We start from the raw sequence: 56871 nt of genomic DNA on the forward strand, positions 1-56871 counted from the left end.
GTCCACCACGCGATCACCGCGCTGATCGCCGAGGCGTCAGCCGCCGCCGACATCGACCCCGACCGGATATCGTTCACCAGGGTCCTACGCCTGATCCGCCGCACCGCCACCGGCACGGCGGACATTCCCCCCTCAGGACTGGACTGACCAGCTACCGGTCCACCTGACCCGGATCGCCGATCTCATGATCCCCGAACGCAGGGAACGCACCTGCCCCCGAGCGGTCAAACGAGCCCGCCACAACCAGTACCGGGTCAAGAAACCCAACGAACCGGCCAGCGACCATCCACATCTACCGGGTCCAGCCACCACCAAGATCAACTTAAGCTACGTGGCATTGACCACAGGGCCTACCCCGGGGAACCTGTCGTACGGCAACTCCTCGCTGCTGGTGGCCCAAGGCAGCTACCCGCACCCGAGGTTATGATCTTGCTAGTTTCGAAGCCGGGTGGCAGCGTCACGTACCGTGGTGCTGCACGGGGAAGGTCGGAGGTGATTTTCGGGATGAGCCTGGGGGAAATCTGCTCACTCCCCCGGTCCGCTCTGGGCGGTGGAGATCCCGAAGAGAGGTGGTACCAGGATTCTGGGAATTCCCAACGCGGTCAGCCGGGTGGCGCAAATCGCTGCGGTACTGACGCCGGAGCCCGACGAAACTTTGACCTGTCGGAGCAGGAGAACCCCGGAGGGCGGTTCGATCTCTCCGTTGATCACTATCGTTTTCCTGCACTATGGACCGAGCAATGACGCGATCTGCGGGCGACGAGCGAGTCGACGAGATTGTGCAGGCCATTGTGAAGAGTCGGCGCTACCAGACGGTGGCTCCAGTCACCGTGCGACGTCTGGCCAGAGCCGCTCTCGTCGCGGCTCGGGGCGATGTTTCCGATGCGGTGAAACGGACCAAGCGCGGACTACATGAGATTTACGGTGCGTTTTTGCCGCCCAAGCCGCCCAACTATGCAGCGTTACTCAGCCAGATCGAATCTGCCGTTGACACCGGAGATGACGAAGCGCTACAGGGAGCCCTCCGACGTGCGATGTCGGTGCATCTATCCACCCGGGAGCGGCTGCCACACCTGGCGGGGTTCTACCAAGAAGTTTTCCGTGACCTGCCCGAGCCGAGTACGGTGCGTGACTTGGCCTGTGGCCTCAGTCCGCTAGCTGTGCCGTGGATGGGTCTACCCGAGCAGGCCATGTACGTCGCGTCCGACATCGACGCCCGCCTGATCGACTTCGTGGGTTCCGTGCTGACGAGATTGGGTGTACAACACCGGGTGGGGGTGGCTGATATTCTTGAGGATCGGGTTCACGAGCCAATCGATGTCACGCTACTTCTGAAGACCTTGCCCTGCCTGGAAACTCAGCGCCGGGGATCCGGTTGGGAAGCGATCGACCTCGTCAACTCGCCGATTATCGTGATAACCTTTCCGACCAGATCTCTTGGTCGGCGGTCGAAAGGAATGTTTCAGACCTATTCGCGAAGCTTTGAGTCGCAGGTCCGGGAGCGGTCATACAGCTTCCGGCAACTGGAGATTGGCAACGAGCTGGTCTACGTCATTCAGAAGTAGCTTTTGCCTGATTTTTCAGAAGACCTGAAACGAGCGAATTCGCGGCTCAAGGCGGACCGATACCACCTGGGTCTTACCCCTTGTGGATCGCTATCAGCTCCTCCGACGCCAGGCTGGCCCGTGAAAAGCGCCAACCCCGATCGCGGGCCAGCGCGGAGAGCTCTTCGACATGTCGAGAAACGAAGACCGCGGCTCGACCGTTCATGGCCCGGGTAGGGAACGAAACCACCACATCGCGGCAGTCCAGTCGGTCGATCAGCGCCTGCCCGGCACCCGTACGGCGTCCCTCCAGGCAGTGGTACGTCTTCAGTAGTAGCGCCAGGTCCGCGCTCACCGGCCGGCCGTCGGCGAGCACATCCTCGTGCTGGACCTCGCAGTCCGGGTAGGTCCGCGCCAGAAACGCGTTACCCAACGCGACGAACGACGCGTTGAAGTCGTAGCCGACGTACCGGGCCTCGCTGACCTGCCTCAACCAGGGCAGGGTGAACGGGTTCAGCGCGCACGCGAGGTCCGCCACCGTCCGTGGCGGCGGTACCAGTCCGAACAGGATGGGGTAGAAGTCGTCGAGGTCGGGCAGACGCTCGGCGGTGGAAAAGTGGCCACCCAGCATCTGCCGGCACCAGTCCCGCCGGCCCTGCGGATCGTCGAGATCGGCTCGGTCGACGGCCCGTCGTAGCGCCGGTGGCCGGGCGGTGAGCAGATGCAACGCAGCCACTTTGTGTAACCGGGCCCGGACCCGTCGTTCCAGCTCGGTCGGGTCGCCAGTGCCCCGCCCTTCGCGCCGCACCAGGTCGACAATGGTCTCCGGATGGATGTCGCGGTACTTGGCGGCCGAGGTGAGCCGGGCGATCACCCTGTCGACGGCGGGAGGCTCGGCCGTTCGTGCTGTTGACGTGGCGATGCCCGGTGGGTGGGCACCGGCTCGGCCTAGCGGGTGGTGACCTGCTGGCCGCAGGCTGGCCAGTGATTGATCGTGGTCCGGCGCTGGGTCCGGTGGAGGTGTGGTCACCGGTCGGTCATCCCTGCCCGCCCGGCTCGGGTGCGGCGGGTCCGGCCATCTGGCCGGACCGAATCATCTCCAGCAGGCGGGTGTAGAAGCGAAGATTGTGCAGGGTGGCGAGCCGGTCCGCCAGTCCGTCCTTCACCCGGAACAGGTGGTGCAGATAGCTGCGGCTGTACCTCTGGCAGGTCGGACAGTCGCAGGTCGGGCAGATTGGCTGGTCCTTGCGGGAATTCTCCTCGTCGAGGATGTAGATGTTCTGGTAGAAGCTCCGATCCGGAGTGAGCTGCCGGCTGGCGATATCAGGTTTGAACGCGTAGAGGCGGCCGTGTCGGGCGTCGCGAGTTGGGAGCGTGCAGTCAAAGATCCATCGAGTGTCGAGTTCGCAGAGGGCGACCAGATGCTCGGGCCGGCCGACTCCGAGGGCGAACAGCGGCGCGTCGGGCGGAGTGCTCCGGGCGAGCAGGGTGAACATGTCACGCTCCAACTCGCCGGCGGAGTTCAGCGGCCAGCCGCCGAATCCGAACCCCTGCGCCCCCGACTCGACGAGGGCGTCGACGCAGCGTTGCCGCAGGGTCGGATCGGTACCGCCTTGGACCACCCCGACCAACAGGGGCGGCTCCGAGGTCCGGCGCTGCCGACATTGGAGGTCGTACGCCTGTCGGGCCTGCCGGAACCAGCGGATCGTGCGCTCGGTGGAGGCGAGTTGCTGAGCCGGGGAGTCCTCCGGACCGGTGCAGTCATCGAGGGCGATCACCACGTCGGATCTGAGGCCGAATTGCCATTCGATGACCTTTTCTGGGGTGAGTACGATCTTCTTCGTGTCGGGCGATTCTTGAAAAGTCACCCCGTTCGATCGGATTGATCCTGTCTGACCCCGTTTGCGGATGAGAGAGAGTATCTGGAACCCGCCGGAGTCAGAGACGATCACACCGTCCCAGGCCATGAAATGGTGTAGCCCGCCGGCCCGTCGGACGGCCTGGAGCCCGGGGCGCTGGGCCAGGTGCATGGCGTTCACCATCACCGCCTGGATCCCCACTGCTGCCAGGTCACGGCTGTCGACCGCGCGGACCGAGGCCCGCGTGCCGTCGGGTAGGAACGTTGGCAGAGCGATCGAACCGTGAACGGTCTCCAGTCGGTGCCCGGTCTGGGATGGGTGCCCAGCGGGAGCGGCAGGGTCTGCGGAGATCATCAGGTCGCAGCTCCTCGATCGCGGCAGACGGCTTCCCTACGATACGCGACCCGCCGGACACCATCTCAGCCGCCATCTTGTCAAAGAAGCCAAATTCACCTCTTGTCGACGTCGCCGATCCGTCTCGTCTCTGGGTCGAGTTGTCCGCCGGCGGCGAACCGCAGGGCGGCACCAACCAGGATCGCCAGAAGGCCGCTGACAACGAGCGGGCCCAGCGTGCGCCCAGTGACCGGAAGACCGTGATCCGATGCCCCGTAGCCTGGTCCGCCGGTTACCAGTGGCCCTTCCCCGAGGTACCGGAAAGCCATCTCGTTGGAGGTACCGGCCGGGGTGCTGACGGAAATCGTCGTCGCGCCGCCCTCGCAGGCGGGAGCTGGGAAGGTCAACACGTTTAACGCGCCACCGACCGTGACGACCGCCGGCCCGAGCGTCCGGCCGCAGACTGTCACCCGGGTCTGCCCGGGGATGAAGCTGGTACCGCTGACCGTCGCCGTCGTACCGCCGGCGGCGGTACCCTCACCGGGGTTCACCGAGTCGATCCAGGGCGTGGCATCGCTGCGATACGCGGAGCCGATGAGCGCTTCGACGCCCGTAGGTCCTGGTGGAGCCGGGTCGGACGGTTGCGCTGGCCACGCGTACGCCGCCTCGGCAACGGTCGCCGTGGCGACGGGTCCGTCTCCTTCCGCCGCCGTGACCGGCCCGGACGGCGCCAGGCTGGCGAGTGCGCCGGCCAGAGCTGCGACGGCGAGCATGGATGTATCGCGGCGTGTGGTGGTACGCACAGTTCCTCGTCTCGGACTTCGGCCTCACCGACCCAGGTGGGGATGCGACTCGCACCGTCGGGCAGGAGCAGGAGCGGCGTGGCCGGAAGAATCCGGCAACGACAGGCTGAACGACGGAAAATGCGGCCAGTTACGCAATTGTCCCTAGATCCGCCAGATCAGTCAGATTGCCACCGGCTGCCCGGCGGGGCCGGCAGGCCGGCGTGTCAGACTGCCGTACGTGACATCGCGCCCGCAGATCCCCAACGTGCTCGCCGCCCGGTACGCCTCCACCGAGCTCGCCGCTCTGTGGTCCCCGCAGGAGAAGATCCGGCTGGAACGGCGACTCTGGCTCGCCGTCCTGCGCGCCCAGCGCGACCTCGGCATCGCCGTGCCCGATGGGGTGATCGAGGCGTACGAACGGGTCGTCGACCAGGTCGACCTGACCGCCATCGCCGAGCGCGAGCGGGTCACCCGGCATGACGTCAAGGCCCGGATCGAGGAGTTCAGCGCGCTCGCCGGCCATGAGCACATCCACAAGGGGATGACCTCCCGGGACCTGACCGAGAACGTCGAACAGCTGCAGATCCGGGCATCGCTGGAGCTGATCCGCGACCGGGTCGTCAGCACCCTGGCCCGGCTGGCCCGGCTCGCCGTCGAGCACACCAACCTGGTTCTCGCCGGCCGCTCACACAACGTCGCCGCCCAGGCCACCACGTTGGGCAAGCGGTTCGCGTCGGCGGCCGAGGAGCTGCTCATCGCGTACGAGCGGTTGACCGACCTGATCGACCGCTACCCGCTGCGCGGCGTCAAGGGGCCGGTCGGCACGGCCGCCGACCAGCTGGACCTCTTCGACGGTGACGCCGCCAAGGTCGCCGAGCTGGAGCGCCGGGTCGCCGGTCACCTCGGCTTCCGGCGGGTGCTGGACAGCGTCGGCCAGGTCTACCCCCGCTCCCTCGACCTGGACGTGCTCTCCGCCCTGGCCCAGGTCGCCGCCGCCCCGTCCTCGCTGGCCACCACCATCCGGCTGATGGTCGGCCACGAGCTGGTCACCGAGGGTTTTCGGCCCGGGCAGGTCGGCTCCAGCGCCATGCCGCACAAGATGAACACCCGATCCAGCGAGCGGGTCAACGGGCTGGCCGTGGTGATCCGGGGCTACCTGTCGATGGTCGGCGAGCTGGCCGGCGACCAGTGGAACGAGGGCGACGTCTCGTGCTCGGTGGTGCGCCGGGTGGCGCTGCCGGACGCGTTCTTCGCCGCCGACGGGTTGTTCCAGACTTTCCTCACCGTGCTCGACGAGTTCGGCGCGTACCCGGCGGTGGTCGCCCGGGAACTCGACCGTTACCTGCCGTTCCTGGCCACCACCCGGATTCTCGTCGCGGCGGTGCGCGGCGGCGTCGGCCGAGAAGTCGCGCATGAGGTGATCAAGGAGCACGCGGTCGCGGTGGCGCTGGCCATGCGGGAGCAGGGTGCCGCCGACAACGACCTGTTCGACCGGCTCGCCGCCGACGGGCGGCTCGGGTTGAGCCGGGACGAGATCGCAATGGTGGTCGCCGACCGGGCTGGCTTCGTCGGCGCCGCGCCGTCGCAGGTGCGGGCGGTGGCGGACCGGGTGGCCGCGGTGGTCGCCGACCACCCGGTGGCCGCCGCCTACCAGCCGGCCCCGATCCTGTAGCCCTACCTGCCGCCGGAGCCGGCCGAGCCGCCGGTCTCGTTGCCGGCGCTGGCGTCGGCGTGACTCGCGTCGATCTTCGACTGCTTCGAGTCGTCGCCGGCGTCCGGCCGGATCTGCAGCACCACGGCGGCCGTCCCGTACGCACAGAGCTCCATGTGGGTGCTGCCCACCTGCCGGGTGTCGAACCGCATCCCGATGACGGCGTTCGCGCCCTTCTTCTTGGCAGCATCGCCCAGCTTGCCGATGATCTCGGTCCGGTACTTGGTGAGGCTGGCCGGTCCGCCCGGGTCGGACTTGCCGCCCCGCAGCGCCTTGACGCCTTCCTTGAAGGGGTTGATCGAGCGGACCACCGAGGTGACCACCTCACCCAGCACAATCCGGATTTCGTATCCCGGTAGATCGTTCGTCGTCACGATCAGCACGGAACCGATGCTATGAGTGATGGTGTGCCCTGCTCGCGGGCATTGGTGGGGCCTGCGCCATCCGTCAAACGGCACAGCGCGGCCACTTGGTACCTCAGCGGAGCCCGCGCCAGCTAGCGGTCAGCGGACACCCGCTGGGCAGGCACTAGTCAACTGCCGGGAATAGAGGATCCACGGCCGCGGAGCGACGGCCCTCCTCGCCAACGAAACGGCAGTTCATCCGTTTCTTAGCTGGTTGGGGCTACTGGGCGGTTCTGGGCACTCCTGCCAGGATTGCCGCCGTGTCCGACTACGACTACGCGTACCGTGGGCTCTCCCGCCTCCAGGGAGATGCAGGCAGGCTGACCATGCTGCTGGAGACATCCGGCGGGGCGACCCCCGAGGGCCCGGTGACGCATCCGCAGCTGTTCACAGGTTTCCTTACCGCCCCCGTCGCTGCCGCGACCGCGTTCCTCGTCGTCGCCGACGTGGCGGCGACGCGTTACTACCGGCCACAGCTCGCCGCCTCGCTGGACCCGGTGGTCACGGCCAACGGCGACCGGCTGCGGATCGAGTCCTTCTCCGGATGCTGTGGGGTCTACGCCCGCCTCGACATCCTCGACGACGGCTTGGACGGCGAGGTGATCCGGCACGGCACCACCAACGTCGACGTCAACTCGGATTTCCGCCGAGCGCTCAACCGGGTCGGTGCTGCCACGCCGCTGCACTTGCTCGTCGGGGCGGACGAGGTTGCCGTCACGACGCTCGACGGGCGGTACGTGGAAAAGCAGGTACCCCTGCCGTCGCGGTGGGTGCGCGGCTTCGCCGAGGCGCAGGTGCTGGCCACCGGGCTGAGCCTGCGGGCGGAGGTGCCGCCGGCGGACGCGGAGGCGGTCCTGCGGGCAGCGCCACGCCCTACCACCCGGTCAGTCATCGGCACCACGCACTGGGTGAGCGCGACCGGCCGCGGCCTGCGCCCGGCCACCCGCCCCGGACCGGGCACGATCGGCCTGCCCGGCGTCGAGCGGCTGACCACGCTGTGGCCGGTCCTGCCGTACGCGGACGCCGTCCGGATCTACGCCCCAGCCGACGGAACCCTCGGGCCCGTCGCGTGGGAGGCACGGCTGCCGGGGATGCGGCTGACCTTGATGCTCTCGCCGGCGGCGGCACGGGGCTTCTCCGGCGAGGGCGGGGTGCTCGACGATCTGGCCACTTCGACGGCGACCGAGGACGCCGCCCTGGTGTCCGCGCTGCTGGCCTGGGACCCGACGATCGATGTCGACCAGCTGGCCCGGATGGCGGACCTGCCGTCACACCGGGTCCGGGCAGCCCTGACCACCCTGGGCACGGCAGGTCAGGTCGGCTATGACCTCGCCGAGCAGTCGCACTTCCACCGCGACCTGCCGTACCGACCGCAGCAGGTCGAAGGGCTCAATCCGCGGCTGCGGGCAGCGCGCAAGCTGGTCGCCGCCGGTGCCGTCACGATCGCCGACGGGTTGGCGACCGTCGGTAAGGGCAAGGAGATCCACACCGTACGGTTCGGTGCCGGTGCCGGTGCCGGTGCCGGTGCCGGGGCGAGCTGCACCTGCCTCTGGTGGGCGAAGTACCAGGGCGGACGGGGGCCATGCAAGCACGTGCTCGCCGCCCGTATCACCACGAACTCGATGTGAGGCTACAGTGGACATAATGGACCGGATCGTCGCTGGTGACGTGGCCGGGGTGGGCCGGGCGATGAGAAATCTCACCCCGGCGCAGCGCGCCGGACATGCCGAGACGCTCGCCGAGTTCCGGACGGCACTGCTGTGTCACAAGTGGGAGAAACTGCCTCAGCCGGAGCGGTTCGCGCGCCTCGCCGCCGAATTCGCCGCGCAACCCGACCCCAGCACAGCCGGAAAATGGCTCACCCGGATGGAGAACCACTACTGCCAGAAGGCTGACATCAGTTGGGAGGACGACAAGAACAAGACCGCTGGGCCGCACCGGTGGGTGGTCGAGGTGGTCGACCACTGGACGGCCGAGCAGCAGACCGAGCTGGTTGCCGCGATCGACAGCGCAAGGAAACTCTTCCCGCTTGCCGACTACCTGATCCGGCGCACCGGCTGCCCCCCGCCGACCTCCCACCCGTTCCTGCTCAACTGGCTCTCAGCCCGGTGGTACGGCGGGGACCCGGATCTGGTCCCCAACCCGCCCGGCGCGACGTTCGGTGAGCGGATGCGAAACGACCCACTCACGCCGGTCCTGCTGCCCATCGTCGAGAAAGAACCATATTACTATATGTCGGACTCGGCACAGGCCGAACTCATCGAAGCTGGCCTCATCAGCGGGGACTACGTCGTCGACCTCATCTTCCGCCGAGTCGACAACGGCGATCTCTGCTCGCCGCAGGGGGACAAGGCGCTGGTGCGGTTGATCGCTGATGATCCGCGGTGGCGTGCGCTGGCGGCGGCGTACTGGTCCGAAAGGCTGCAAGAGTGGCTGGAGCAGGTCCGGCAGACGAGCGAACGCAGCGTACTGCGCCGTCGTTTGGAGATGGTCGACGATATGCCACCCACCTTGGCGCAACATGCCGCAGTGGGCCGCGACTATCTCACCTTTCTGGACCTGTGGGTTCCGGTGGCCGAGTACGCCCGGGTCCGCCTCGCCGAGCTTGACGAGGCCGGCCTGATCGAGCCGGAGCTGGTCACCGAAACGACCCGACGACTCCTTCGCCGAGCGGACAAGAAGCTCATCCGGGCGCACCTGACGTGGCTCGACCGGACAGCGCGACGAGACCCGGCACGAGCCGGCCAGCTGGTGCGATCGGCAGCTCTGGCGTTCGGACATCCGGACATCGCTCTGCAGGAGCAGGCGCTCAAGGTGGTCGCCCGGCATCTGGATACCGCGTCGGCGGCGGAGCACGCCGGTGCCGACGAGCCGATCCGGACTGCCCTTGCGGCAGCGGCGGCCCGGTTGACGCCCGCACTGTCCGCGCAGGCCGCTGACCTGTTCGGACCGGTGGCGCGGCGCGACGAGCCGTACGTCGAGACGCTGCCGCTGGTCGAGGCGCCCACTGCGGTGCCGGAACCGCTCGGCACGCCCGCCGAGGTCGCCGAACATGTAGCCGCCGTGCTGGCCGGCAGCCCGGACATCGTGGTGTTCGAACAGGCGCTCGACGGACTCGTCCGCCACTCGGTCCGCGACCGGGTCGGACTCGCCGCAGCGCTGGCCCCCGTCGTGCGGCGGGTACCGGGACGGCCGAGTGACTGCACACCCGTACACCTGTGGGTCGTCGTCCAGGCGGTGACCGGAGCGGTGCCAGACGACGACTGGCTCGTTGCGCGCTGCTGCTGTTGCCGCGGCGAGTTCTCGCCTCCAGGTCAGCTGCTCGCCGCACGTATTCGGGAGGCCGCCGGGGCGGTACGCGCCGGTGACCTTCCGTACCTGCTGGCGGTCCCGACCGACGCCACCGGAGCCCTCGACGCGGCGGTACTCGTGGAGCGCCTGACGGGGTATGCCGAGCGTGGCATCGCCGCGCGATCGGTCGATCTTAGTCAGGCCCTGCTGCGGGTCATTCCCACCACCGACGAGCAGATCATCGATGCGGCCGAGAGGCTGCCGGGCGACGCCGGTCGCCGCCTGTCCAGCTGGCTACGGGCCGGCGGCTACCCGCATCAGCCGTCGACACCGGACGACTGGGAAAAAATTAGTGCCTTCAACATCGTGCACAACTTGATCGACCTGCCCGGGGCCGTGACCGATCTACAACTACCGGCCGACGCCGAGCGGCTCTTCCGTACCGGCACGAGGTGGGATCGGCAGTGCCGCAACCAGTTGGCGGCCTGGGTGGCCACGTTGCCGCACCACCGGGACAGGGTGGCGAACTGCTACTACGACTACAGCGCTCGTGAGCCCTACACGGAGCGGGACAGGCGGGCCTGGATGCGTCTGCTTCCGCAACTGGCCGAGTCGGGCGGCCCGGCCGATTTCGCCCTGCATCTCAGACTCGCGCTGGCCATGGACGCCGACCGTCCTCGGGAACGCGCGGCGGCGATTGACGCGATCCTGGTCCTGGCTGCCCGCGGTGACCTCAACGGCGAACTGCTCGGCCGGCAGATCGTGAAGCTTGGTCCCGAGGGGTATTCGTTTGTGACTCTCAGCCGGGCAATCGAGACTCTGAGGGAGATGGCCGCTACCGGTGCGTACGCCACGGTGTGGTCGGTGTGTCGAGGCGCGCTCCCCGGCCTGCTCGAAGGCGAACCGGTGGCGCGGGGGGTAGGGAAGTTGCTGACCCTTGCGGTGGAGTGCGTGCTGCGGTGCGGGGCGAGCGGCGAGATTCCGCGGGTGACCACCGTGGCGGCGCGTCGTGGGTCGAGCGAGCTGGTCAAGAGTGCCCGAGCGCTGGTGGCGGCGCTCGCCGGCACCCGTCGGTAGCGACCGGATGCCGCACAGTCGGTGAGAGCACGGCGGCGCGGACCCCGTGATCTGTCCACGGGGTCCGCGCCGTCGCGCGTCAGCACCAGTCGGTTCCAGACCAGGTTCAGCTCGGGTCAGACGCCGGCTACCGACCGAATCCAGGACCGGTTGTACGCCACGCTGCCGTAGTTCTGGATGTTGACGCCGTTGGCGGTGGAGGCGACGCCGACCTGCTGGCCGTTGTAGAACTGCGGGCCGCCCGAGTCGCCGCGCCACGCGTTGCCGTTGATCCGGGTGCTGCGGATCGCCCGGCCACCGTACGCGTCGCTGACGCTGGTGCTGGTCACCCGGACCGAGGCGGTCTTGAGCTGGGTCGACGCGCCGCAGCCGCTGTAGCAGGTCATGCCCCAGCCGTAGATGCTGTTGGTCGAGCCGACCGGCGGGTAGCTGCTGGACAGCGTCACGTAGCTGGTGCTGACCGGGCTGGAGAAGTAGAGCAGCGCCAGGTCATAGCGGCCGTACGCGGAGCTGATCGTACGGGTGACGCCGCCGGAGGAGCGGTTGACGCTGCCGATCCGGACCGACATGGATCCGCTGACGCAGTGCCGCGCGGTGAGCACCCAGTTGGAGGCGATGATGCTGCCGGAACAGGTGAACGAGCCGTTGCTGAAGACCGCGGCGGCCCATGGGGCGGACGATACCGTCCCGCCGCCGATGATCTCCTCCGGTGCGGCCGTCGCCGCAGTTGGCGTGGCCAGCAGGCCGATCAGGGTGGTGGCTACTGCTGCCGCAGCCAGACGAACGCGCATGGGTGGGGCTCCTTCCGAGGGAACAACCCGGGGTACGGGTCGGTGAGCCACGCCGCCGGACGGGTATCCGGCAGCGGAGTTTGTTACAGCGCCCGTCCGAAGGTCGTCACCGGGCGTTTGACGAATGACGTTAAGCGCTCCGATGGTCATCTACAAGGATCAAATCGAAGTCATACGATGCATTGATGTCCCGCGACGGCGTCCCGCGCCCCTCGGGGCCCCGCGCTGCCCGCGTCGTGTCGGCCGGTGGTCGCCAGCCGGGTGTGGCAGGCCGTTCGTGGGCGCCCGGTCCGCCGATGAGCCGGTCCGTCGGCGGTGACCGATGTCGTCGTTATCGGTTGGTGGCTGATTTGTGGCCCGATCACCGATTCGGCTCTCCGACCGCCGGTGCGTCGTACCCGGTGCCACCAGGTAGGCTGAGGGGTGCGCGGCCCGTTCGAGGCCGGCACCCCCAACGCGTACACGGTCAGGAGTGCCACGTGGCTCGCGTCGTCGTCGACGTCATGCTCAAGCCGGAAATTCTCGATCCTCAGGGTCAGGCTGTCGCGAACGCGCTGCCGAGGCTCGGTGTCAGCGACGTCTCGGCGGTGCGCATCGGCCGGCGGATCGAGATCGAGTTCGCCGGCGAGCCCGACCTGGATCGGGCTCGTGAGATCGCGGACAAGTTACTGGCCAACCCGGTCATCGAGGACTACCAGGTCCGGCTGGCTGAGCAGCCTGAGACAGCCGGTGATCCGTCATGAGCGCCCGGATCGGTGTGGTCACCTTCCCGGGCTCGCTCGATGACGGCGACGCCGCCCGCGCGGTGCGGCTCGCCGGTGGGGAGCCGGTCCGACTGTGGCACGGCGACGCCGATCTGCGCGAGGTCCAGGCTGTGGTGCTGCCCGGTGGCTTCTCGTACGGCGACTATCTGCGCTGCGGAGCCATCGCCCGGTTCGCCCCGGTCATGCAGTCGATCGTCGCCGCCGCTGGTGACGGCCTGCCGGTGCTCGGCATCTGCAACGGCTTCCAGATCCTCTGCGAGGCTCACCTGCTGCCCGGCGCGCTCACCCGCAACCAGCACCTGCACTTCCGCAACCGGGACCAGATGCTTCGCGTCGAGACCGCCCGGACCGCGTTCACCAACGCGTTCTCTCCGAAACAGGAAGTCCTCGTCCCGCTCAAGAGCGGCGAAGGCTGCTACGTGGCCGACGAACAGACCCTCGACGAGTTGGAATCGACCGGCCGGGTGGTGGCCCGCTACGTCGGCGGCAACCCCAACGGTTCGCTGCGCGACATCGCTGGCATCACCAACGCCGCCGGCAACGTCGTCGGGCTGATGCCCCACCCGGAGCACGCCGTCGAGGACCTGACCGGTCCGTCCCGGGACGGGCTTGGCTTCTTCACCTCCATCCTCAAGCACCTCGCGGGAGTGCCGGCATGACCACCCAGTCGGAGGCCGCCGCCGCCGGCCCGGCAGCGACCGACCTCGGCGTACCGGTCGACCGGTACGCCGGTGGCCCGGACACCGTCGAACGCGCCACCGACACACCTGATGAGCTGCAGCCGTACACCGAGCTGGGGCTGCGCGACGACGAGTACGAGCGGATCCAGCAGATCCTCGGCCGTCGGCCGACCCAGTCCGAGCTCGCCATGTACTCGATCATGTGGAGCGAGCACTGCTCCTACAAGTCGAGCAAGGTGCATCTGCGGCAGTTCAGCGAGAAGGCCCCGGCCAGCGACCTGATGCTCGCCGGCATCGGGGAGAACGCCGGTGTCATCCGGGTCTCCGACACCCTCGCCGTCACCTTCAAGGTCGAATCGCACAACCACCCCAGCTTCGTCGAGCCGTACCAGGGTGCGGCCACCGGCGTCGGCGGCATCGTCCGCGACATCCTCGCCATGGGTGCCCGCCCGGTCGCCGTGATGGACCCGCTGCGGTTCGGCGCCGCCGACCACCCGGACACGGCCCGGGTGCTGCCCGGCGTCGTCGCCGGGGTCGGCGGCTACGGCAACTGCCTGGGCCTGCCCAACATCGGCGGCGAGGTCGTCTTCGACCCCTGCTACCAGGGCAACCCGCTGGTCAACGCGCTCTGCCTCGGCGTACTGCCGGTGGACCGGCTGCAGAACAAGGCCGCCGCCGGGGCTGGCAATGTCGTGGTGCTGCTGGGGGCCAAGACCGGCCGGGACGGCATCGGCGGGGTGTCGGTGCTGGCCAGCGCCACCTTCGACGACGCCAGCCAGCAGCGCCGCCCGTCGGTGCAGGTCGGCGACCCGTTCATGGAGAAGCTGCTGATCGAGTCGTGCCTGGAGCTGTACGACGCCGGGCTGGTCGTCGGCATTCAGGACCTCGGCGGCGCCGGCCTGACCTGCGCGCTCACCGAGACCGCCGCTGCGGCCGGCACCGGCATGCGGGTCTGGCTGGAGCGGGTTCCGCTGCGTGAGCCGTCGATGGAGCCACACGAGATCCTGGCCAGCGAGTCGCAGGAACGGATGCTGCTGATCGTCGAGCCGGCGCAGCTCGACGCGGTGCTCGCCACCGCGGAAAAATGGGGCGTGCTGGCCACCGCGATCGGTGAGGTCACCCCGGCCGAGTCGGACGGTCGAGTTGGGCGGCTGGTGATCAGCTGGCGTGACCATGTGGTGGTCGACGTACCGCCGGGGTCGCTGGCCGACGACGGCCCGGTCTACGCCCGGCCGATGCGCGAGCCGGCGGACCTGATCCTGTTGCAGGCCGACCGGGCGGAGACGCTGCCCCGCCCCGGCACCCCGGACGAGTTGCGGGAAACCCTGCTGCGGATGATCGCCTCGCCTAACCTGTGCGACCGCAGTTGGGTGACCGAGCAGTACGACCGGTACGTGCTAGGCAACACTGTGTTGGCCCAGCCCGAGGATGCCGGGGTCATCCGGATCGACGAGCAGAGCGGCCTCGGTGTCGCCCTGTCGGTCGACGGCAACGGCCGGTACGCCCGGCTCGACCCGTACCAGGGGGCGAAGCTCGCCCTTGCCGAGTCGTACCGCAACGTGGCGGTGACCGGTGCCCGCCCGGTGGCGGTCACCAACTGCCTCAACTTCGGCTCCCCCGAGGACCCGAGCGTGATGTGGCAGTTCGCCGAGGCGGTTCGCGGCCTCGCCGACGGCTGCGCCGAGCTCGGTATCCCGGTGACCGGCGGCAATGTCAGCTTCTACAACCAGACCGGTGCCGCCGCGATCCACCCCACCCCGGTGGTCGGTGTGCTCGGGGTGCTCGACGACGTGGCGCAGCGCGTCCCGATGGGCTTCGTCCCGCCGTCACACAGCGACGGTGACCTGATCATGCTGCTCGGCGAGACCGAGCTGGAACTCTCCGGATCGGAGTGGGCCTGGGTCACCCACCGGCACCTCGGCGGTACGCCGCCCAAGGTCGACCTGGATCGGGAGCGGGTGCTGGCCACCGTGATCGGGGCGGCGGCCCGGGTAGGGCACATCACCTCGGCCCACGACCTCTCCGACGGCGGGCTCGCCCAGGCACTGGTCGAGGCGTGCCTGCGCCGGTCGATCGGGGCGCGGATCGCGTTGCCGCCGGAGTTCAGCGACGGTTCGATGCCGTTCGTGTTCCTGTTCAGCGAGTCGGCGGGGCGGGCCATGGTTGCCGTGCCGCGCGGGCATGAGAAGGCGTTCACCGCGCTCTGCGTGGAGCACGGACTGCCCTGGACCATGATCGGAGTGACCGACCCGGCGGCCCGGCTGCTGGAGGTCCGCGACCAGTTCAGCGTCGGCCTGGACGAGCTGCGCGGTGCCCACACCGGTACCCTGCCGGCGCTATTCAGCGCGGTGGGGCCGCGTAACGTGCCGGCGGACCCGCAGGATCCGGACGCCGTCGGGGTGTTGGCCAGCGAGGCGGTCGCGATTGACGCCCCGGCCGGTACGCCGGAGCAGACCACGGCGACGGTGGACGTCGACCCGGACAGCGACGAAGCCGAAGCGGTGACCGAACCTGCTGCCGCGGTGACCGAGCGGGAGACGGAAGCAGTCACCGACAGCGAGGCGGTAGCCGAGGAAGCGGCAGACAGCGGCGGCGTAGCGGCGGCCGAGGAAACGGTGGCCGACGACGCGACCGCCGACGACGCGGCCGACGACGCGGCTCAGCCGGTGGACCGCCCCGACCCGTCCGCCGGCAAGCCGAAGAACCAGAGCTGACCGGGCGGACGGCAGACTGACTCACCGATGAGATGGGCCGGACCCGATCGGGTCCGGCCCATCTCATCGATGAGGCGTCGAGTAGCCGTCAGTCGTCGAGCCAGTCGAGGGAACGTCGCTCACCCCGGTTGCCGGCCTGCGGCGTGGCACCGTGCCGAGTTTGGTCGCCAGGCGGCTGCTCGGCGCCGTAGGGCTGCTGGTCGTAGGGCTGCTGTCCGTACGGCATCTGCTGGTCGTAGCCGCCCCGTTGGTCAGGGACGCGGCGGTCGTCGTAGCCGCCCCCAGGCGGGTAGCCGCCACCTTGGTCGTAGCCGCCACCGGTTGGGGGGCCGTACCCGCCCGGTTCCCGGCCGGACTCGTAGCCCGCCGACCCGCCGGGGCCGTAGTCCGGTGACCCGTAGCCCTGGTCGGAGCCGTATCCACTGCCCCGGTCGCCACCGTAGTCACCGCCCGGGTAGCCCGCGTCGGGGTAACCGCCGGCCTGGGGCGGGCTTTCTCCGTAGCTTCCGCCGTAGCCCGCACTCGCGCCGTAACCACCGCCATCCGGCCCGTAACCGGGGCTGCCGCCCCGGTAGCCGGGCTGCGGCGGCTCCGGACCACGCGGTGGTGGCGGCACGTCGCCGCGCCCCTGATCCGGGCCGGGGTAACCGGCGGATTCGTACGGTGGGCCGGACTGCCCGTAGCTGCCCGGCTCGTAGCGCCCGGTCGGCTCGTCGTAACGATCGGTGCCGTACCCTCCGGCGGAGTCCGCTCCGTACCTGCCGCCGGAGTAGCCTGCGCCGCCGGCGTCGCCGTAGCTTCGGCCACCGCGGTAGCCGCCGGCCTCGTCGGCTGGCGGCCGACCGGCCGGCTCGCCGTACGGGCCGCCGGACGAGGGCGGGGTGCCGTAGGTGCCGGGTGCCCCCGACGACGGGGCGTTGCCGCCGTACTGACTGCCGCCGTAGGTCCCGCCGGAGCGGGCCGCACCGCCCGGTCCATCGTAGCCGGACCCGGCCCCACCACCCGGCTGGTCGGCGCCGGGAACCGCGCCGTAAACGCTGGTGGCACCGGCGGGGTCGGAGCCGTAGCCGGGCTGGGTCGGCGGTCCACCCCAGCCCGGGCGCTGGTCCGCGCCGTACCGTGGCTCGGGCCCGGCCGGTGGGTTCGGACCGGGCGGCGGCGGAGCACCGTACGGGTCGGGGAACTCGTCCTTGATCGGTGGCATCTGGTGCAGCATCGTCGGCGCGTCCGATAGCGACGGCCGGGTCACCATCGTGGCGTCGGAGACCGGGCCGGGCGGCATCGGCGGCATCGCCACCCGGGTCGCGTCGTCGGCACCGTGGTAGACGCCGCGACTGCCCGGCAGTGCGGCCCGCCCGTCAGCTGGGTCGTCGTCGGCCGGCTCTGGGTCGTCGTCGACGTCGCCATCCTTGCGCCGCACCAGCAGCAGCACGATGGCCCCGACACCGAGCGCGACCAGCAGGCCGCCCATGATGATCAGCAGCCAGGAGCCCATCCCCCCGCCGCTGCTCTCGTTCGCCAGGTTCTGGGTGTCGATCGGTGGGGCTTCGGTGGCCGCGCCGCTCGGGGTCGCCTCGGCGGTCGCCGACGGGGTCGCCTCCGGAGTGGCCGACGGGGTCGGCTCCACGTTCGACTTCAGGGTGATCCGGTCGACGGTGATCGACTGCCCGGCGGCGGCGGTGACGACCTTCACGTCGCTGTCGTTGTACTCGTCGGCGGTCGCTGCGATCCGGATGTCGCCGGGGACGATCGGCCGGTCGTTGCTGGAGGTGAACCGGTAGTTGCCGTTGCCGTTGGTGGTGGTGTCGTAGCTGTTGCTCTGCGAGTCGCTCATCACGACCACGGCGCCTTCGATCGGTTCACCGGTGGAGACGTCGGTGACCTTGCCGGCGACCTCCTTGACCCGGGGCGCCTCCTGCGGCCCGCGGACCGAGACGTCGCGCTGGACCCGGCCGTTCTCCCCGTCGACGACGGCGACGATCTCCACCCGGCCGTTGCGGTTCTGGTTGGTCCCGAGGTTGCCGGCGATCAGCTCGACCGTGTAGGTCTTGCTCGCGCCCCGGTCGATCGTGTCGGTGAAGTCGCACTGCCCTTCGCACCGGAGCTCGTTGATGTTCGTGGCGACCCGGATGTTGAAGGAGGTCCCGCCCTCCACCTCTTCGCCCGCCGGGTTGTTGTTGCGGACCTCGAATTCGAGGGTGGCCCGGCCACCGGAGCTGAGGTTGGCGTTGGAGAGGCTGCGGATGGTGACTGTGGGTGCCTCGGCGGCCGCTGGCGCGGCGGGCAGGCCGACTAGTGCGACGGCAGCCAGCGCTGCGACAACACCGGCCCGCGAAAGCCAGGCTCGTAGGTGTGTTGTCACGTCCACCGCCTTCCGGTTTGATCCTTCCCCCGCACCAGGATTCGGGCAGGGGTCACCCGTGACGAGTACACCGTCGGCAACTATGCCTTGCCGAGACGGATGTGCGCGACCCAGGGGCGGGAGCCACTGGCACCGGAGCTAGTCGTATCGTCCCGATGTGTCCTCTCCGTACAGTAAGTTCACTACGGTCGCCGCCGTGCGGGACGCTTTGGCCGCCGGTGCCGTCCCCGCCCGTGTGCAGCTACGCGATGCGGTCCGCCTGCTCTTGGCGGCGCTGGCCGAGCGAGCGCCGGGCCGATCGGTGGAGGTCCGTGTCCCACCTTACGGTGCAATTCAGTGTGTAGCCGGGCCGCGACACACCCGAGGCGCCCCCGCGAACGTGGTGGAGATCGACCCGGTGACCTGGGTGCTGCTGGCGACCGGCGAGCTCGACTGGGCCTCGGCCGTGCTGGATGGACAAATCTCCGCGAGTGGTCCGAGGTCCGATATATCCCCGTACCTGCCGCTGTGAGGCGGGCTGGCGATTTGCCAGCCAGCTGCGGCGGTCACCCGGCTGACTGCGGTGGACACCCGGCGGGTGTGGGGCCAAATGGAGCACACTGGGCCAACCGGAACCTCGCGTACACTGTTCGGCGACGGTAGTCCGGTGACACCCCGCGCTGAGGCGTGCAGGCCACATGCAGGCCAGGCGTCAGTGCAGACCAGTACGAGGGAGCGGCAGGTGCCTCGAGGCGACGGCCGGTTGAGTCACGATCTTGATCCCCAACGACCCGGTCCGCAGGACGCCTGTGGCGTATTCGGCGTGTGGGCACCGGGGGAAGAGGTCGCGAAGCTCAGCTACTTCGGTCTCTACGCCCTGCAACACCGGGGTCAGGAGGCCGCCGGGATTGCGGTGAGTGACGGCTCCGGCGTGGTGGTCTACAAGGATCTCGGCCTGGTGGCCCAGGTCTTCGACGAGCCGACCCTGGCCAGCCTGCGCGGTCACCTCGCCATCGGGCACGCCCGCTACTCCACCACCGGCGGCTCGACCTGGGAAAATGCCCAGCCGACGATCAAGGCGACCAGCGCCGGCACGACGATCGCCCTGGCGCACAACGGCAACCTGGTCAACACCGCCGAGCTGGCCCGCGAGGTGGTCGACCGAGGGCTGTCCGGTGACGGCTCGACCTCGGACACCGCCCTGGTCACCAGCCTGCTGGCCAGCCGCCCGGACCTGTCGGTCGAGGCCGCGGCGCTGGAGGTGCTGCCGACCTTGCGGGGCGCGTTCAGCTTCGTCTTCATGGACGAGACCACGCTGTACGCGGCGCGCGACCCGCACGGCGTCCGGCCCCTGGTGCTCGGCCGGCTGGAGCGGGGATGGGTGGTCGCCAGCGAGACCGCCGCGCTGGACATCGTCGGCGCCACCGTGGTCCGCGAGGTGGAGCCGGGCGAGCTGATCGCCATCGACGAGCACGGGCTGCGGTCGGCCCGGTTCGCCCCGCCGGAGCCCAAGGGCTGCCTGTTCGAGTACGTGTACATCGCCCGCCCGGACACCACCATCGCCGGGCGGAACGTGCACGCCGCCCGGGTGCAGATCGGCCGCCGACTGGCCCGGGAGCACCCGGTCGAGGCGGACCTGGTGATCCCGGTGCCGGAATCGGGCACGCCGGCCGCGATCGGCTACGCCGAGCAGTCCGGCATCACCTACGGCGCCGGCCTGATGAAGAACTCGTACGTCGGCCGTACGTTCATCCAGCCCTCCCAGACGCTGCGTCAGCTCGGCATCCGGTTGAAGCTCAACCCGCTGCGCGAGAACGTCCGCGGCAAGCGCCTGGTGGTGGTCGACGATTCGATCGTGCGGGGCAACACCCAGCGGGCAATTGTGCGGATGCTGCGCGAGGCGGGTGCTCTGGAGGTGCACGTACGCATCTCGTCACCGCCGGTGAGCTGGCCGTGTTTCTACGGCATCGACTTCGCCACCCGGGCTGAACTGCTGGCCAACGGGCTGGACACAGAGGGTATACGCCGGTCCATCGGTGCGGATACTCTCGGTTATGTCTCGCTTGCCGGTCTGATAGCGGCAACCGAGCAGCCGAAGACACGATTGTGTCGGGCATGTTTCGATGGGGAGTACCCGATCGAGTTGCCAGCTGGCAATCTGATCGGCAAGCACGTGCTCGAAGGTGTGGACCGCCGGGTCGCTGGCGGGGTCGGCCATCCGGGGGACATCACCGAGCAGGACTATCAGGCCGGCGGCGACCGGACCGGCCCGGGCGCTCAACGGTTCGCTGTCAGCACTGGCGGCCCCGAGGCCCTGCACCGCCCGTAGCACCGGCCGGACCGGCCTCGGTCGTCCGACCGGCAGCCCGAGTCGAGCGATCCTCGACAGCTACCCGACGCGGCCTCGCCGCGAGAAGCACAAAGGGGAGAACCGTGACGCACGTGACTGAGCGCGGCAGCGCGGACGTCGGCCCGCCCGCCGACGACTCCGGCGCCCGGACGGTCAACCGCCAGCCGTGGACGGCCAGCGCCGGCCGGTCCGGCCGCAAACGCACGGTGACGTACGCGGACGCCGGCGTCTCCATCCATGCCGGTGAGCGCGCCGTCGAGCTGCTCAAGTCGAAGGTGCACAAGACCACCCGGCCCGAGGTGATGGGCGACATCGGCGGCTTCGCCGGGCTCTTCCGGCTCGACGTGCAGAAGTACCGGCAGCCGATCCTGGCCTCGTCGACCGACGGGGTGGGTACCAAGCTGGTCATCGCCCAGCAGATGAACATCCACGAGACGGTCGGCATCGACCTGGTCGCGATGGTGGTCGACGACCTGGTCGCCTGCGGGGCGGAGCCGCTGTTCCTGCTCGACTACATCGCCTGCGGCGAGGTCGTGCCGGACAAGGTCGCCGAGATCGGCGCCGGCATCTCCGATGGCTGCCGGTATGCCGGCTGCGCGCTGCTCGGCGGCGAGACCGCCGAACACCCCGGGGTGCTGCGGCCGGACGAGTACGACGTCTCCGCGACCGGCGTCGGCGTGGTCGAGGAGAGCGAGATCCTCGGCCGGGACCGCGTCGAGGTGGGCGACGTGGTGATCGCGATGCGGTCCTCGGGTCTGCACTCCAACGGCTACTCGCTGGTCCGCCACGTGCTGCTCGGCGCCGGCCGGATGCGGCTGGACACGGTGGTCGAGGATTTCGGCCGGCAGCGGACCCTGGGCGAGGAGCTGCTCACCCCGACGAAGATCTACGCCCGGGACTGCCTGAAGCTGATCGAGGAGTGCGAGGTCCGGGCCCTGGCCCACGTGACCGGCGGTGGCATCCCCGGAAACCTGGTACGGATCCTGCCCGAGCACGTCGACGCGCTGGTCAACCGCGCCACCTGGAAGCCGCAGCCGATCTTCGACCTGGTGCAGGCGAAGGGCCGGATCGAGGACAACGAGATGGAGTCGACGTTCAACATGGGCGTCGGCATGTTCGCCATCGTCTCCGCCCAGGACGCCGACCGGGCGCTCGCCTGCCTGACCGGCAGCGGCATCGAGGCCTGGCAGGCCGGCGACATCATCGAGGGCTCCGGCACCGTACAGATGGTCGGTCACCACACCCGAGGCTGACAGCGGGCCGCTGCCGCGTCACCTCGGCGGGCCGTCGCCGCCGCGCTCCGGCGGGCCGTACCGCCGATTCACCTCGGCAGACCCCGACACCTAGCCTGGAACGACATCCGTCACAGGCAGGAGGATGGGGATGAGCAGGGCCGAAACCCGGCAGGACCCGACCGGTGGGGGGCGGCCGGCCCCCACCGGCATGCGCGGCGTGGCGACCGTCCCGAGTTACGTCGTCATGCAGCCCACCACGCTGTGCAACCTGGACTGCAGCTACTGTTACCTGCCGTTGCGGGCGGCCAACCGGCGGATGCCGGTCCCGGTGGCCGCCGCGGTCGCCCGACCGGTGAACACCTGGGCCGCGCAGCAGGGACGCCGGTTCTCGGTGGTCTGGCACGGCGGTGAGCCGTTGGCCGCCGGGCGGGACCACCTCGCGGCGCTGATCAGCCCGTTCAGCGCCGACGTGGAACACCACGTGCAGACGAACGCGACCTTGATCGACGACCCGTGGTGCGAGTTCTTCCGGGAACACCGGATCCGGGTCAGCGTCAGCGTCGACGGCCCGCGGGCGCGAAACGACGGCCGGCACACCCGGGGTGGTCGGCCCGCCTACGACCAGATCCGGAGCGGTGTCGAGGCGCTACGCCGGCACGGGATCGAATTCTCGGCGCTCTGCGTGGTCAGCGACCCGAGCCCGGGCCTGGCCACCGAGCTGTACCGGTTCTTCCTCGACCTCGGCTGTGACGTGCTGGGCGTCAACATCGAGGAGACGGAGGGCGTGAACGTACGGTCGAACCGCTGGCCGGACCGGGCCGTCGCCGGCTTCTGGGCGGAACTGGTCGGAGCCTGGCGGCAGGCACCGCGGATTCATCTACGCGAGGTGGAATGGTCGCTGCGGTACGCGGCAGCCGTACTCGACGGCACGGCCGACGAGGTGCTGCCCCGCCAGCTCGACCCGATTCCCACCGTCGGGTACGACGGGTCGGTGGTGCTGCTCTCGCCGGAGCTTGCCGGCTTCTCCGACCCGCGGTACGGGGACTTCACCAGCGGGAACGTGTTGGCTAGCGGGCTGGCCGAGATCCTCGCCACGCCGGAACGGACACCCTGGGTCACCGAGTTCGTGGCGGGCGTCGAGGCATGCCGGACCACCTGCCCGTACTTCGGGTTCTGCGGAGGTGGTCACGCTGCCAACCGTTACTTCGAACACGGGCGTTTTGATGGTACGGAGACCAACCACTGCCGTAACAGCAAGATCCATCTACTGGAGGGAGTGTTGGCCCATGCCAGAGACCAGCCGGCAGCGGCCTGAACCGGTCCGCGCAGCCCCGGGAGCCACCGTCGCCGAAGCAGGTGGCGACGATCAGATGGCGGACCGGGTGTACGCCGTCCGGGACGGTCTGGAACTGCTGCTCGCCGAAGCGGAACAGGCCCGGCGGCGTCGCGCCGAGGTAGCCGGTGCCGACGGCGCGGTCTGCGCCTGGAACCACTTCGAGAACATCCCGACCTTCTACAACTGGAACAACCGCCCCCGTTGACCGCTCCGACCAGCCGCGTACCTGGCGCCCTGCCCGGACCCGTCCCCCGGGCAGGGCGGCACCGATCAGTCGCCCGCCTGGCGCGACGACACCCGGTGGTGCCTACCCCGCCGGGGTAGGCACCACCGGATGGTGGCATTCCGACACACGTACGGCGACCAGCCGGTCCGGAGTCCTCGTCGACATGAATCAGCACGCGGACACTGACCGCGTGCTCTGATCAGTCGGACCCTCAGCGGGACGATGAGGGTGTCCAGTTACCCCGGTCGTCGTCGGCTGGGTCGTCCTCGTCATCGTCGTCGAGGTACGGATCGTACTCGTCGTCGAAATCACGGTCCGACTTGCCGCTGCCGGCGAGCTCTCGCTGCAAGGCGGCGAGGTCGGTGTTCGGGGAGTGGTATTTCAGCTCCCTGGCCACCTTTGTCTGCTTGGCCTTAGCACGGCCGCGCCCCATGGCTCGACCCCCTCGCACAGAATTCGGGGCAGCCCGAAGGCGGGCCCCGATGACGTCAGGCATCTCTCGTGGCTCTTACGGTACATGGGCGGACCCAGGTTCGGCACCTCGGGTTGCATCGGGTCGCTCCCGCGCGTCATCGGCGGCCGACATCGTCACGGGCAGCGGCGGGATTCGTCACGGGCAGCGGCGGGGTAAGGAGCCCGATCCCCGCCGCTCGTGACCCGTACGGGTGATTCTCCACACGCCCGGTGACGGCCACCCGGGGCGGACCGGCGGGTCAGCGCCCGGGACGGCGGCGCTCGGGTTGGCGGCCGCTCACCGGAGATGGATCGCGCGCAGCCGACCGACCTCGGCCATCCGGCGTTCGGCGAGCCGGTCGGCCGCCACCGCCGGGGGTACGCCTTCCCGGTCGGCGCTGCGCAGGATCTCCCGGGTGGTCTGGTAAATACCGGTCGCCCGGGCCTTGGCCCGGTCGAAGTCGAACCCGTACCGGCCGTTGGCCGATGGTGTGGCCGCCCCGGTCACCTCATCGGCCACCTGGATCACCCCACCGGCGTTCACCACGTAGTCCGGGGCGTAGAGGATGCCCCGTTCGGCGAGCAGCTTCTCGACGCCGGGGTGGGCCAACTGGTTGTTGGCGGCCCCGGCGACGATCTCGGCCCGCAGCGCCGGCACGGTGTCGTCGTCGAGCGCCCCACCGAGCGCGCAGGGCGCGTAGACGTCGATCTCCTGGCGGATCAGCACGTCGGTGTCGTCCACCAGGTCGACCTGCGGATAGGTGTTCCGGGCCCAGTCCACCGCCCGTTCGCTGACGTCGGTGGCCACCACCGCGGCTCCGTCGTCGAGCAGGTGACCGGTCAGGTAGCGGCCCACCTTGCCGAGCCCGGCGATACCGATTCGCCGCCCGGCGAGGCTGGCCGAACCCCAGCGGTGCTCGGCGGCGGCGCGCATGCCCTGGAACACCCCCCAGGCGGTGAGCTCGGAGGAGTCACCGGCCCCGCCCTGCGCACGGCTACGCCCGGTGGCGAACCGGGTCTCCCGGGCCACGACGTCCATGTCCGGCACGTAGGTGCCGACATCACAGGCGGTGTAGTAGCGTCCGCCGAGCGATTCGACGAACCGGCCGTACGCGCGCAGCAACGGCTCGGTCTTGAGCTGCTCCGGGTCGCCCCAGATGACTGCTTTGCCGCCACCGAGGTCCAGTCCGGCCATTGCGTTCTTGTAGGCCATCCCCCGGGACAGCTCCAGCACGTCGTGCAGGGCGTCGGCCTCGGAGGCGTACGGGTAGAATCGGGTGCCGCCGAGCGCCGGCCCGAGCGCGGTCGAGTAGATGGCGATGATTGCTCGCAGCCCGGTCGGCTGGTCCTGGCAGAAGACGACCTGTTCGTGCCCGGTGGCGGTGCCGGGGCCGGCAGTGGTGGTGAAGACGCCCATGTCTGCTCCTGAGACGGTGTCGGCACCCTCGTGAGGTGCGTCCGGTGCGCCGGGCCGTGGGCCCTGCTGGCTCCGAGCCTAGTATCGGCCGCAGCGCGACGGACCAGCCCGCTGCGGGGGTGTTTGCCCCCGGCCGGGGCGGTGTCGTGCGGTTTCGTGGGAGGATCGCGCCGTGCCGTCCCTCTTCGCTTCCTTCGCCTCATACCTGCGGGTGTACGAGCCGCTGGCCGCGTTCGACCGTGAGCGTCAGGTCTACTGGCGCCGATACGTGCGGGAAGGCCGCGCGGTCGGCCCGCTGGAAGGGCCGGGCCGGCAGCGGACGGCGGTGATCGAGGCACTCGGCGCGGGCTGGACCCGGCTGCCCGACCTGCCGGACGAGGCGTACGTGCTGGAGTCGGACGACACGCTGCTGGTCTGCCCGTGGAACCTGCGGGTGCGGGTAGCGGAGGCGGCGTTGAGCGCGCGCGACGGTGTCCCGTCGGTGTTGGCCGACGCGTTCGTCCCACCGGTACTGGCCGGTCAGGCCAGGGCGGTGATCGACGACTGGCGCAGCGGGGCCCGGGTACTGGAGCACGGGGTGCCTCGGGTGCATGAGCAGGCCGCCACCTGGGGGGTGCCGTTGCGATGGTTCGTCTTCGTGGACCTGGCCGAGCGTGACTTGATCGTCACTGGCGTGCGTCGGGCGCTGCGCTATCGGACCGAAATCTCCAAGGCCCGTCGCCGGGCGTCGCGCGGACTGTCGGTGTTGCGCAAGTCGGTGGGGGATGCGCCGATCACCGAGGCGGTGGAGGAGAGCGCCCGGTGGCTCGAGGAGTTTCATCCCCGGTCGGTGGTGGAGCTTGACTACGGTGGGTTGGTGCGGCTGCTGCCGGACGAGACGCTGGAGGCCGACGATTCGCCGGGTCTGGTGAGTGCCGGGCTGGCGGCGCTCGGCCGGGGCGACGCCGAGGCGGCCGGCGAGGCGTACGAGAAGCTGGTTGCCCGATGGCGTGCCGTTCAGCTACTGGAGCGCTGCAACTAGTGGTCGACCAGAGGGACGAATCGGTTTCAATCACCGGGTATCAGGCGCAGATTCTGCCGCGAATCCTGAATATGATTCGTAATCACCCGTTCACGACCGGTGATCAAGAGTCCGATTATGGTATGTTCTGTCACAAAAAAGGGATAAAAATCGGTCATTGCTCATCCGTCCATCCAAGGACGTTCGGCCGTTCGGCCCATGTCGGACATCGGGGACTAGCCGGACCATGGGAGACGCGTCGGCCGGCGGGACCCCGGCCGATGTCTATAGCACTGTGGAGGAGTGACTGATGGCATCGCGTACGCACGAACCAGAGCCGTTGCTCACGCCGGCCGAGGTGGCGTCGATGTTCCGAGTCGACCCGAAAACCGTCACCCGGTGGGCGAAGGCCGGCAAGCTCAGCGCCATACGGACGTTGGGCGGCCACCGCCGATACCGGGAGTCGGAAGTACGTGCCCTGCTGCAGGGGCAGATTCCCCAGCAGCGGCAGGGTGATTGACTGGCCTCTCCAAGTGGCTGACATCGGCTACGCCAAGGGGCGGTGATCTCGGCTCGTCCGGGGTCACCGCCCCTTGTTTCATGGACGTCGACGTGCACTGCGTCGACGGCGGCCCGGCGGAGATCCGCCGGGCCGCCGTCGTCACGATGCGTACCGTACTCAGCTCGCCGGCGGGTGCCCGCCGTCGCCGTCGACCACCTCGTCCGGGGTGCCGTCCTCGTCCAGATCGACCATGGTGATGTCCACCTTGCCGTCTCCGTCGGTGTCGAACTGGTACATGTCGGCCTTGCCGTCCCCGTCGGTGTCAACCACCCAGACGTCGGTCTGCCCGTCGTTGTTGGTGTCGGCCTTGAGTAGATCGACGCGATCGTCACCGCGCGTCTCCACCGACTCCTGTGCCTCGGTCATCCCAGGTCCCTCCATCGCTCAGTCACAACAGCTGCGGATGTCGACAGTAAAGTGCCATCCGGCCGGTCGCGACCCGGGCGCGACCCGGCCTCACCTTGTCGCGTACGGGTTGACCGTCGGATGCAGATAGGTCACCGTCTCGGGCACGCCGTCCTGGTCGGCGTCGCGCAGCGTCTGGTCCGCCCGACCGTCGTAGTCGGTGTCCTGAACCCAGGTGTCCGTCCGGCCGTCGTGATCGGTGTCGGCCGCCACCTGGTCGATCAGGCCGTCACCGTCGGTGTCGGTGGCGACGACGTCGATCCAGCCGTCGCCGTTGGTGTCCGCGCTGACCTCGTCGACCAGCCCGTCGCCGTCGAAGTCGCGCAGCATGCTCTCCAGCCGACCGTCCCCGTCGCCATCGACGTACGCGGCCTCCGCCAGACCGTCGCCATCGCTGTCGTGCAGGACCACGTCGGCGAGGCCGTCCCCGTCCCGGTCGACCAGCACGTCGGTGGAGCCGTCAAGATTGTGCTGGACGATCGTGTCGGACCCACCGTCGCCGTACGGCTCGACGCCGTAAGGGCCGTCGCCGTACGGCTCGTAGCCGGCATCGTCGTGGCCAGGGCCGCCGCTCGGGCCCAGCCCCTGTTCAGCTTCGACTGCCTCGTCACCGAGGGCCGGATCGACCCACTCACTCATCCTGCCGCCTCTTCCGCAGATCGTCCTGGCCGCTGACAAGGGAAACCGTACGCAGCGGCGACCTGCCTGTGATCCCGAGAAAGTGCCAGCAGGACGGACCGGCCGGCGGGGCCCGGCGACCGCCGGCCCGATCTGCTACCGGCCCGGTCCTACTCGGCGATCGGCAGCCCGGCTGCGGCCAGCGACTTGATCACCTCGGCCGACTCGGCGAAACCGATGATCAGGATCGCGTCCGCGCCGAACGCCTTGATTTCCTGGGCTTCACTGTCGAAGTTCACCGGCGGCGCGTCCGCGCCGGCCGGCGGCTCGTAACTGAGCAGCTTGAGCCGGTCCGGTCCGACCCCGGCACGGTCCAGTTCCGCCCGGACGTTCTCCTGCAGGCCCTCGCCGTACGAGTCCCTGCGGGCCACCAGCGCGATCCGCTGCGACCCGTCCCGCAGGATCACGTCGGCGAGCGCCCGCCCCTGCAGCAGGTCCGACGGCGCGGTACGGAAGTACAGCCCCTGATCGTCGACCTCGCTCAGCCCGGCGTCGGTGTTGCTGGGCGAGAACAGGATCAGCCCGGCGGCCGCCACGTCCGGCAGCACTTCGCGGGAGATGCCGGACGCACCGGCGCCGATGATGACGTGCACCCCTTCGTCGACGTGCCTGGCGACTGTCCGGCGGGCCACATCCGGGTTGGTCCCGTCGTCGCCGTCGAACCATTCGACCGGCTCCCCGAGCACCCCGCCGGCCTCGTTGACTTCCCGAACCGCGAGCGCCGCGCCGGCCGCCAACGGCGGGTACGCCAACGCCAGGTCGCCGGTGCGCGGCAGCAGGCCGCCCAGCTTCAGCGGCGCCTCGGCGCGGGTGACGAAGGTCTCCGGTTCGGCCGGTGGCGGCGCGGCCGTGGTGGTCGTGGACTCGTCTCCGGCGCCGACGAACTCGGTCTTTCCGTCGTTGATCTGGCCGTCGCCGTCGAAGTGCAGGGTGGCGTAGCTGGCGGTGGACGGCTCCCCGGCGTCGGTGAAGCCACCCCGTTTCAGGGAGACCCCCCGGTAGGCGATGTCCGTCCCGTCCCGGGCCAGCTCCAGGCACACCGCGACGACGTCGCACTGCTCGCCGCCGGTGGTCACCCCGTTGATCTGGGCGGCGATGTCGGTCGGGTCGGTGCTGCCGGCCAACTGGGTGGCGAGCGCGCTGATCACCACCGCGTCGTACGCCTCGCCGGCGTACAGGAAGCCGTTGAGTTGCCGGTCGACCGCGCGCAGCCTGCTGATGAAGTCGTCCGGCAGCGGGGTGAGCGGGCTGGTGCCCTTCATCCCGGTCAGCAGCGTGGTCTGCCCCTCGAACTCTGCTCCGAACGAGTTGCTCATGTTGCCGTCGGTGCCGTACAGCCGCACCGAGTTGACCTGGGACTCCTCGGTGGCCGCCGGTTCGGCGCAGCTCGCCGCGCCGACCAGCATGATTGCGCAGAACGCCAGGGCGGCGGTGCGGGAGCCGCGTGACACGAGCATGGGGACGTCCTCCATCGGCCGAAGGTCCGCAGGGCACCTTAGCGCCTCCTCGGCCGGAACGCGACGTCAGCCGGCCCGCCGGTGACGGCGACCCGGCCGGTGCCTTGACCTCGCCGCCTACCCTTCGGCTCATGACCGACCGACGCGATGGGTCCGACGAGGCGTTCACCGACGCTGCGGAGATCCTGCGCTCCGCCCTGGCCGGTGACAGCGACGGCGTCGCGGACGTCTTCGACGCGGTGGTGGACCGCAACGGCGTCACCGGGGCGTACGACGTCGCGTGGTGCCTGGCCGCGACGATGGTCGGCGACGACGTACCAGCCGGTGGCTGGGCCCTCGACTTTCCCGGCATCGACGAGGCGGGCTATGACGCGCGGTGGGTGGCCAGGTTCATCAGCGCGTACGCCAACTCGGACGGCTCGACCGGGGAGGCGCTGTTCGGTGCCGCGCTGGCCGACGGACAGCTGCCGGAGTGCCTGCTCACCCTGGCCGGGTCGGCGGTCGCCACACTGCGTCGCCGCCGGGCCGCCTAATGGGAGCCCGGTTGGCCGCCGGTCACCTGCTCCAGTCGTGTTTGGCCGCCCGGACCAGCTTGTCCTTCAGCTCCCGGGTGTGCCGTCGGGAGACCGGCAGCTCGGTGCCGTCGATCACCACCACGTACCCGGAGTTGGCCAGCCGCAGCTCGGTGATCAGCCGGAGCTGGACCAGGAACGACCGGTGGACGCGGACGAAGCCGGCGTCGGCCCAGCGTTCGCCGAGGGTGGCCAGCGGCACCCGGACCAGGTGCGAGCCGTCGGCCGTGTGCAGCCGGGCGTAGTCGCCCTGCGCCTCCACCCAGCGCACCGCCGACCGGGGCAGCATCCGGGTGGTCCCGGCCAGCTCCACCGGGATCGCCGGGTCCTCCTCGTTGCGGGCGATCGCCGCCGGATGGGTCGGCACCACCCGGGCGGTCAGCACCCGGCGGACCGACTCGGCCAGCCGCTCCGCGCGTACCGGCTTGCGGACGTAGTCGGTGACGCCGAGGTCGAAGGCGTCGACCGCGGCGTCGTCGTACGCGGTGACGAAGACGATCGCCGGCGGCCGGGCGAACCGGCGCAGCACCCGGGCCAGCTCCATGCCGTCCAGCCCGGGCATCCGGATGTCGAGGAATACGGCATCGACGTCGGTGTCGCGCAGCACCCGCAGCGCCTCGGTGGCGTCGGCGGCGGTGTGCAGCCGAGCCACCCGGGGGTCGGCCCGCAGCAGGTACCCCAGTTCGTCGAGGGCGGGGGGTTCGTCGTCCACCGCGAGTACCCGCAGGAACGGGGTCACGACAGCACCTCCCACCGGCCGGTCGCGCCCGCCCCCGGCCGTACGTCGGGGTGGAACTTCGGCACCCGCATGCTCACCTTCGTACCCGCTCCCACCGCCGTCTCCACCACCAGCCCGAACTCGTCGCCGAAGACCGAGCGCAGCCGTTCGTCGACGTTCGACAGGCCGACGTGCTGGCCGGCGTCGTCGGCCGGGTCGGCGCCGCGACGTACCGGGTCGGCGCCGCGACGTACCGGGTCGGCGCCAGCGGTCAGCACCGCCGGGTCCATCCCCACCCCGTCGTCCTCGACGGTGATGTGGCACTCGGTCCCGGCGTCCCGCGCCTCGATGCTGACCGTGCCGAGCCCCGGCTTGCGCGACAGCCCGTGCCGCACCGCATTCTCTACCAGTGGCTGCAGGCAGAGGAAGGGCAGATGCACCGGCAGCACCTCCGGGGCGATCTGCAGCCGGACCTGGAGCCGTTCGCCGAACCGGGCCCGTTCGATGGTCAGGTACCGGTCGATCGACCGCAGCTCCTCGGCGAGCGTGGTGAACTCGCCGTGCGCCCGGAACGAGTAGCGGGTGAACTCGGCGAACTCCAGGATCAGATCCCGGGCCCGTTCCGGGTCGGTGCGGACGAACGACGCGATCGCGGTCAGCGCGTTGTAGATGAAGTGCGGGCTGATCTGCGCCCGCAGCGCCCGTACCTCGGCTCTGGCCAGCCGCTCCCGGGACGAGTCCAACTCGGCGAGCGCCAGTTGGCTGCCGGCCCACCGGGCGGTCTCCAGGGTCGCCTGCACCAGCCCCGGCGCCGGATCGTCGTCGACCACCGCGACCAGCGCGACTGTGGCGTCGCCGTCCGGCCCGGTGAGTGGGGCGACGACGGCCCCGCGCACCAGGCAGTCGGGCCGGTCACAGGGCAGGTCCCGGGCGGTCAGCACGAGGGAGCGGCTGGCGTCGAACGCCTGCTGGGCTGCGGCGGTGAACTGCTCGGCATGGTGCTGGCCGCGGCCGTCGAACGCGAGTACCGCCTCGCTGCCGGTCAGCGCCGCGCCCGGGGCGCCGACCAGCGCCCGCAGATGCCGGACGGCCTTGGCCGCGTCGGTCGCTCCCAGCCCGTTGCGCAGCGGTTCGGCGGCCAGGCCGGCGGTGTGCAGGACCTGGTACGTCGCCCGCTGCGTCGCGGTGGCGATCCCGCGCCGGGCGCGCAGCCGGACGACCGCGTACACCGCGGCGGCCAGCGCGGTCACCAGAGCCAGGACCGCCAGTGGTGCGGATAGGTTTGCCGGCACGGACAGATCCTGTCCGCTACCGGCGGTGCTGCCAAGCGGAAGGCGACGATCGGTCGGTCAGCGGTCGGCTGCCCGCTTTCGACGGACTTCTGTCATCCGTCGGCATCCGGGTCGGTCAGTAGGCACCCTTGCGGGCCAACACGACGCCGATGGTGCGCCACAGGATGCTCAGGTCGTAGGTCAGCGACCAGTTGTCGACGTAGTAGAGGTCCAGCCGGACCGCTTCGTCCCAGGACAGGTCGGACCGGCCGGAGACCTGCCACAGTCCGGTCATCCCGGGCCGGACCAGCAGCCGCCGCCGGACGTCGCCGAGGAAGTCACCGTCGTCGGCGGGCAGCGGCCGCGGCCCGACCAGTGACATCTCGCCCTTGAGCACGTTGATCAGCTGGGGCAGCTCGTCGATCGAGCTGGCTCGCAGGAACCGACCGATCGGGAAGACCCGCGGATCGTTGCGGATCTTGAACAGCATCCCGTCGGTCTCGTTCTGGTCGACCAGCGAGGCGAGCCGCTCCTCGGCGTCGACGTACATGGTCCGGAACTTCCAGACCCGGAACACCCGGCCCTCGTGGCCGACCCGGGGCTGCCGGAAGAAGACCGGCCCCCGGTCGGAGAACCGGATCGCGATCGCCACCGCCAGGAACAGTGGCGCCAGCATGATCAGACCCAGCCCGGCGGCCACCCGGTCCAGCAGGTTCTTGGCCAGCCAGCCGAGCCCGGAGAGGGTGGGCTCCTCGACGTGCAGCAGCGGCAGACCTTCGATCGGCCGAATGTGCACCCGAGGACCGGCGATGTCGGTCAGCTGCGGTGCGACCACCAGGTCGATCCCGCTGCCCTCCAACTGCCAGGCGAGCCGGCGTAGCTCGCCCGGCTCGGAGCTGGCTGAGCCGCAGACCGCGATGGTGTCCGCGCCGACCTCCCGGACCAGCGCGAGGACGTTGCGGCCGGCGTACACCGGCACCGGGGTCTCGAGCCCTCGGGCCGCCGCGTAGCCGTCGGTGAGGTGGATCGCGACCGGCATCAGCCCGGCGGCGGGACTGCGGGTCACCGCAGTGAAGACCTCCAGGGTCTCCGGCAGGGTGCCGACCAGCACCATCCGGTGCGTGGCCTGCCCGATCCGCCGACGCAGTACGTGCAGGGCGTACCGGGCGAGGAAGCGGAACATCAGGATGAACGCCAGGGCGCCGAGCAGCGCGGTGGCCACCGAGAGCCGGGACAGGTCGGTCTTGGTGGCGAAGGCGAGGAACGAGACGCTGGCGGCGACCGTCACCCCACCGCGCAGCACCCGCTTGAACTCGTCGGTGCCGAGCCCGAGGTAGCGCCGGTCGTAGGAGCCGGTGCCCCAGAGCACCACCACCCAGCCGAGTGGCAGTAGCAGGTAGGTGACGGTGTGGAACCAGGTGGCGTCGGCGTCGGAGAACCCGGAGGTCGCCTTCTCGAACAGCGAGATCGACAGGTAGCTGGCCAGCACCGCCGCCGCGAAGTCCAGCGCGAGCAGGGCCGCGGTGTACGGACGGTGCCAGCGCGACGCGCGACGCCGTGCCCGCGCCCAGGCGGACCGGGGTACGCCGTTGGTCGGTGTCGGCGTCGGCGGTTGGATCTCGAAGCTGTCGACGTGGCGCACCCTGTTGCTCCGGCTGGTGTTGGATACCGGGCGCTGGAGGCTTGTCGTCACCTCACCCACGTCCTCCCGCGTGACACGTGCCGCCCACTCTCCGTGAAGGCTTGGCTCGCCCACCAGCTCAGTCTCTCACGGTGCCCGTACACGGACGGTAACCCGAAAGACTCTACGCCCCCCGGCCGAACGGTGGGGACCGGCGGTTCCGGTGGTGTTGGAGCATTGGGACCGGGCCACTATACCGATGGAACGGCTCCGAGGAAGTCTCCGTTGTGGTGCAGATCGCCGTGGCGCGGGACGTACGGCCTTCTGTGCTCTATTTGGTCACCTAACGCACAAGACGGGACAACCGTCGGTCAGCGAGTGGGCGGCCGCCGGTCTGGCAGGTGGGGCAGTACTGCAGGCTCGAATCTGCAAAAGAGACTTCTCGCACCTGATCGCCGCAAACAGGGCAGAGCAGGCCGGTTCGACCGTGCACCCGCATCCCCGAGCGCTTCTCGCCCTTCAGTTCGGCTGCCCGCTGACCCACCGACCGGTCCACCGCGTCGGTCAGCACCCGCCGCGCCGCCTCGTACAACCCCGCCAGCTGCTCGTCGGTGAGCCGGTTCGTCAACGCGAACGGCGACAACCGCGCGGTGTGCAGGATCTCGTCCGAGTATGCGTTGCCGATGCCGGCCAGCACCTCCTGCTGGGTCAGTACCCCTTTGACCTGACCCCGTCGACCGCGCAGCCGCTGCGCGAAGGTGTCCGGGTCCACCGCGAGCGCGTCCGGACCCAGCCGGGCCACCCCGGGCACCTGCGCCGGATCGGTCACCAGGTACGCGGCCAGCTTCTTCTGCGTACCGGCCTCGGTCAGGTCGAAGCCCGAGCCGTCGGCGAGGCGGACCCGTACGGCGATCGGCCCCTTGCCCGGCTTCAACGGCGCGGCCGAGGGAAACGACTCCCGGTAGTGCAGCCAGCCGGCCCGCGCCAGATGCACCACCAGATGGAGGGTGCCGTCCAGTGCGACGTCGAGGAACTTGCCGTGCCGGCCGGCGCCGGTCACCGGTCGACCGGCTACCACCGACGGCGGCGGGTCGTACGTCTTGAGCACGTTGATCGCCGACACTTCGACACGCTCGACCCGGCGGCCGACCGCGCGCTGGCGCAGGTAGGCCGCGAGCGCCTGTACCTCCGGCAACTCGGGCACCCTCAGACGGTAGCGTCTGACGACGTCGAGCAGGAGGGTTGACCGGGTGAGAGTCGTCGTGGCGCACAACCGATACCGGCAGGCCCAGCCGTCCGGCGAGAACGTCATCGTCGACAGCGAGATAGACCAGTTGGCCGCCGCCGGTGTCGAGGTGATCCCGTTTCTGCGCAGCTCCGACGACATCCCGGCGCTGCCGGCCACCGGCAAGGCGCTGCTGCCGATCTCGCCCAGCTACGCCCCGGCCGCCCAACGCGACCTGGACCGGCTGCTCACCGAGCACCGGCCGGACATGCTGCACCTGCACAACCCGTACCCGTTGATCTCGCCCTGGGCGATCCGCACCGCGCACCGGCACCGGGTGCCGGTGGTGCACACCGTGCACAACTACCGGCAGGTCTGCTCGGCCGGGCTGTACTTCCGCGACGGCCGAATCTGCACCGACTGCCGGGGCCGGGCGATCGGCCTGCCCGGCGTGGTGCACCGCTGCTACCGCGGCTCCCGGGCGCAGAGCGCGGTGATGGCCGCGACCCTGGCCCTGCACCGGCCCACCTGGCGGTCGGTCGACCGGTTCATCGCGCTCACCTCGGCGGTCGCCGAGCATTTGCGCGGGTACGGCATCCCCGACGAGCGGATCGTGGTCAAACCGAACGCGATCGCCGATCCCGGCCCGCCCGCACCGCTCGGCGACGGCTTCCTGTTCCTCGGCCGGCTCACCCCGGAGAAGGGCATCGGCCTGCTGCTCGACGCCTGGCAGCGGCACCCGGACGGGGCGCTCGGCACGCTGCGGATCGGCGGCGACGGCGAGCTGCGGCCGCTGGTCGCCTCGGCCGCCGCCGGCCGCACCGACATCGACTTCCTCGGCCCGCTGGACAGATCAGCGGTACGCGACGCGCTGCGCGCCAGCGCCGTGGTGCTGGCCGTCTCCACCTGGCACGACGTGCTGCCGACAGTGGTGATCGAGGCGTTGGCCAGCGGCCGGCCGGTGCTCGGCACCGCACTCGGCGGCATCCCGTACCTGGTCGGTGCCGACACCGGCGCTGCTGGCGTTAGGGCTGCTGGCCCCGCCGGCTGGGTGGTACCGCCGGAGGCCGCCGCACTCGCCGCCGCCCTGCCGGTCGCCCGTGACGGGGCCGCCGCACTGGCCGGCGTCGCCCGCACCCGTTACGAGACCACCTTCCACCCCGACGTGGTGATGAAGCAGCACCTGGCCGTCTACGACGCGGTCAGCGCAGGGCAGCGCGGGCCGAGAAGGTGATGCTGGCCAGCAGGAAACCACCGTTGACCACGGTGAACGCGGCGATCAGCCAGACCGTCAGCGCCGGAGCGGCGATCAGCACCAACCCGGCGACGAAGATCACCGCGCCGTAGTCGCGGATCAGCTTCACCAGCCGTACGGGCAGCGAGGTCGAGGTGACCATGCTGGCCGCGTTCGGGCCGGCCTGCATCACCGAGGTCACCAGGTTCACCATCCAGGTGCCGGCGAACGCCGCGAGCAGCCACACCGGGGTCTCCGGCAGCTGCGCCACCGCCACCGCGGACAGCGCCGTGACCAGCGCGATCTGCGCGGCGACGTCGCAGAGCACGTCGACCCGGGCACCGGCCGCGCTGGTCTGCCCGGTCACCCGGGCCAACTGCCCGTCGGCGCAGTCCAGCGCGTACGCGATCTGCCAGCCGACCAGCGCCACCAGCCCGATCAGCCAGGCCGGGACGGAGCCGTCGGCCACCGCGTCGGCGGTCGCGATCACCATCACCGACGCGGCCAGCCCGAGCAGCAGGTTCGCCACGGTCAGCACGGTCGGTGGCAACCGCAGCCGGGCGGCGGCGTACGCGAACACCGCCCCCAGCCGCTGGCTGACCGCCTCGCTGAACAGCCCGCCCCCTCTGTTCGCCTGAAAGAAGTCCTTCAGGAACGGGGTAGACACTGCTTGTTCACCTTGCGGGCATGCTGAGGGCACCGAGGTATTCTGCCAGCCGCTCCCGGACGGCATCCGCACCGAGGTGCAGGTGTTCCAGGACGGTGTACCGGTCCGGCCGGGTGTGCGGGGCGTGCAGCACGGCGGCGACAAAGTCGTCGTCGGTCAGCCCCAGGTCAGCGGGGCGCACCGGCAGCCCGTGCCGACGCAGTGCCGCCGCCAACTGCCCGAACCGCAGCTGGTCGCCGCGCAGGAAGGTGCAGAACAGCGCACCCAGCCCGACCTGCTCGCCGTGCGAACCGGCACCGGGGTGCAGCAGGTCGAGGGCGTGCGAGATCTCGTGGCAGCCGCCACTGGCCGGCCGGCTCGACCCGCACACCGCCATCGCGATCCCGCCCAGGATCAACGCCTCGGCGAGGGTGGTCAGGAACGCGTCGTCGCCGAGCCCGCCCGGATGGCTGATCAGCGCCTCCGCCCCGGTTCGGGCCAGCGTCACGGCGAGACCGTCGATCGGTTCGTCGCGGACCGCGTGCGCCAACTCCCAGTCGGCGACCGCGCTGAGGTTGCTCAACGCGTCGCCGATGCCGGCCCGGGTCTGCCGGTCCGGGCCGGCATCGACGAAGTCCAGGTCGACCACGATCGCCAACGGGATGTGCACCCCGTACGACCCGCGTCCGCCGTCGTGGTCCAGCGACGCCACCGGGGAGGCGATCCCGTCGTTGGCCAGGCTGGTCGCCACACTCACCATCGGCACGGCGTACCGGGAGGCGGCGTACTTGGCGGTGTCGATGGTCTTGCCGCCGCCGATACCGACGACCGCGTCGTAGGAGCGTTGCCGCAGCTTCTCGCCCAGATCGTGGGCGGCGTCCAGGGTGCCGCCGGCGACGGTGAAGACGTCGGCCCGGCCGAGCCCGGGAGAGATCAACTCGGCGATCCGTTCGCCCTGTCCGGGGCCGACCACCACGGCGACCTCGCCGCCGGCGGAGATCCGGCGGTCGGCGAGTAGCGCGCCCAGGCCGGCGACGGCACCCCGGCGTACGTCGATGGCGAGCGGGGTGTGCACGGTACGGGCTAGTAGCGGCATGCGATGTCCCGAGCCTTGATCAGGTCGTCGTGGTTGTCCACCTCGACCCAGTCGACGTCGCCGATCGGCGCTGCCCGTACCTCGCCGCCACGGTCGGCGTACTCCTGGTAGCCGTCCTCGTAGTAGAGGTTGGGGTCGCGCCGCCAGGTCGCCTCCAGTGCCTCGGCGAGCCCGGCGGCGGCCGACGCCTCGATCAGCGTCGCGCCGATGTACTCGCCGTGCGCCTGCGCCGGATCCATCAGCTTGGTGATCCGGGTCAGCTGTCCGGCGTCGTCTAAGACGACCTTCATCTCCTCGTCGGCGAGCTTCTTGACCGTGTCGACCGCGAGCAGGATGCCCGGCCCGCGCCCGGCCAGCAGCGTCTGCTCGACGCTCGCCGGGTGCACGGTGTCGCCGTTGACCAGCAGCGCACCGGCGGCGAAGTGGTCCCGCGCCAGCCACAGCGAGTACGCGTTGTTCCATTCTTCGGCGCGGTCGTTGTCGACCAGGGTCAGTTTCACGCCGTGCCGGTCCTGCAGGTCGGCCTGCCGGGTCCGGACCGCGTCCGCGGCGTAGCCGACGACGACGACCACGTCGGTGAGCCCGGCGGCGGCGAGGTTGCGCAGCCCGATGTCCAGGATCGTGGTCTCCCCGTCGACCGGTACCAGCGCTTTCGGCAGAGTGTCGGTGTACGGCCGCAGCCGCCGTCCCGCTCCGGCAGCGAGCACGAGACCGATCATCAGACGGTCCTCCTGGTGAGGGGTGGGTGGGATACCGGTGGAGGATAGCGGCATCAGCCGGGAAGCGCGGCGAGGTCGGCGAGCAGCGTCAACCGCTGCTCCGGCTCCAGCGCCTGGTGCGGGCCGGCCGCCCGGCGGTCGGTCTCCTGCTCAATGGCCAGCCGGGCCGGGCCGGGTGGCAGGTCGACGATGCTGCGGGCGGTGTGCCCGGCGGCGGTCCAGGCGGCGGCGTGCGCGTCTGCCCGGTGGTGACGCAGCACGGTGAGCCGGTTGAGCAGCAGCACCCCGGCCGGGGTGCCCTCCGGCTCGTACGGCGGGGCGACCGCGCGGAACGCGTCCTGCCCGCCGGTGTCACTACCGGCCAGCGCGGCGGCCAGCAGCCGGCCGGTCAGTTCGACCAGCCGGACCAGCCGGGCCGCGTGTTCGGCACCCCAGATCTGCCCGGTGACCGCGGCGTGCAGCCCGTACAGGTCGGTGAGGAAGGCGGCGCCGCGTTCGGTGGCCCGCAGCGCCCCGTCCGGATGGCGTACCAGCATCCCGTACGCGACCTGCTTGTCCAGCACCCGCTGGCAGCTCGCCGCGTCCTGGTAGCGGGTGACGGCGGCGAACCCGGCGGCGTCGACCAGGCCGCTCGGCGCGGCCAGCCGGGTCCGCAGGTCGACCAGGTAGCCGACGGCGGCCGGACCGCCGTACCGCTGACGTAGCTCGACCCCGGCGGTGTCGGCGGCGGCCATCGCGGCCCGGTGCACCCGGTCGATGACGGGGGCGGTGAGCGCCGCGCACCGGTCACCGGGCAGCCACAGCTGGTCGCCGGCGCTCACAGGCCCAGGGAGCGCAGTACGGCGAAGCCGTTCTCGGCGATCCGCCGGATCAGCCCGTCGTTGACGTGAGCCGATTCGTCGAGCACGTCGAGCGCGTCGGCGGCGAGCCAGCGGAACTCGGTGTGCTTGCCGGCTTCGAGCTGCGGATTGGCCAGGTCACCGTCGACCCGTACCAGATAGTCGAGCTCGACCCGGGCGATGCCGTCGTTGCCGACGTAGGTGTACTCGCCGACCTCGGCGAGAATGTGGGAGACGGTCCACCCGGTCTCCTCGCGTACCTCCCGGTGCAGGGCCTCGATCGGCGTCTCGCCGGCTTCGAGGTGGCCGCCGGCGATGTCCCAGGTGTCGGGGAACAGTCGACGCTGCGGCGAGCGGCGCTGGAAGAAGATCCGGCCGTCGTCGTCGACGATCAGCGCCGCGACGCAGCGCAGCGGTTCGGGGGGTGGGGCGGACACGCCTGTGACCCTAGCGAGCACCCCGGGGGAAGAACCAGGACCAGCATGTGTGCTGGCGCACCAGCCGACGGTGATCGGCCGGGCAGGTCGTACGCTGGCACCCATGAGCGCCGAGCAGCTGATCTCGTTCGCCCGTGGGGCGCCCTCGCTGGACATCGTCGACATCGACGGGCTGAAGGCCGCCGCCGGCCGGGCCTTCGACGCCGACCCGGCCGGGGTGACCGCCTACGGCACCTCCGTCGGCTACGTTCCGTTGCGCCGCTGGATCGCCGACAAGCACCGGGTCGCGCCGGAGCAGGTGCTGGTGACCAACGGGTCGCTGCAGGCCGACGCGTTTCTCTTCGACCACCTGGTAAAGCCGGGCGACGCGGTGGTGGTGGAGCGGCCGACGTACGACCGGACGCTGCTCAACCTGCGCCAGCTCGGTGCCGAGGTGCACCCGGTGACGCTGCAGCCGGACGGGCTGGACACCGAGGAGCTGCGCAAGCTGCTGGAGTCCGGGGTGCGGCCGCGGCTGGCGCATGTCATCCCGAACTACCAGAACCCGGCCGGGGTGACCCTGTCGCTGCCGAAGCGGCGAGCGTTGCTGGAGCTCGCGGCCGAGTTCGGGTTCACCATCTTCGAGGATGACCCGTACGCCGACATCCGGTTCCGGGGCGAGGCGCTGCCGTCGATGCTGTCGCTGGACACCGCCGGCGTGGTGGTGCACGCCTCCAGCTTCACCAAGACCGTCTGCCCGGGGGTCCGGGTCGGCTACCTGGTCGGCGAGGTCGGGCTGGTGAAGGAGATCGCGGCGCGCGCCACCAACCTGTACATCTCGCCGGGCATGGTAGCCCAGGCGATCGTGCACCAGTTCTGCGTCTCCGGCGACCTGGACCGGTCGATCACCACGGTGCGCACCGCGCTGGCCGAGCGCGCCCGGGTGCTGGCCGAGTCGTTGCGCAAGCACATCCCGGGAGTACGGTTCACCGAGCCGGACGGCGGGTACTTCCTCTGGGTCGACCTGCCGGACGATGCGGCGGTGGACGCGCTGGTGCCGGCGGCCGCGCAGCGCGGTGTCGCGGTGGTCAAGGGCAGTGACTTCCTGCTCGACGGCGGCGAACACGCGCTGCGGTTGGCGTACTCGGCGGTCACCGTCGATCAGATCGACGAGGGCGTCCGCCGGTTGGCGGCCGCGATCGACGAGGTACGCGCGGGGTAGCCGGCTGGCGTCTCTGCCGGCTTCGGCCGGCCGGGTGCCGGGGAGCCGGAGTGCCGGGAAGGAGACGGGCGGATGGCGGACCAGGACCGTGGGCAGCAGCGGTGGCCGGACGGCGGGAGCAGCCGGGCGTTGTCGCGGGCCTGGACGTCCCCGGTCCGGGCGGTCAGCCGGATGCTCAACTCGACCGAGACCCCGCTCGCGCCGGACCCGGCGCCGGTCGAGGAACGCAGCGGGGTGGTCGACTGCGCGCTCTACATCGACGGCATCCGCCAGCCGGGCTCGTGGCAGCATCCCGAGGCGCTGGCCACCGCCCGTCGGGAGCGCAACGCGTTCGTCTGGCTGGGGCTGCACGAGCCGAGCCTGGCCGAGATGGCCGGCATCGCCGACACGTACGGGCTGCACGAGCTGGCCGTGGAGGACGCGGTCAAGGCCGAGCAGCGACCGAAGCTGGAGCAGTTCGGCGAGGTCAACTTCCTGGTGCTGCGGACCGCCCGGTACGTCGACCACGAGAAGCTGACCAGCGACTCGGAGGTGGTGGAGACCGGCCAGGTGATGCTGTTCATCGGGCAGGGTTTCGTGATCAGCGTGCGGCACGGCGACGCCTGCCGGCTGGCGCCGGTGCGGGCCGACCTGGAACGCAACCGGGACCTGATGGTGCAGGGGCCGTGGGCGGTGGCGTACGCGATCACCGACCGGGTGGTGGACCTCTACCTGGAGGTGGTGGACCGGGTGGAGACCGACCTGGACACCGTCGAGGCGGACGTCTTCTCGCCCGAGGCCAGTGACAAGGTGCACGAGATCTACCAGCTGAAGCGGGAGCTGGTGGAGTTCAAGCGCACCGTCGCGCCGCTGCAGCGGCCGATGATGACCCTGACCGCCGAGATCAACGAGGACGTGCCGGCCGAGATCCGCCGCTACTTCCGGGACGTGCAGGACCACCTCAGCCGGGTGGTGGAGCAGGTCAACGCGTACGACGATTTGCTGAACTCGATCCTGCAGGCCCGACTGGCGCAGGTGACCGTGGCGCAGAACAACGACATGCGCAAGATCGCCGCCTGGGCCGGTATCGCCGCGGTGTGGACCGCGTTGGCCGGCATCTACGGGATGAACTTCGAGTTCATGCCGGAGACCGGCTGGAAGTTCGGCTACCCGGTCGTGCTCGCCCTGATGCTGAGCATCTCACTGGTGCTGTACCGGTCGTTCCGGCGCAACGGCTGGCTCTGAACCCGCCAACCGTGCGCCGGTCCGACCGCCGGTACTCAGGCGCGCCCGTTGTGGGCGGTCGCCGCCGTCGGGTCGCTGTCCATCGCCGAGATCGGGTCGCCGTGCGGCTTGCCGCCGTCGGCCGGCTTCGGCGTGACCGACTCGTGGGTGGCACTACCGGCCGCCCGCATCGTGTCCAGTGCCTGACCCGGGTCGTACTCCTCCCACTGGGCGGCCTGGCGACGTCGTACCGCGATGGTGCCGATCGCGGCTCCCGCCGCGAGCACGCCGACGATCATCGGCCAGCGGCGGCGGCTGTGCTTGGCACGCTTCGACGGGGTGAGCTTCGCCTTCATCGCCGGCATCGCGGTCCGTTTCGCTGCCTTCATGTTCTTCATGTTCTTCGTCTTCGCCTTCCTGGTTGCCCGGCGGGCCTGGCGGGCCCCGTCGGCGGCGGCCACCGCCAGCGGCGCCAGCGTGGCCATGGTCGCGGTCATGCCCTGGGACGCGGAGCCGCGTACCCGGTCGGCGGTGGGTGCCACCGCGTCCCGGGCGGCGTGGATCCGGGGTCCGACGGTGGCCCCCACGCCCCCGGCCGCGTGCGTCGCTGCCTGCATAAAATGATCTAGGCTCTCGCCGAGCTCCGCTCGGACGAGATCCCGCCGCTTGGCGCGCCTGGAGATCCTCAACACCGCTGCCTACCTCCTGTGCCGTCGTTGCAACGTCATCCTCCACCTTCGGGTGCCTCCGTGTGACCGGATCGGGGCACATGGGAGGATCCGCATGGAACTGACCAACAACTGAGGAGTACCCGTGGCTGAGGCTGTCTACGCCACCTTGCACACCAATCACGGACCGATCCGGTTGGAGCTGTTCGCCAACCACGCACCGAAGACGGTCCGCAACTTCGTCGAGCTCGCCGAGGGCACCCGGGAATACACCGACCCGCGTACCGGTCAGCCGGGCAGCGGTCCGTACTTCGACGGAACCATCTCGCACCGCGTGATCAGCGGGTTCATGATCCAGATGGGCGACCCGACCGGCACCGGTCGGGGCGGCCCGGGCTACACGTTCGCCGACGAGTTCCACCCGGAGCTGCGCTTCGACCGTCCGTACCTGCTGGCGATGGCGAACGCCGGACCGGGCACCAACGGTTCGCAGTTCTTCATCACGGTCAGCGCGACCACCCACCTGAACAACCGGCACACGATCTTCGGTCAGGTGGCGGACCAGGACTCGGCGAAGGTCGTCGACTCGATCGCGAACACGCCGACCAACCCGGCGGACCGTCCGCTCAGCGACGTGGTGATCAACCGCGTGGAGATCGAGCGGGTCGGCTGAAACCGGCCGATCACGAGGCGGCAGGCGCGAAACCTGCCGGGTAACCTTGGCGCTCATGAGCGAGCACCGGGGTTGCCGGCTCTCGGCGCGGGTCGTCGGCACCGGCGCAGTGAGGTGGCGTGATGAGTGATCCGGCCCCGACGGTGCCGGTCTGCTACCGGCACACGTCCCGGGAGACCTGGGTCCGGTGCGCCCGGTGCGAGCGGCCGATCTGCCCCGACTGCATGCGGGACGCGGCGGTCGGGCACCAGTGCCCGGAGTGCGTCGCAGAAGGGCGACGGACCCAACGGTCGGCGCGCACTGCCTTCGGTGGCAGTGCCGCCGGCCAACAGGGCACCGTCACCAAGGTCCTGATCGGCATCAACGCGGTCGTCGCACTGATCGGGTTGGCGATCTCCGGCGGTGGTGCGCTGCTCGGCGCCGGGCTCTTCTCGGCCGCCGGGCGGCTGCACGCGTTCGGCGGGGTGATCGGCCCGGACGTCACCGTCCGGCCCAACGGCACCGTGCTCGCCGGTGCGCTGCCCGGGTACGGCGACGTCTTCATCGGCATCGACGGTGGTGGTGTCTACCGGCTGATCACCGCGATGTTCATCCACTACGGGCTGCTACACCTGCTGTTCAACATGTGGGCACTGTGGGTGCTCGGCCGCAACCTGGAGGCGGTGCTCGGGCCGGCCCGGTTCCTGGCGCTGTACCTGATCGCCGGGCTCGGCGGCAACGTCGCGGCCTACCTGGTCGACCCGGGTGCGCTGTCCGCCGGCGCGTCCACTGCGGTCTTCGGCCTGTTCGCCGCGTTCTTCATCGTGCTGCGCCGGCTGAAGCGGGACACCTCAGCGGTGGTCGGCATCCTGGTGATCAACCTGATCCTGACCTTCACCGTGTCCAGCCTGTCGATCGCCGGTCACCTCGGCGGTCTGATCACCGGCGGGTTGATCGGGGCGATCCTGGCCTACGCTCCGCGCACCAACCGCACCGTGGTGCAGGCGGTCGGCAGCGGTGCCGTGCTGCTCTTCCTGATCCTGGTCACGGTGGCCCGGATCGCCCTGGTGCACGCCGGCTGACGGTCCGGGCGCCGCCCGCAGCAGCGCCGCCGCGACCTCGTCCGGCGAGGCACCCAGCTCGTTGCCGCCGATCAGGTGCAGCGAGTCGCCCGCGTCGATCTCCAACAACTCGCTGCGGATGCCCCGGTGGCCGCGGCGGTCCACGCTGTACGGCAACCGCGATCTTGCCGGCCGGGACCTTGCCGGCGACCCGCCAGGTCAGCTCCCTGGGTTCGCTGTGCACGGGTCAAGGATGGCTGTGCACCGGCCGAGGCTGCCACTCGCGCGGGTCGCGGCGTACGATTCGGGAAACGAGGTTACCCGGGAGTAGGTAGGCATGAGGGACGCGGTCATCGTCGGAGCGGTCCGGACCCCGATCGGGCGACGCAAGGGTGCCCTGGCATCGGTGCACCCGGTTGAACTGTCCAGCCACGTGCTGCGGGCGCTCGCCCAGCGGACCGGTCTCGATCCGGCCGACGTCGATGACGTCGTCTGGGGCTGTGTGTTCCAGGCGGGCGACCAGAGCTGGAACATCGGGCGCAACGCCGTACTCGCGGCCGGCTGGCCGGAGTCGGTGCCCGGCACCACCGTCGACCGGCAGTGCGGGTCCAGCCAGCAGGCGCTGCACTTCGCGGCCGCCACGGTGATCGCCGGGCAGGCCGACCTGGTGGTGGCCGGCGGCGTCGAGTCGATGACCCGGGTACCGATGGGGGCCAGCACCGGTGCCGGGCAGCCGTTCGGCGACCAGGTGCGGGACCGGTACCGGGGGGTCGACGGCGTCGTCGCGGATGACCCCGTCCCGTTCAACCAGGGGGTCGGCGCCGAGCTGATCGCGCGGCGCTGGGGATTGTCGCGCACCGCCCTGGACGAGTTCGCGCTGACCAGCCACCAGCGGGCGGCGGCCGCCCAGGACGCCGGCGAGTTCGACGCCGAGATCGCGCCGGTGCCGGTCACCGACGACGCCGGGTCCGGTGCCGACAAGTTCGGTGCCGACGAGGGCATCCGCCGGGACACCTCACTGGCGAAGCTCGGTGAGCTGGCCACGCCGTTCCGGGCCGACGGGGTGGTGACCGCAGGCTCCGCGTCACAGATCTCCGACGGCGCGGCGGCGCTCGCGGTGACCACGTCGGAGTGGGCCCGGGCGCACGGCGTACGGCCGTTGGCCCGGGTGCACACCGCCGTGGTGGCCGGTGATGATCCGGTGATGATGCTGACCGCCCCGATCCCAGCGACGGCGAAGGCATTGCGTCGGTCCGGGCTCGACCTGACCGACATCGGGGTGTACGAGGTCAACGAGGCGTTCGCGCCGGTTCCGCTCGCCTGGCTGGCCGAGACCGGGGCGGACCCGGTCCGGCTGAACCCGCGTGGCGGCGCGATCGCGCTGGGCCATCCACTCGGGGCCAGCGGCGCCCGGATCATGACCACGATGCTGCACCACATGCGCTCCAACGGCATCCGGTACGGGCTGCAGACGATGTGCGAGGGCGGCGGGATGGCCAACGCGACCATCGTGGAAATTCTGTAGCTGAAATTTCGCCGTTACCCCGAGTCATTGCGCATTGACGTGTCGTTAACACGACATGGACGTCTTCTCCCGCACGTTCCTGCCGGCGGCGGCAGAGACCGCCGTCCCGATCTCGACCACCAGCCGGCACATGCCGGTGTTCCGCCGCTGTGTCTCGCCCAACGAACGCACCGTGCTCGTCACCCGGTGCCAACGCCCCGACCAGCCGATGCAGGGTGACTACCTGCTCCTGTTGACCCGGCGGCGACTGGTGGTGACCCAGGAGACACTGCTGTGGCGCCGGCTACGGCTGCACCTCAACAGCGAACTGCGTCACCTCGACCATGTGACCTGGACCACCGATCCGAGGGCCGGCATCGTCGAGCTCGCGGTCACCGCCGTCGACGGCATCCGGGAACGGTTCCTCATCAAGGCCGGCGATCCGGCCCGGGCCGGCCACATCGAAGCCCTGTTCGGCTACGCGTTCCTGGCCCGCCCGTTGGACGCCCGCAGCGGTGCCGCCGCCTGACTGACAGTAACCGACTGCCGGCAGTGGCGTAGTCGTTACGGCCGGCGGTCAGCCGGTCACGGACCGGCGATCGGCGACTGCATCGACCCGGAACAAGCTGAGCACTTCAACCACACCTCGCGGGTGCGGCCACTGATCAGGGCGAAGGTGAAGGCCTTACCGGCGCCGAGGCATTTCGGGCAGATCGGCGGCCGCCGTCTCCTCGGTCCCGGCAGATCATCTTTCTCGCCCATGGAAACGAGATTACCGCCCACCATTACTCCGAGTGGAAGTCGCCGCCGTCGAAGGATCTTTCGGACCACCTGGGGGCGCACCTGCGGCTCGCCTGGCCCGTGCGCCCCCACGGGTTGGGCTAGTCTGGGTCCACTGCCACCGTACGCATTCGGAGACCACCGTGAAGCTCTCGATCCTCATGCCGGTCTACAACGAGGAGGCGCGGGTCGGCGATGCCCTCAAGCAGGCGCTCGCCGTTGACTATCCGTGCGAGATCGAGTTCGTGGTCGTTGACGACGGCAGCCGGGACGGCACCGGTGCGATCCTGGAGAGCGTCGACGACGCGCGGCTGCGGGTGATCACCCATCCACGCAACGCCGGCAAGGGCGCGGCGATCAAGACCGCAGTGGATTCCGCCGAGGGCGACTACATGGTGATCCTCGACGCAGACCTTGAGTACGACCCGCAGGACATCCCGAAGCTGCTCGAGCCGGTGCTGGACGGTCGGGCCACGGTGGTCTACGGCAATCGGACCTTCGGCAGCCACAGCGCTTACAGCTTCTGGTACGTGATGGGTAACAAGGCCGTGACCACGGCTGCGAATGTGATGTTCAACTCCTACATCGGCGACCTGGAGACCTGCTTCAAGCTGCTGCCGCTGTCGCTGTACCGCTCACTCGACGTGCGCTCGCGCGGGTTCGGCATGGAGGCGGAGGTCACCGGCAAGCTGCTGCGTCGCCGGGTTCGCCCGTACGAGGTGCCGATTTCCTATCGGGCCCGGGGCCGCGAGGAAGGCAAGAAAATCACCTGGAAGGACGGGGTCGAGGCACTGTGGATCCTGGGTCGGGAGCGGACCCGGCGCCAGGGGCGTACCGTTCCCGGCGCCTGAGCCCCGCCGTCTTCTCCCCCGGCTGCTAACGGCCCCGTTCAGCCGCTGACGAACCGGGTGACTGAGCGCCGCAGCCCGGCCGGGTCCAGCCCGTGCCAGCGGTCATGGTCCGCCGCGCTGCCGTACCGATGCAGGTCCTCCCGCCCGACGCCCAACGACAGCAGCCGGTACGGCCGGTCCGCCAGCGCGGCGCCGATCAGGTGACTCGACGTCCCGGCCAGGTACGGCTCGACCAGCACCACCACCGGATCGACATAGTCGACGAGCATCCGTAGGCCGGTGACGTCGAACGGGCGCGGCGTGTTCGTGTACGCCACCGTCACGTCCAGCCCGGTGACCGCGTCCAACGTCTGGTCGAGCATCGGGCCGACCGCGACGACGACCGGGGCTCCCCCGCTGCCCCGACGCACCGTCACCAGTCGACCCGACACCCCGTCACCATGCGGGCTGTGGTTGCCGCGTGCGGCCAGCCGCAGGTAAACGGCGTCGTCGTGACCGGCCGCCGCCCGCAGCAACGGCCCGACCTCGTCCGGATGGCCCGGTACGTGCACCGTCCACGGCCCGGCCGTGTCGAGCAGCGCCACGTCACCGGGGGACATGTGGGTACGGCCCTCCGCCGCCGCGTCATACGACCCGCCGATGCTGACCAGCACCGCGCCGACGCCCTGGTGGTCGAGGTCGAGCTTGATCTGCTCGTACGCCCGGTCGACCAGGAACGGCGCGTAGGAGTGGGCGATGGCCCGCAGCCCGGTCAACGCCAGCCCACCGGCCACGCCGATCATCAACTGTTCGCGGATGCCGACGTTGAACATCCGGTCGGGGTGCCGGCGGGCGGCCGGGGCGAACGCCTCGGCCGAGATGTCGGCCAGCACCAACGCGGTACGCGGATCGTCGTCCAGCAGGCCGGTGGTGGCGCGGGTGAAGGCGTCACGCATGATCATTCTCCTTGCCGTGCGGTCTGGTGTACTTGGCCGGGGTCAGGGCGACCACCAGGTGCGGGCGTACTCCGTCATGTCCGGTCAGCGCGTCGGTCAGTGCCTCGTGGTCGCGGCCGTCGACGATCGTCGTGGTCCAGCCGTTCACGCGGAACCGGCTGGCCAGCCCGCCGGGCCAGCCGTGGGTGGCCGAGTCGTTGTCGACGACGATCGCGGTCAGCTCGGCGAGCTGCCGGCTGCCGGCGTACGCGATCGCCTCGTGGTTCGACCCTTCGTCGAGCTCGGCGTCGCCGACCAGGACGTAGACCCGGGCTCCGTTGGCCCTACCGGCCCGACCGACCTCGCCAGCCCCGCCGGCCCGATTGGCTCCGCCGGCCTGGTCGGTCAGGCCCTGGGCACGCAGGCCGAGCAGCGTGCCGACGCCGAGGCCGAGCCCGTGCCCGAGCGAGCCGGAGCCGATCTCCACCCCAGGCACCAGCAGCCGGTCCGGGTGGTGACCGAGCGGGCTGTCCGGCCCGGCCAGGTCGTCGAGCCAGGCGTCGGGGATGAACCCCTTCGCGGCGAGTACGGCGTAGTAGGCGGCCGGACCGTGCCCCTTGGATAGCAGGAACCGGTCGCGGTCGACGGCGTCGACGGTCTGCGGGCTGATCCGCAGAATCCGGTCGTAGAGGACCCACAGCACGTCCAATGTCGAGTTGGCGCTGTGCTCGTGCTTCTCGTCGCCGGTGATCCGGCGTAGCAGCGGCCGAAGGGCCGCGTACCCAATGTCGGTCGGCGGCTGATGCGGCGGCGCGACCGGGCTGGCTACGAAGGCTGACATGACCCTACCCTGCAAGTTGAAGTTGACTTCAACTCAAGGATGTTGTGATGCAGCGGACACTGGCCATCGGCGATTTGGCTGCCCGGTCCGGGGTGGCACCGTCAGCCCTGCGGTACTACGAGCGAATCGGGTTGATCCGAGCCGGGCGTACCGGCGGTAACCAGCGCCGGTACGCCCGCTCCGAGCTGCGCCGGGTGGCGTTCATCCGGATCGCTCAGCAGATCGGCGTGCCGCTGGACGAGATTCGCCAGGCGCTGGACGAGCTGCCCGATTCGCGTACCCCGACGAAGGCCGACTGGGCGCGGCTGTCCCAGCGCTGGCAGGACCGGCTCGACGAGCGGATCGCGCTGCTCACCCGGCTGCGCGACGACCTGGCCGGGTGTATCGGATGCGGCTGCCTGTCACTGCGGTCGTGCACGCTGTACAACCCGGCCGACCGGCTGGCCGCCGCCGGCCCCGGCCCGCGCATCCTGCTCGACGGCGGCTAGCCGTTGCCACTCGACGGCGGTTGGCCCTCGCCGGTCACCAGTAGCACCTTGCCCAGGTGGTCGCTGCTCTCGACGATCCGGTGCGCCTGCGCGGCCTGCGCAATTGGCATCCGGCGGTCGATGACCGGGCGGATCGCACCCGACGCGATCAGCGGCCAGACCTGGTCGTGCACCCGGCGGACGATCTCCGCCTTCTCGGCGAGCGGACGGGACCGCAGCGTGGTCGCGAAAATCGTGGCCCGCTTGGCCAGCAGCGCACCCAGGTTCAGCTCGGCGGTGCGGCCGCCCTGCAACCCGATGATCGTCAACCGGCCGCCGGTGGCCAGCGTTTGGACGTTGCGCTCCAGGTAGCCGCCGCCGATGATGTCGAGGATCACGTCCACCCCGCCGTCACCGTCGCCGGTCAGCTCGCGGGCGCGGGCGACGAAGTCTTCGGCGGTGTAGTCGATCGCGTGGTGGGCGCCGAGCGCCCGCAGCTGTTCGTGCTTGGCCGCGCGGGCGGTGGTCAGCACGGTGGCGCCGAGCGCCGCACCGAGCTGGACGGCGAAGGTGCCGATCCCGCTGCCGCCGCCGTGCACCAGCAGCGACTCGCCGGCCCGCAGCCCGGCGAGCTTGACCACGTTCGACCAGACGGTGCAGGCCACCTCGGGCAGCGCGGCGGCGTCAACCAGGCTCAGCCCGGCCGGCACCGGCAGCAGCTGCCCGGCGGGCACGGCGACCCGCTCGGCGTACCCGCCGCCGGCAAGCAGCGCGCAGACCTGGTCGCCGACCTTGCGGTGGGAGACGTCCGCGCCGACCGCGCTGATCACCCCGGAGCATTCCAACCCGAGGTACGGCGACGCGCCCGGCGGCGGAGGGTAGTGCCCCTGCCGTTGTAGCAGGTCGGCCCGGTTCACGGCGGTCGCGGCGACGTCGACGATCACCTCGTCCGGGCAGGGGGTGGGATCGGGCACCTCGGTCCAGACCAGGGCGTCGGGTCCGCCGGGCTGCGGCACGGTGATCGCGTACATGGCATCAGTCTTACCGGCTCGGCCGGTGTGCCGCCCGCCGAACCCGGCTGGTGAATCCTGATGGCCCCCTCGGCTACCGCCGCGTTAACCTGCGCCGCGGAGTGCTGTCGGACGTCCGTGGCACACTAGGGCACAGTGACGCGGCGGCTGACCGTCTCCGGCCGGCCGCACCGGGAGGGCTCGCCTAGTGGCCGATGGCGCTGGTCTTGAAAACCGGTAAGGCAGCAATGTCTTCGTGGGTTCGAATCCCACGCCCTCCGCTCCAACAAGCAAGTGTCCGTCCGGGGAAAGCCGGATACGATCCAATCGTCGTCAGGTAACTACTGAGAGTTGCCCCGGCAGTCGTCCTCGGCTGGCGGGACGGCTGGGTCCGCAACGTCAGGCGGTAGTGGGCGAGCCAAGGCCAGTTGCCGTCGGGGCGAACCGGCGGACCGTAGCAGGATCGGCCAGCCAGGTCAGCCCGGTAGGTCTGGCTGCCGGCGGCACCGGTGCCCGGGTAGGCATCGCACCGGCTACGGTGCCCCCGAAGAGCCGGCGGGACGCCGGGAGTACCAGCCCCGCGACGATCAGCGCGACGGCAGGTACGCCGGCCGGTGGGGTGGGCGGCGCGGTCGCCGTGAACTCTACTGATCGGTCGACCCGACGGACCGGCCGACCGGTTGTCCGTCCATAGTCGAATGGCTGAGTGACTGGCGCGGACGTGTTTGCCGTTTCGTCGGATGGACCACTCGTCCGATCGGACCAATCATGCGCACCGAGTCCGCCTGGCGGAACGGGGCGTTGAGCTGCCCCGACAGTCGCGACGTATGTTTCGCCAACATTTCATGTAGCACAGGTCGCACCAGGGGGTCACGGTGACGCAAACGGCGCACGATCGGCGTTTCTTCGTCGGCACTGACATCGGTGGCACTTTCACCGATCTCGTCGTGCTTGAGGACGGCGCGCCGCCCCGGCTGTTCAAATCACCGACGACGCTTCCCGACAGGTCCGGCGGCGTGCTCGCCGCACTGGAACTGGCGGCCGAGGCGTACGGCCTTGAACTGCCGGAATTCACCCGGCGTATCGACCACTTCGCCCACGGCACTACGGCGGCGACCAACGCGCTCATCGAACGCAAGGGTGCGCCGACCGCGTTGCTGACCACGCGCGGCTTCGCGGACACGCTGTTGATCCAACGAAGCATGACCTCCTGGGTCGGGCTCGGCGCGGCGACCGGGCACTACAGCCGCCGTCGGAACCCGGAGCCGATCGTGCCCCGGGCCAGCATCGTCGAGGTCACCGAGCGAGTCGACTCGGCGGGCCGCGAGGTGGTGCCGATCGACCTGGCTGCGGTTCGCGCGGCTCTGGTCGAAATGCGCGATGGCGACACCGAGGTCGGGGCATTGGCGGTCAGCCTGCTCTGGTCGTTCGTCAACCCGGCGCACGAACGCGCGCTGGCCGAGTTGATTAAGCAGGAGTGGCCGACGGCGTACGTGACGTTGTCGCATCAGGTGGCCCCGGTGATCGGCGAGTACGAGCGGACCGCCACCACGGTGATCAACTCTTACCTCGGTCCGGTGATTCGGGACTACGTGAACCTGCTGGAGACGCGGCTGCGGCAGGCCGGCTTCACCGGCGAGTTGTCAATCATGGACTCGGGCGGCGGCGTGATGCGGGCCGGCGACGCGGCCGCCCGAGCCGCGTCGATGCTCACCTCCGGCCCGGCCGGTGGAGTGCTCGCCTCCGTGGCGCTCGCCCGCCGGCTCGGTCACCGCAATGTGATCACCAGCGACATGGGCGGGACGAGCTTTGACGTCGGCCTCATTGTCAACGGCGAACCGTTGGTGGAGCGAATCAGCGAGGTGGGCAACTATCACCTGGCACTGCCCCGGATCAAGGTTCAGGCGATTGGTGCGGGCGGCGGTTCGATCGCGTGGGTGGACGAGGTGGGTGCCCTGGTCGTCGGCCCGGAGAGCGCCGGGTCGGTGCCCGGCCCCGCATGCTACGGCCGCGGCGGCGAGCGGCCCACCGTCACCGATGCCGACGTGGTGCTTGGGATCATCGATCCAGACCACTTCCTTGGCGGCCGGATGAAGCTGGACCGCCCCGCCGCGGAGGAGGCCATCCGCCGGCACGTTGCGGAGCCGCTGGGCATGTCAGTCACCGATGCCGCCGCCGGCATCCGGCAGGTCGCGGACAACCAGATGGCAGACCTGTTGCGTAAGGTCACCGTCGAGCAGGGCCATGACCCGCGCGACTTCGTGATCTACGCGTACGGTGGTGCCGGCCCGACCCACGCCTACGCGTATGCCGACGCCGCCGGCATCGGCACTCTGGTGGTGCCCCCGACGGCGACGGTCCACTCCGCGTTCGGGACGGTCATCTCCGATCGTTATCGGGCTGTGCAGACCACCGACCCGCAGCGTACGCCGCCCGGCGCCGATGACCCGGCGGCCCATCTGGACAGCGACCGCATCGCGGCGACCTTCGCGACACTCATCGACCGCTGCCACGCCGACCTCGACCGTGATCCGCGAGCCACCTTCACGCGCATCGTCTACCTCAAGTTCCGCCGGCAGACCCAGGAACTTCCGGTGGTCGTGCCGGCAGGCCGGGTCGACGGGCAGATGGCTCGGCGCCTGGTCGAGGACTTCCTGGCCAGCTACGAACGAATCTACGGCGCGGGCACCGCGTTGCGCAGCGCCGGGCTTGAGCTGCTCACCCTGCGGGTGGAGGGGCGGGTCCGGGTAACCGAGCTGGCCGCGGCGGCACCGCGGCGGCGCGGAACGCTCGCCGCGGCGGTGCTCGGACAGCGTTCGGTGCACTTTCCAGAGACCGGGCTGGTGCCGGCCACCGTCTACCGCGGGGAGTCAGTCGGGCCGGGCCTCTCACTGCCCGGCCCGGCAGTCCTGGAATTCGCCGGCACCACCGTGGTCGTCGGCCCTCGCCAACAGGCCGATGTCGACGACGACGCCAACCTGGTGATCACCGCTCGGGAGGATTCATGACCACCGCCAGCTCCACCGGACCCGCCGGCCACTCCACCGCCGGACGGGACGTGGACCCTGTCACCTTCGAGGTGATCCGGCACCGGCTGCTGGCCATCACCGACGAACAGGGCGCCGTCCTGTCCGCCATCTCCGGCTCGCCCCACGTCACCGAGGCCAGCGACTACAACGTCGGGCTCTACCTGCCGGACGGCTCGGTAGCCGCGATGGGCCGTACCATTCTGCTGCACTCCGCGTCGATGGCCGCGATCACTCGGCACGTGATCGCCGATTGCGGCGACGATCCCGGCATCGCGGCCGGCGACATGTTCATCGTGAACGACCCGTGGAAGGGTGCCGTTCACGCTCCCGACCTCGGCATCGTCGCCCCGATCTTCTACGAAGGTGAGTTGCTGGCCTGGAGTGGCGCGATGTGCCACATGGTCGACGTCGGCGCCATGCAACCTGGTGGATTCTGCTCTGCGGCGACCGAGTCGTTCCAGGAGGGGCTGCAGCTTCCGCCGACGAAGCTGATCGACGGTGGCCGGACCCGCACCGACGTGTGGAACATCGTTCTGGCACACACCCGGATGGCGAGCACCGCGAACCTGGACCTTCGCGGACTTGTCGCAGCCAACCACACCGCCGTACGGGCGATGACCGAACTGGCTGACCGGTACGGCGCCGCGACGGTCCGCGAGGTCATGTCAGGTCTGATCGAACTCTCCGAGACCCGGCTGCGCAACCGGCTCCGTGAACTGCCGGACGCCACCGTCCGGTCCCGGGCCTATCTGGACAACGACGGCGGGCTCGCGGCCAGCGAGGTCGACGCGGTCTACGACGTGGACCTGGTGCTCACCAAGCAGGGCGATCGGCTGCACTTCGACTACTCCGGCTCGTCACCCCAGGCAACCGGGTACATCAACTGCACTCGGTCCGGCCTGATGGCTGGAGTCGCTGCGGCGTTGCTGCCGACCCTGGCCTTTGACTCGCCCTGGAACGAGGGGTTGTTCCACCCGGTCGAGGTGTACGCACCGGAAGGGCTGATTATCAACGCCCGTCGACCCGCGCCGGTGAGCGGTGGTGTGCTCGAGGCCGCCTGGTTGGTGGAGATGACAGCGGTGGAGTGCCTGTCCCGGCTGGCGGCCTGCTCCGACGAACTGATCGGTGAGGCTCAGGCCGCGCCGGCCGGCGGCCCCGATCAGTTCGTACTGACTGGCACCAACTCGCACGGCGAGCATTTCACCCACGTGATCCTCGACTGCCTCGCCACCGGTGGCGGCGCGTACGCGCATCGGGACGGGGTCTGGACCCAGGGGCAGCACAACATTGAGCGGCAACGTATCGCCAACGCCGAGACCGTGGAGTTGGACATGCCGTTGCTGTACCTGTGGCGGGGCTTGGTGACCGACTCCGGTGGGGCCGGCCGGCACCGCGGCGGGCAGAGTATCGGGGCACACTACGCCGTGCACGGCAGCGACGACGTCAGCGCCGTCTGCTCCGGGCACGGTTGGTTGGCGCCGAACTCCACCGGGCTGTTCGGCGGCTACCCGTCCGGCCCGAACGGTCGGCGCCTGGTCCGCGATAGCGACCTGCCGGAGCGACTGGCCGGCGGGGAGATTCCGGACCCGGCGACACTCACCGGTGAGCGGCCGCCGATGCGGGGCCGGGCCGGGAAGTTCCGGCTCGGCGCGGCAGCGACGCTCAGCTATACCCACCAGGCCGGCGGTGGTTGGGGAGACCCGCTGGAGCGCCCGATCGAGGCACTGCGGGTGGACCTACGGCAGAGGGCTGTCAGCCCGGAGGCAGCCGTCCGACTCTACGGTGCGGTGCTCGACGCGGCCGGCGAACTCGACGCAGCAGCGACCGCAGACCGCCGGAGTCGGCTGCGTGCCGAGCGCCGGGCCTGGCCGGCGGCCGAGGCGTTGCCTGCACAACCCGCCGCCACCGGCCGGCGCCGGCTGGGTCCGATCGGTGACCGGTTGGAGCGGATCGAGGTCGACGGGGCGCGCTACGTAGCCTGCCACTGCGGCACCGTGCTGGCTCCGTTGGGCCAGTCGTGGCGTCGCCGGGCAGCCTGCCTGGTGAGTACCGACGTGTTCCAGTTCAGCCCGGCCACCCGGCTCGCCGAGGAGTTGGAGATCCGGCAGTACGCCTGCCCCGGTTGCGGACTGCTGCACGCCACCGACGTGAGCCGGCGCGACGCCGACCTCGCCACCGACATCACCTTCGCTGATCACGCGCCGGCCTCGGCGGTGGTGCGCTGATGGGGACCGTGGCGTACGCGGCGGCGACTTCGCATGTCGGCGCGATCATCAAGAACCCGTTGGGAGGCGCCGACCGGTCACGGGCACTGCACGATGCGTGGCAGCGGATGGACGAGGCCATTGGTCGGGCCGACCTGACAGCGATGATCGTGGTAGGCACCGACCACTACGAGACCTTCGGGCTCGACAACTACCCGACGTACTGCCTCGGCCTGGCCGACCGGTACGAGGGTTGGGGCGAGTTCGGCACTCCGGACGGTACCTTCCCGGGCGCGCCCGGGGTCGCCCAGGCGTTGTTGACCGGGTTGGTGGAGCGCGGCTTCGACGCCGCCCGCTCGCACACCATGCGGCTGGACCACAGCTTCACGGTGCCGTTGACCAAGCTTCCGAACGCGGCGCGCGCCGGAGTCGTTCCGCTCTTCCTCAACTGCAACACGCCGCCGCTGCCGTCGCTGCGTCGTTGCCTGGAGTTGGGCAGGGCGATCGGTGCGGCCGTGGCGACGTTGCCCGCCGACAGCAGGGTCGGGGTACTGGGCACCGGCGGCATCTCACACTGGGTCGGCCTACCTCGGTTCGGTGAGATCAACGAGGAGTTCGACCGGGACTTCGTGTCGTGTCTGCGGGACGGTCGTCTGGAGCCGATCCTCGCCCTGTCAGACGAGGAAATCCTGGAA

At 70.2% G+C, this 56871-nt stretch carries 51 protein-coding genes and 1 tRNA gene (1 of these 52 only partly in view); 28 read left to right on the forward strand and 24 right to left on the reverse strand.

What is annotated here, in order from left to right:
• The first annotated feature begins 740 nt into the window (after positions 1-740).
• The gene (locus ACFHWS_RS09875) at positions 741-1565 is read left to right on the forward strand and encodes an Rmt family 16S rRNA (guanine(1405)-N(7))-methyltransferase (protein WP_416553853.1); all 825 of its coding nucleotides are present in this window, start codon (positions 741-743) and stop codon (positions 1563-1565) included.
• A 73-nt stretch (positions 1566-1638) separates the two neighbouring features.
• On the opposite strand, the gene ACFHWS_RS09880 is transcribed toward ACFHWS_RS09875, so the two are convergent.
• The 3 genes from ACFHWS_RS09880 to ACFHWS_RS09890 all read right to left on the reverse strand — a co-directional run bounded on the left by ACFHWS_RS09880 (position 1639) and on the right by ACFHWS_RS09890 (position 4509).
• Positions 1639-2418, reverse strand: coding sequence for a hypothetical protein (locus ACFHWS_RS09880; protein ID WP_416568061.1), 780 nt, complete (start codon positions 2416-2418; stop codon positions 1639-1641).
• A 163-nt stretch (positions 2419-2581) separates the two neighbouring features.
• On the reverse strand, positions 2582-3757 hold the full coding sequence (locus ACFHWS_RS09885) for a tRNA-ribosyltransferase family protein (RefSeq protein WP_416553857.1): 1176 nt from the start codon (positions 3755-3757) through the stop codon (positions 2582-2584).
• Positions 3758-3852: 95 nt separating this feature from the next.
• On the reverse strand, positions 3853-4509 hold the full coding sequence (locus tag ACFHWS_RS09890; RefSeq protein ID WP_416553859.1) for an IPT/TIG domain-containing protein: 657 nt from the start codon (positions 4507-4509) through the stop codon (positions 3853-3855).
• A gap of 250 nt (positions 4510-4759) precedes the next feature.
• Between ACFHWS_RS09890 and purB the strand changes: the two genes are divergently transcribed.
• Positions 4760-6193 (forward strand): adenylosuccinate lyase, encoded by a 1434-nt coding sequence (purB, locus tag ACFHWS_RS09895; RefSeq protein WP_416568062.1) that lies wholly within the window; start codon positions 4760-4762, stop codon positions 6191-6193.
• A gap of 2 nt (positions 6194-6195) precedes the next feature.
• Here purB and ACFHWS_RS09900 read toward each other — a convergent pair whose 3' ends face one another.
• On the reverse strand, positions 6196-6615 hold the full coding sequence (locus ACFHWS_RS09900) for a YbjQ family protein (protein WP_416553863.1): 420 nt from the start codon (positions 6613-6615) through the stop codon (positions 6196-6198).
• Between the two features lie 281 nt (positions 6616-6896).
• Here ACFHWS_RS09900 and ACFHWS_RS09905 point away from each other — a divergent pair, with 281 nt between their 5' ends.
• Together ACFHWS_RS09905 and ACFHWS_RS09910 are read left to right on the forward strand one after the other, a co-directional pair.
• The gene (locus ACFHWS_RS09905; protein WP_416553865.1) at positions 6897-8264 is read left to right on the forward strand and encodes an SWIM zinc finger family protein; all 1368 of its coding nucleotides are present in this window, start codon (positions 6897-6899) and stop codon (positions 8262-8264) included.
• 16 nt (positions 8265-8280) lie between these two features.
• Entirely contained in the window at positions 8281-11004 is a 2724-nt protein-coding gene (locus ACFHWS_RS09910; protein ID WP_416553867.1) for a hypothetical protein, read from the forward strand.
• A 116-nt stretch (positions 11005-11120) separates the two neighbouring features.
• Here ACFHWS_RS09910 and ACFHWS_RS09915 read toward each other — a convergent pair whose 3' ends face one another.
• A complete protein-coding gene (locus ACFHWS_RS09915) occupies positions 11121-11795 on the reverse strand; it encodes a S1 family peptidase (RefSeq protein ID WP_416553869.1) in 675 nt (224 codons plus the stop codon).
• A gap of 479 nt (positions 11796-12274) precedes the next feature.
• Between ACFHWS_RS09915 and purS the strand changes: the two genes are divergently transcribed.
• Genes purS through purL form a run of 3 tightly spaced genes read left to right on the forward strand, consistent with a single transcriptional unit; the run spans position 12275 to position 15953 of the window.
• Positions 12275-12538: a phosphoribosylformylglycinamidine synthase subunit PurS gene (purS, locus tag ACFHWS_RS09920; protein ID WP_278172523.1), complete on the forward strand. Its 264-nt coding sequence runs from the start codon at positions 12275-12277 to the stop codon at positions 12536-12538.
• Complete coding sequence (purQ, locus tag ACFHWS_RS09925; RefSeq protein ID WP_416553871.1) at positions 12535-13218, forward strand: phosphoribosylformylglycinamidine synthase subunit PurQ; 684 nt, start codon at positions 12535-12537, stop codon at positions 13216-13218. The genes purS and purQ overlap by 4 nt, the downstream gene beginning before the upstream one ends.
• Positions 13215-15953, forward strand: coding sequence for a phosphoribosylformylglycinamidine synthase subunit PurL (gene purL, locus ACFHWS_RS09930; protein ID WP_416553873.1), 2739 nt, complete (start codon positions 13215-13217; stop codon positions 15951-15953). Before purQ ends, purL begins: the two co-directional genes overlap by 4 nt.
• Positions 15954-16041: 88 nt before the next feature.
• On the opposite strand, the gene ACFHWS_RS09935 is transcribed toward purL, so the two are convergent.
• The gene (locus tag ACFHWS_RS09935) at positions 16042-18315 is read right to left on the reverse strand and encodes a carboxypeptidase regulatory-like domain-containing protein (protein WP_416553875.1); all 2274 of its coding nucleotides are present in this window, start codon (positions 18313-18315) and stop codon (positions 16042-16044) included.
• 157 nt (positions 18316-18472) lie between these two features.
• Between ACFHWS_RS09935 and ACFHWS_RS09940 the strand changes: the two genes are divergently transcribed.
• From ACFHWS_RS09940 to amcA, 5 genes are all read left to right on the forward strand, one after another.
• Complete coding sequence (locus ACFHWS_RS09940; protein WP_416553877.1) at positions 18473-18826, forward strand: sterol carrier family protein; 354 nt, start codon at positions 18473-18475, stop codon at positions 18824-18826.
• Between the two features lie 210 nt (positions 18827-19036).
• A complete protein-coding gene (purF, locus tag ACFHWS_RS09945; protein WP_233606602.1) occupies positions 19037-20623 on the forward strand; it encodes an amidophosphoribosyltransferase in 1587 nt (528 codons plus the stop codon).
• Positions 20624-20727: 104 nt separating this feature from the next.
• Positions 20728-21897, forward strand: a complete 1170-nt coding sequence (gene purM, locus ACFHWS_RS09950) for a phosphoribosylformylglycinamidine cyclo-ligase (protein WP_416553879.1) — start codon at positions 20728-20730, stop codon at positions 21895-21897.
• Positions 21898-22087: 190 nt separating this feature from the next.
• Positions 22088-23194 carry a cyclophane-forming radical SAM peptide maturase AmcB gene (gene amcB, locus ACFHWS_RS09955; protein WP_416554073.1) on the forward strand — a complete coding sequence of 369 codons (1107 nt, stop codon included), beginning with the start codon at positions 22088-22090 and terminating at the stop codon, positions 23192-23194.
• Positions 23166-23420: a multiple cyclophane-containing RiPP AmcA gene (gene amcA / locus ACFHWS_RS09960; protein WP_416553881.1), complete on the forward strand. Its 255-nt coding sequence runs from the start codon at positions 23166-23168 to the stop codon at positions 23418-23420. The genes amcB and amcA overlap by 29 nt, the downstream gene beginning before the upstream one ends.
• Positions 23421-23652: 232 nt before the next feature.
• Here amcA and ACFHWS_RS09965 read toward each other — a convergent pair whose 3' ends face one another.
• Together ACFHWS_RS09965 and ACFHWS_RS09970 are read right to left on the reverse strand one after the other, a co-directional pair.
• Positions 23653-23874 (reverse strand): DUF3073 domain-containing protein, encoded by a 222-nt coding sequence (locus ACFHWS_RS09965; protein WP_123606444.1) that lies wholly within the window; start codon positions 23872-23874, stop codon positions 23653-23655.
• Positions 23875-24192: 318 nt separating this feature from the next.
• Positions 24193-25311, reverse strand: a complete 1119-nt coding sequence (locus ACFHWS_RS09970) for a Glu/Leu/Phe/Val family dehydrogenase (protein WP_416553883.1) — start codon at positions 25309-25311, stop codon at positions 24193-24195.
• 172 nt (positions 25312-25483) lie between these two features.
• Between ACFHWS_RS09970 and ACFHWS_RS09975 the strand changes: the two genes are divergently transcribed.
• Both ACFHWS_RS09975 and ACFHWS_RS09980 read left to right on the forward strand, forming a co-directional pair.
• Complete coding sequence (locus ACFHWS_RS09975; protein WP_416553885.1) at positions 25484-26332, forward strand: hypothetical protein; 849 nt, start codon at positions 25484-25486, stop codon at positions 26330-26332.
• Between the two features lie 289 nt (positions 26333-26621).
• A complete protein-coding gene (locus ACFHWS_RS09980) occupies positions 26622-26831 on the forward strand; it encodes a BldC family transcriptional regulator (protein WP_007073996.1) in 210 nt (69 codons plus the stop codon).
• Positions 26832-26990: 159 nt separating this feature from the next.
• Here ACFHWS_RS09980 and ACFHWS_RS09985 read toward each other — a convergent pair whose 3' ends face one another.
• The 3 genes from ACFHWS_RS09985 to ACFHWS_RS09995 all read right to left on the reverse strand — a co-directional run bounded on the left by ACFHWS_RS09985 (position 26991) and on the right by ACFHWS_RS09995 (position 29413).
• Complete coding sequence (locus ACFHWS_RS09985; protein WP_278172509.1) at positions 26991-27239, reverse strand: hypothetical protein; 249 nt, start codon at positions 27237-27239, stop codon at positions 26991-26993.
• Positions 27240-27329: 90 nt separating this feature from the next.
• Entirely contained in the window at positions 27330-27917 is a 588-nt protein-coding gene (locus ACFHWS_RS09990; protein WP_416553890.1) for a hypothetical protein, read from the reverse strand.
• Positions 27918-28066: 149 nt separating this feature from the next.
• Positions 28067-29413 carry an ABC transporter substrate-binding protein gene (locus tag ACFHWS_RS09995; RefSeq protein ID WP_416553892.1) on the reverse strand — a complete coding sequence of 449 codons (1347 nt, stop codon included), beginning with the start codon at positions 29411-29413 and terminating at the stop codon, positions 28067-28069.
• Between the two features lie 131 nt (positions 29414-29544).
• On the opposite strand from ACFHWS_RS09995, the gene ACFHWS_RS10000 reads away from it, so the two are divergent.
• Complete coding sequence (locus ACFHWS_RS10000) at positions 29545-29946, forward strand: hypothetical protein (protein WP_416553894.1); 402 nt, start codon at positions 29545-29547, stop codon at positions 29944-29946.
• 22 nt (positions 29947-29968) lie between these two features.
• Here the strand turns inward: ACFHWS_RS10000 and ACFHWS_RS10005 are convergent, their stop codons facing one another.
• The 4 genes from ACFHWS_RS10005 to ACFHWS_RS10020 form a co-directional block, all read right to left on the reverse strand.
• Entirely contained in the window at positions 29969-30724 is a 756-nt protein-coding gene (locus ACFHWS_RS10005) for a LytR/AlgR family response regulator transcription factor (RefSeq protein ID WP_416553896.1), read from the reverse strand.
• The gene (locus ACFHWS_RS10010) at positions 30721-31995 is read right to left on the reverse strand and encodes a sensor histidine kinase (RefSeq protein ID WP_416568063.1); all 1275 of its coding nucleotides are present in this window, start codon (positions 31993-31995) and stop codon (positions 30721-30723) included. Before ACFHWS_RS10010 ends, ACFHWS_RS10005 begins: the two co-directional genes overlap by 4 nt.
• 115 nt (positions 31996-32110) lie before the next feature.
• A complete protein-coding gene (locus ACFHWS_RS10015; protein WP_416553900.1) occupies positions 32111-33616 on the reverse strand; it encodes a sugar transferase in 1506 nt (501 codons plus the stop codon).
• 322 nt (positions 33617-33938) lie between these two features.
• On the reverse strand, positions 33939-34799 hold the full coding sequence (locus ACFHWS_RS10020; RefSeq protein WP_416553902.1) for an Fpg/Nei family DNA glycosylase: 861 nt from the start codon (positions 34797-34799) through the stop codon (positions 33939-33941).
• Positions 34800-34845: 46 nt separating this feature from the next.
• On the opposite strand from ACFHWS_RS10020, the gene ACFHWS_RS10025 reads away from it, so the two are divergent.
• Complete coding sequence (locus ACFHWS_RS10025; protein ID WP_416553904.1) at positions 34846-36054, forward strand: glycosyltransferase family 4 protein; 1209 nt, start codon at positions 34846-34848, stop codon at positions 36052-36054.
• Here ACFHWS_RS10025 and ACFHWS_RS10030 read toward each other — a convergent pair.
• From ACFHWS_RS10030 to ACFHWS_RS10050, 5 genes are read right to left on the reverse strand one after another with little or no spacing between them, the layout of a single operon-like run.
• Positions 36023-36721, reverse strand: a complete 699-nt coding sequence (locus ACFHWS_RS10030; protein WP_416553906.1) for a CDP-alcohol phosphatidyltransferase family protein — start codon at positions 36719-36721, stop codon at positions 36023-36025. The two genes, ACFHWS_RS10025 and ACFHWS_RS10030, sit on opposite strands and share 32 nt — an antisense overlap.
• A 7-nt stretch (positions 36722-36728) precedes the next feature.
• Complete coding sequence (locus ACFHWS_RS10035) at positions 36729-37796, reverse strand: iron-containing alcohol dehydrogenase family protein (protein WP_416553908.1); 1068 nt, start codon at positions 37794-37796, stop codon at positions 36729-36731.
• The gene (locus ACFHWS_RS10040; protein ID WP_416568064.1) at positions 37784-38515 is read right to left on the reverse strand and encodes a sugar phosphate nucleotidyltransferase; all 732 of its coding nucleotides are present in this window, start codon (positions 38513-38515) and stop codon (positions 37784-37786) included. Before ACFHWS_RS10040 ends, ACFHWS_RS10035 begins: the two co-directional genes overlap by 13 nt.
• Before the next feature lie 53 nt (positions 38516-38568).
• Positions 38569-39336 carry a hypothetical protein gene (locus ACFHWS_RS10045; protein ID WP_416553912.1) on the reverse strand — a complete coding sequence of 256 codons (768 nt, stop codon included), beginning with the start codon at positions 39334-39336 and terminating at the stop codon, positions 38569-38571.
• Positions 39333-39791 carry an NUDIX domain-containing protein gene (locus ACFHWS_RS10050; protein WP_416553914.1) on the reverse strand — a complete coding sequence of 153 codons (459 nt, stop codon included), beginning with the start codon at positions 39789-39791 and terminating at the stop codon, positions 39333-39335. The genes ACFHWS_RS10045 and ACFHWS_RS10050 overlap by 4 nt, the downstream gene beginning before the upstream one ends.
• Positions 39792-39894: 103 nt before the next feature.
• On the opposite strand from ACFHWS_RS10050, the gene ACFHWS_RS10055 reads away from it, so the two are divergent.
• Positions 39895-40992 (forward strand): PLP-dependent aminotransferase family protein, encoded by a 1098-nt coding sequence (locus ACFHWS_RS10055; RefSeq protein ID WP_416568065.1) that lies wholly within the window; start codon positions 39895-39897, stop codon positions 40990-40992.
• 72 nt (positions 40993-41064) lie between these two features.
• Positions 41065-42216: a magnesium/cobalt transporter CorA gene (gene corA, locus ACFHWS_RS10060; RefSeq protein WP_416553918.1), complete on the forward strand. Its 1152-nt coding sequence runs from the start codon at positions 41065-41067 to the stop codon at positions 42214-42216.
• A 35-nt stretch (positions 42217-42251) separates the two neighbouring features.
• On the opposite strand, the gene ACFHWS_RS10065 is transcribed toward corA, so the two are convergent.
• The gene (locus ACFHWS_RS10065; protein WP_416553920.1) at positions 42252-42812 is read right to left on the reverse strand and encodes a hypothetical protein; all 561 of its coding nucleotides are present in this window, start codon (positions 42810-42812) and stop codon (positions 42252-42254) included.
• A 196-nt stretch (positions 42813-43008) separates the two neighbouring features.
• Here ACFHWS_RS10065 and ACFHWS_RS10070 point away from each other — a divergent pair, with 196 nt between their 5' ends.
• The 5 genes from ACFHWS_RS10070 to ACFHWS_RS10090 all read left to right on the forward strand — a co-directional run bounded on the left by ACFHWS_RS10070 (position 43009) and on the right by ACFHWS_RS10090 (position 47711).
• Complete coding sequence (locus ACFHWS_RS10070) at positions 43009-43536, forward strand: peptidylprolyl isomerase (RefSeq protein ID WP_278172488.1); 528 nt, start codon at positions 43009-43011, stop codon at positions 43534-43536.
• A 122-nt stretch (positions 43537-43658) separates the two neighbouring features.
• Entirely contained in the window at positions 43659-44597 is a 939-nt protein-coding gene (locus ACFHWS_RS10075; RefSeq protein WP_416553922.1) for a rhomboid family intramembrane serine protease, read from the forward strand.
• Between the two features lie 316 nt (positions 44598-44913).
• A complete protein-coding gene (locus ACFHWS_RS10080) occupies positions 44914-46101 on the forward strand; it encodes a thiolase family protein (RefSeq protein ID WP_416553924.1) in 1188 nt (395 codons plus the stop codon).
• Positions 46102-46156: 55 nt separating this feature from the next.
• Positions 46157-46609, forward strand: coding sequence for a hypothetical protein (locus ACFHWS_RS10085; protein WP_416553926.1), 453 nt, complete (start codon positions 46157-46159; stop codon positions 46607-46609).
• A 394-nt stretch (positions 46610-47003) separates the two neighbouring features.
• Positions 47004-47711, forward strand: a complete 708-nt coding sequence (locus ACFHWS_RS10090) for a glycosyltransferase family 2 protein (protein ID WP_416553928.1) — start codon at positions 47004-47006, stop codon at positions 47709-47711.
• Positions 47712-47749: 38 nt separating this feature from the next.
• Here ACFHWS_RS10090 and ACFHWS_RS10095 read toward each other — a convergent pair whose 3' ends face one another.
• Entirely contained in the window at positions 47750-48646 is an 897-nt protein-coding gene (locus ACFHWS_RS10095) for a transketolase family protein (protein WP_416553930.1), read from the reverse strand.
• The gene (locus ACFHWS_RS10100; protein ID WP_416553932.1) at positions 48639-49466 is read right to left on the reverse strand and encodes a transketolase; all 828 of its coding nucleotides are present in this window, start codon (positions 49464-49466) and stop codon (positions 48639-48641) included. The genes ACFHWS_RS10095 and ACFHWS_RS10100 overlap by 8 nt, the downstream gene beginning before the upstream one ends.
• Positions 49467-49513: 47 nt before the next feature.
• Between ACFHWS_RS10100 and soxR the strand changes: the two genes are divergently transcribed.
• On the forward strand, positions 49514-49954 hold the full coding sequence (gene soxR, locus ACFHWS_RS10105) for a redox-sensitive transcriptional activator SoxR (RefSeq protein ID WP_416553934.1): 441 nt from the start codon (positions 49514-49516) through the stop codon (positions 49952-49954).
• Here soxR and ACFHWS_RS10110 read toward each other — a convergent pair.
• Positions 49951-50964, reverse strand: coding sequence for an NAD(P)H-quinone oxidoreductase (locus ACFHWS_RS10110; RefSeq protein ID WP_416553936.1), 1014 nt, complete (start codon positions 50962-50964; stop codon positions 49951-49953). The two genes, soxR and ACFHWS_RS10110, sit on opposite strands and share 4 nt — an antisense overlap.
• Before the next feature lie 173 nt (positions 50965-51137).
• Between ACFHWS_RS10110 and ACFHWS_RS10115 the strand changes: the two genes are divergently transcribed.
• The 4 genes from ACFHWS_RS10115 to ACFHWS_RS10130 all read left to right on the forward strand — a co-directional run.
• Positions 51138-51224 (forward strand) — tRNA-Ser (locus ACFHWS_RS10115).
• A gap of 594 nt (positions 51225-51818) precedes the next feature.
• Positions 51819-53951 carry a hydantoinase/oxoprolinase family protein gene (locus ACFHWS_RS10120; protein WP_416553938.1) on the forward strand — a complete coding sequence of 711 codons (2133 nt, stop codon included), beginning with the start codon at positions 51819-51821 and terminating at the stop codon, positions 53949-53951.
• Positions 53948-56197, forward strand: a complete 2250-nt coding sequence (locus ACFHWS_RS10125; protein WP_416553940.1) for a hydantoinase B/oxoprolinase family protein — start codon at positions 53948-53950, stop codon at positions 56195-56197. Before ACFHWS_RS10120 ends, ACFHWS_RS10125 begins: the two co-directional genes overlap by 4 nt.
• Positions 56197-56871: the 5' portion of a hypothetical protein gene (locus ACFHWS_RS10130; protein ID WP_416553942.1), read on the forward strand. The gene runs 153 nt beyond the window's last position; only the first 675 of its 828 coding nucleotides appear in the window; the start codon lies at positions 56197-56199; its stop codon lies beyond the right edge, outside the window. Before ACFHWS_RS10125 ends, ACFHWS_RS10130 begins: the two co-directional genes overlap by 1 nt.

It is taken from the genome of Micromonospora sp. LOL_013, from assembly GCF_048060315.1.
Taxonomy (GTDB): Bacteria; Actinomycetota; Actinomycetes; order Mycobacteriales; family Micromonosporaceae; genus Micromonospora_E.

Coding starts and splice junctions, on each gene's coding strand:
- ACFHWS_RS10065 (WP_416553920.1), bottom strand. CDS start 42,812: ATGCAGGCAGCGACGCACGCGGCCGGGGGCGTGGGGGCCACCGTCGGA.
- amcB (WP_416554073.1), top strand. CDS start 22,088: ATGCGCGGCGTGGCGACCGTCCCGAGTTACGTCGTCATGCAGCCCACC.
- ACFHWS_RS09990 (WP_416553890.1), bottom strand. CDS start 27,917: ATGAGTGAGTGGGTCGATCCGGCCCTCGGTGACGAGGCAGTCGAAGCT.
- ACFHWS_RS10080 (WP_416553924.1), top strand. CDS start 44,914: ATGAGGGACGCGGTCATCGTCGGAGCGGTCCGGACCCCGATCGGGCGA.
- ACFHWS_RS10055 (WP_416568065.1), top strand. CDS start 39,895: ATGAGCGCCGAGCAGCTGATCTCGTTCGCCCGTGGGGCGCCCTCGCTG.
- ACFHWS_RS10035 (WP_416553908.1), bottom strand. CDS start 37,796: ATGCCGCTACTAGCCCGTACCGTGCACACCCCGCTCGCCATCGACGTA.
- purL (WP_416553873.1), top strand. CDS start 13,215: ATGACCACCCAGTCGGAGGCCGCCGCCGCCGGCCCGGCAGCGACCGAC.
- ACFHWS_RS09885 (WP_416553857.1), bottom strand. CDS start 3,757: ATGATCTCCGCAGACCCTGCCGCTCCCGCTGGGCACCCATCCCAGACC.
- ACFHWS_RS10040 (WP_416568064.1), bottom strand. CDS start 38,515: ATGATCGGTCTCGTGCTCGCTGCCGGAGCGGGACGGCGGCTGCGGCCG.
- ACFHWS_RS09985 (WP_278172509.1), bottom strand. CDS start 27,239: ATGACCGAGGCACAGGAGTCGGTGGAGACGCGCGGTGACGATCGCGTC.
- purQ (WP_416553871.1), top strand. CDS start 12,535: ATGAGCGCCCGGATCGGTGTGGTCACCTTCCCGGGCTCGCTCGATGAC.
- ACFHWS_RS09910 (WP_416553867.1), top strand. CDS start 8,281: ATGGACCGGATCGTCGCTGGTGACGTGGCCGGGGTGGGCCGGGCGATG.
- ACFHWS_RS09970 (WP_416553883.1), bottom strand. CDS start 25,311: ATGGGCGTCTTCACCACCACTGCCGGCCCCGGCACCGCCACCGGGCAC.
- ACFHWS_RS10000 (WP_416553894.1), top strand. CDS start 29,545: ATGACCGACCGACGCGATGGGTCCGACGAGGCGTTCACCGACGCTGCG.
- soxR (WP_416553934.1), top strand. CDS start 49,514: ATGCAGCGGACACTGGCCATCGGCGATTTGGCTGCCCGGTCCGGGGTG.
- amcA (WP_416553881.1), top strand. CDS start 23,166: ATGCCAGAGACCAGCCGGCAGCGGCCTGAACCGGTCCGCGCAGCCCCG.
- corA (WP_416553918.1), top strand. CDS start 41,065: ATGGCGGACCAGGACCGTGGGCAGCAGCGGTGGCCGGACGGCGGGAGC.
- ACFHWS_RS10075 (WP_416553922.1), top strand. CDS start 43,659: ATGAGTGATCCGGCCCCGACGGTGCCGGTCTGCTACCGGCACACGTCC.
- ACFHWS_RS10085 (WP_416553926.1), top strand. CDS start 46,157: ATGGACGTCTTCTCCCGCACGTTCCTGCCGGCGGCGGCAGAGACCGCC.
- ACFHWS_RS10110 (WP_416553936.1), bottom strand. CDS start 50,964: ATGTACGCGATCACCGTGCCGCAGCCCGGCGGACCCGACGCCCTGGTC.
- ACFHWS_RS10100 (WP_416553932.1), bottom strand. CDS start 49,466: ATGTCAGCCTTCGTAGCCAGCCCGGTCGCGCCGCCGCATCAGCCGCCG.
- ACFHWS_RS09875 (WP_416553853.1), top strand. CDS start 741: ATGACGCGATCTGCGGGCGACGAGCGAGTCGACGAGATTGTGCAGGCC.
- ACFHWS_RS09915 (WP_416553869.1), bottom strand. CDS start 11,795: ATGCGCGTTCGTCTGGCTGCGGCAGCAGTAGCCACCACCCTGATCGGC.
- ACFHWS_RS10125 (WP_416553940.1), top strand. CDS start 53,948: ATGACCACCGCCAGCTCCACCGGACCCGCCGGCCACTCCACCGCCGGA.
- ACFHWS_RS09890 (WP_416553859.1), bottom strand. CDS start 4,509: ATGCTCGCCGTCGCAGCTCTGGCCGGCGCACTCGCCAGCCTGGCGCCG.
- ACFHWS_RS09995 (WP_416553892.1), bottom strand. CDS start 29,413: ATGCTCGTGTCACGCGGCTCCCGCACCGCCGCCCTGGCGTTCTGCGCA.
- ACFHWS_RS09980 (WP_007073996.1), top strand. CDS start 26,622: ATGGCATCGCGTACGCACGAACCAGAGCCGTTGCTCACGCCGGCCGAG.
- ACFHWS_RS10095 (WP_416553930.1), bottom strand. CDS start 48,646: ATGCGTGACGCCTTCACCCGCGCCACCACCGGCCTGCTGGACGACGAT.
- ACFHWS_RS09965 (WP_123606444.1), bottom strand. CDS start 23,874: ATGGGGCGCGGCCGTGCTAAGGCCAAGCAGACAAAGGTGGCCAGGGAG.